Origin of the sequence: Cellulosimicrobium protaetiae (assembly GCF_009708005.2) — a bacterium.
Lineage (GTDB): Bacteria > Actinomycetota > Actinomycetes > Actinomycetales > Cellulomonadaceae > Cellulosimicrobium > Cellulosimicrobium protaetiae.
Map to the genome: position 1 here is coordinate 2,870,335 of NZ_CP052757.1, position 57,671 is coordinate 2,928,005.

52 protein-coding genes and 1 riboswitch (2 of these 53 only partly in view) are annotated in these 57,671 nt (G+C 74.8%); of the genes, 12 read left to right on the plus strand and 40 right to left on the minus strand.

Annotation, left to right across the window (positions count from 1 at the left end; translation table 11 throughout):
• The 20 genes from FIC82_RS12190 to FIC82_RS12285 all read right to left on the minus strand — a co-directional run.
• Positions 1–364 carry the 5' portion of an HAD family hydrolase gene (locus FIC82_RS12190; RefSeq protein WP_168731797.1) on the minus strand. Its footprint begins 302 nt before the window's first position, so the window shows 364 of its 666 coding nt (coding positions 1–364); it begins with the start codon at positions 362–364; the stop codon falls past the left edge of the window.
• Positions 361–2,715, minus strand: a complete 2,355-nt coding sequence (locus FIC82_RS12195) for a primosomal protein N' family DNA-binding protein (RefSeq protein WP_168731798.1) — start codon at positions 2,713–2,715, stop codon at positions 361–363. The genes FIC82_RS12190 and FIC82_RS12195 overlap by 4 nt, the downstream gene beginning before the upstream one ends.
• Before the next feature lie 55 nt (positions 2,716–2,770).
• A complete protein-coding gene (gene metK, locus FIC82_RS12200; RefSeq protein WP_154798733.1) occupies positions 2,771–3,967 on the minus strand; it encodes a methionine adenosyltransferase in 1,197 nt (398 codons plus the stop codon).
• A 58-nt stretch (positions 3,968–4,025) separates the two neighbouring features.
• The gene (gene coaBC, locus FIC82_RS12205; RefSeq protein ID WP_154798734.1) at positions 4,026–5,309 is read right to left on the minus strand and encodes a bifunctional phosphopantothenoylcysteine decarboxylase/phosphopantothenate--cysteine ligase CoaBC; all 1,284 of its coding nucleotides are present in this window, start codon (positions 5,307–5,309) and stop codon (positions 4,026–4,028) included.
• Between the two features lie 94 nt (positions 5,310–5,403).
• Positions 5,404–5,682: a DNA-directed RNA polymerase subunit omega gene (gene rpoZ, locus FIC82_RS12210; RefSeq protein ID WP_031316460.1), complete on the minus strand. Its 279-nt coding sequence runs from the start codon at positions 5,680–5,682 to the stop codon at positions 5,404–5,406.
• Between the two features lie 176 nt (positions 5,683–5,858).
• Positions 5,859–6,509 (minus strand): guanylate kinase, encoded by a 651-nt coding sequence (gene gmk, locus FIC82_RS12215; RefSeq protein WP_168731799.1) that lies wholly within the window; start codon positions 6,507–6,509, stop codon positions 5,859–5,861.
• Positions 6,510–6,570: 61 nt separating this feature from the next.
• Positions 6,571–6,882 carry an integration host factor, actinobacterial type gene (mihF, locus tag FIC82_RS12220; RefSeq protein ID WP_021482878.1) on the minus strand — a complete coding sequence of 104 codons (312 nt, stop codon included), beginning with the start codon at positions 6,880–6,882 and terminating at the stop codon, positions 6,571–6,573.
• Positions 6,883–7,162: 280 nt separating this feature from the next.
• Complete coding sequence (locus FIC82_RS12225; RefSeq protein ID WP_154798735.1) at positions 7,163–8,059, minus strand: tyrosine-protein phosphatase; 897 nt, start codon at positions 8,057–8,059, stop codon at positions 7,163–7,165.
• Between the two features lie 166 nt (positions 8,060–8,225).
• Positions 8,226–9,095 carry an orotidine-5'-phosphate decarboxylase gene (gene pyrF / locus FIC82_RS12230; protein WP_168731800.1) on the minus strand — a complete coding sequence of 290 codons (870 nt, stop codon included), beginning with the start codon at positions 9,093–9,095 and terminating at the stop codon, positions 8,226–8,228.
• The gene (gene carB / locus FIC82_RS12235) at positions 9,092–12,463 is read right to left on the minus strand and encodes a carbamoyl-phosphate synthase large subunit (protein WP_253691109.1); all 3,372 of its coding nucleotides are present in this window, start codon (positions 12,461–12,463) and stop codon (positions 9,092–9,094) included. The genes pyrF and carB overlap by 4 nt, the downstream gene beginning before the upstream one ends.
• A gap of 2 nt (positions 12,464–12,465) precedes the next feature.
• The gene (carA, locus tag FIC82_RS12240) at positions 12,466–13,728 is read right to left on the minus strand and encodes a glutamine-hydrolyzing carbamoyl-phosphate synthase small subunit (RefSeq protein ID WP_168731801.1); all 1,263 of its coding nucleotides are present in this window, start codon (positions 13,726–13,728) and stop codon (positions 12,466–12,468) included.
• A complete protein-coding gene (locus FIC82_RS12245) occupies positions 13,725–14,426 on the minus strand; it encodes a PH-like domain-containing protein (protein WP_154798736.1) in 702 nt (233 codons plus the stop codon). The genes carA and FIC82_RS12245 overlap by 4 nt, the downstream gene beginning before the upstream one ends.
• Entirely contained in the window at positions 14,423–15,787 is a 1,365-nt protein-coding gene (locus FIC82_RS12250; protein WP_168731802.1) for a dihydroorotase, read from the minus strand. The genes FIC82_RS12245 and FIC82_RS12250 overlap by 4 nt, the downstream gene beginning before the upstream one ends.
• On the minus strand, positions 15,784–16,863 hold the full coding sequence (locus tag FIC82_RS12255) for an aspartate carbamoyltransferase catalytic subunit (protein WP_154798737.1): 1,080 nt from the start codon (positions 16,861–16,863) through the stop codon (positions 15,784–15,786). Before FIC82_RS12255 ends, FIC82_RS12250 begins: the two co-directional genes overlap by 4 nt.
• Positions 16,860–17,528, minus strand: coding sequence for a bifunctional pyr operon transcriptional regulator/uracil phosphoribosyltransferase PyrR (gene pyrR, locus FIC82_RS12260; protein ID WP_154798738.1), 669 nt, complete (start codon positions 17,526–17,528; stop codon positions 16,860–16,862). The genes FIC82_RS12255 and pyrR overlap by 4 nt, the downstream gene beginning before the upstream one ends.
• Positions 17,529–17,711: 183 nt before the next feature.
• On the minus strand, positions 17,712–18,131 hold the full coding sequence (nusB, locus tag FIC82_RS12265) for a transcription antitermination factor NusB (protein ID WP_087472016.1): 420 nt from the start codon (positions 18,129–18,131) through the stop codon (positions 17,712–17,714).
• Positions 18,132–18,188: 57 nt separating this feature from the next.
• A complete protein-coding gene (efp, locus tag FIC82_RS12270; RefSeq protein WP_168731803.1) occupies positions 18,189–18,752 on the minus strand; it encodes an elongation factor P in 564 nt (187 codons plus the stop codon).
• A 112-nt stretch (positions 18,753–18,864) separates the two neighbouring features.
• On the minus strand, positions 18,865–19,347 hold the full coding sequence (locus tag FIC82_RS12275; protein ID WP_154798739.1) for a hypothetical protein: 483 nt from the start codon (positions 19,345–19,347) through the stop codon (positions 18,865–18,867).
• A complete protein-coding gene (locus FIC82_RS12280) occupies positions 19,344–19,994 on the minus strand; it encodes a hypothetical protein (RefSeq protein WP_154798740.1) in 651 nt (216 codons plus the stop codon). Before FIC82_RS12280 ends, FIC82_RS12275 begins: the two co-directional genes overlap by 4 nt.
• Before the next feature lie 99 nt (positions 19,995–20,093).
• Positions 20,094–20,540: a type II 3-dehydroquinate dehydratase gene (locus FIC82_RS12285; protein ID WP_154798741.1), complete on the minus strand. Its 447-nt coding sequence runs from the start codon at positions 20,538–20,540 to the stop codon at positions 20,094–20,096.
• Between the two features lie 120 nt (positions 20,541–20,660).
• On the opposite strand from FIC82_RS12285, the gene FIC82_RS12290 reads away from it, so the two are divergent.
• The gene (locus FIC82_RS12290; RefSeq protein WP_253691110.1) at positions 20,661–21,683 is read left to right on the plus strand and encodes an alpha/beta hydrolase; all 1,023 of its coding nucleotides are present in this window, start codon (positions 20,661–20,663) and stop codon (positions 21,681–21,683) included.
• Positions 21,680–22,465, plus strand: a complete 786-nt coding sequence (locus tag FIC82_RS12295) for a glycerophosphodiester phosphodiesterase family protein (RefSeq protein ID WP_253691111.1) — start codon at positions 21,680–21,682, stop codon at positions 22,463–22,465. Before FIC82_RS12290 ends, FIC82_RS12295 begins: the two co-directional genes overlap by 4 nt.
• A gap of 52 nt (positions 22,466–22,517) precedes the next feature.
• On the opposite strand, the gene aroB is transcribed toward FIC82_RS12295, so the two are convergent.
• Genes aroB through aroC form a run of 3 tightly spaced genes read right to left on the minus strand, consistent with a single transcriptional unit; the run spans position 22,518 to position 25,506 of the window.
• Positions 22,518–23,636, minus strand: coding sequence for a 3-dehydroquinate synthase (gene aroB, locus FIC82_RS12300; protein ID WP_168732276.1), 1,119 nt, complete (start codon positions 23,634–23,636; stop codon positions 22,518–22,520).
• A gap of 59 nt (positions 23,637–23,695) precedes the next feature.
• Positions 23,696–24,289 (minus strand): shikimate kinase, encoded by a 594-nt coding sequence (locus FIC82_RS12305; RefSeq protein WP_154798742.1) that lies wholly within the window; start codon positions 24,287–24,289, stop codon positions 23,696–23,698.
• Entirely contained in the window at positions 24,289–25,506 is a 1,218-nt protein-coding gene (gene aroC, locus FIC82_RS12310; protein ID WP_154798743.1) for a chorismate synthase, read from the minus strand. Before aroC ends, FIC82_RS12305 begins: the two co-directional genes overlap by 1 nt.
• Before the next feature lie 180 nt (positions 25,507–25,686).
• On the opposite strand from aroC, the gene FIC82_RS12315 reads away from it, so the two are divergent.
• Complete coding sequence (locus FIC82_RS12315; protein WP_154798744.1) at positions 25,687–26,382, plus strand: prepilin peptidase; 696 nt, start codon at positions 25,687–25,689, stop codon at positions 26,380–26,382.
• A 55-nt stretch (positions 26,383–26,437) separates the two neighbouring features.
• Here the strand turns inward: FIC82_RS12315 and FIC82_RS12320 are convergent, their stop codons facing one another.
• The 8 genes from FIC82_RS12320 to FIC82_RS12355 form a co-directional block, all read right to left on the minus strand.
• On the minus strand, positions 26,438–27,316 hold the full coding sequence (locus tag FIC82_RS12320; protein ID WP_168731804.1) for a shikimate dehydrogenase: 879 nt from the start codon (positions 27,314–27,316) through the stop codon (positions 26,438–26,440).
• Entirely contained in the window at positions 27,313–28,467 is a 1,155-nt protein-coding gene (gene mltG, locus FIC82_RS12325) for an endolytic transglycosylase MltG (protein ID WP_168731805.1), read from the minus strand. Before mltG ends, FIC82_RS12320 begins: the two co-directional genes overlap by 4 nt.
• The gene (gene ruvX / locus FIC82_RS12330; protein ID WP_168731806.1) at positions 28,464–28,985 is read right to left on the minus strand and encodes a Holliday junction resolvase RuvX; all 522 of its coding nucleotides are present in this window, start codon (positions 28,983–28,985) and stop codon (positions 28,464–28,466) included. Before ruvX ends, mltG begins: the two co-directional genes overlap by 4 nt.
• Positions 28,982–31,669 (minus strand): alanine--tRNA ligase, encoded by a 2,688-nt coding sequence (gene alaS, locus FIC82_RS12335; protein ID WP_154798745.1) that lies wholly within the window; start codon positions 31,667–31,669, stop codon positions 28,982–28,984. The genes ruvX and alaS overlap by 4 nt, the downstream gene beginning before the upstream one ends.
• A 72-nt stretch (positions 31,670–31,741) precedes the next feature.
• A complete protein-coding gene (locus FIC82_RS12340; RefSeq protein ID WP_154798746.1) occupies positions 31,742–32,101 on the minus strand; it encodes a hypothetical protein in 360 nt (119 codons plus the stop codon).
• Positions 32,101–32,496 carry a DUF948 domain-containing protein gene (locus FIC82_RS12345; RefSeq protein ID WP_154798747.1) on the minus strand — a complete coding sequence of 132 codons (396 nt, stop codon included), beginning with the start codon at positions 32,494–32,496 and terminating at the stop codon, positions 32,101–32,103. Before FIC82_RS12345 ends, FIC82_RS12340 begins: the two co-directional genes overlap by 1 nt.
• A 183-nt stretch (positions 32,497–32,679) precedes the next feature.
• Positions 32,680–33,306: a 30S ribosomal protein S4 gene (gene rpsD, locus FIC82_RS12350; RefSeq protein WP_047234514.1), complete on the minus strand. Its 627-nt coding sequence runs from the start codon at positions 33,304–33,306 to the stop codon at positions 32,680–32,682.
• A gap of 194 nt (positions 33,307–33,500) precedes the next feature.
• Positions 33,501–35,021, minus strand: coding sequence for a replication-associated recombination protein A (locus FIC82_RS12355; RefSeq protein ID WP_154798748.1), 1,521 nt, complete (start codon positions 35,019–35,021; stop codon positions 33,501–33,503).
• A 127-nt stretch (positions 35,022–35,148) separates the two neighbouring features.
• Here FIC82_RS12355 and FIC82_RS12360 point away from each other — a divergent pair, with 127 nt between their 5' ends.
• On the plus strand, positions 35,149–37,395 hold the full coding sequence (locus tag FIC82_RS12360) for an MMPL family transporter (protein ID WP_336240034.1): 2,247 nt from the start codon (positions 35,149–35,151) through the stop codon (positions 37,393–37,395).
• Positions 37,396–37,525: 130 nt separating this feature from the next.
• Here the strand turns inward: FIC82_RS12360 and aspS are convergent, their stop codons facing one another.
• The gene (gene aspS, locus FIC82_RS12365; RefSeq protein WP_168731807.1) at positions 37,526–39,319 is read right to left on the minus strand and encodes an aspartate--tRNA ligase; all 1,794 of its coding nucleotides are present in this window, start codon (positions 39,317–39,319) and stop codon (positions 37,526–37,528) included.
• A gap of 207 nt (positions 39,320–39,526) precedes the next feature.
• On the opposite strand from aspS, the gene FIC82_RS12370 reads away from it, so the two are divergent.
• Positions 39,527–39,994, plus strand: coding sequence for a PPOX class F420-dependent oxidoreductase (locus FIC82_RS12370; protein ID WP_168731808.1), 468 nt, complete (start codon positions 39,527–39,529; stop codon positions 39,992–39,994).
• Between the two features lie 145 nt (positions 39,995–40,139).
• On the opposite strand, the gene FIC82_RS12375 is transcribed toward FIC82_RS12370, so the two are convergent.
• Positions 40,140–41,804, minus strand: coding sequence for an Rv2578c family radical SAM protein (locus FIC82_RS12375; protein ID WP_168731809.1), 1,665 nt, complete (start codon positions 41,802–41,804; stop codon positions 40,140–40,142).
• 72 nt (positions 41,805–41,876) lie between these two features.
• On the minus strand, positions 41,877–42,317 hold the full coding sequence (locus FIC82_RS12380; RefSeq protein ID WP_154798750.1) for a hypothetical protein: 441 nt from the start codon (positions 42,315–42,317) through the stop codon (positions 41,877–41,879).
• An 86-nt stretch (positions 42,318–42,403) separates the two neighbouring features.
• A riboswitch (TPP riboswitch) is annotated at positions 42,404–42,523 on the plus strand.
• A 113-nt stretch (positions 42,524–42,636) separates the two neighbouring features.
• Here FIC82_RS12380 and FIC82_RS12385 point away from each other — a divergent pair.
• The 3 genes from FIC82_RS12385 to FIC82_RS12395 are packed head-to-tail and all read left to right on the plus strand — an operon-like array spanning position 42,637 to position 45,960.
• Positions 42,637–43,326: an ECF transporter S component gene (locus FIC82_RS12385; RefSeq protein ID WP_154798751.1), complete on the plus strand. Its 690-nt coding sequence runs from the start codon at positions 42,637–42,639 to the stop codon at positions 43,324–43,326.
• Positions 43,319–45,175: an ABC transporter ATP-binding protein gene (locus FIC82_RS12390; RefSeq protein WP_154798752.1), complete on the plus strand. Its 1,857-nt coding sequence runs from the start codon at positions 43,319–43,321 to the stop codon at positions 45,173–45,175. The genes FIC82_RS12385 and FIC82_RS12390 overlap by 8 nt, the downstream gene beginning before the upstream one ends.
• Positions 45,172–45,960, plus strand: a complete 789-nt coding sequence (locus FIC82_RS12395) for an energy-coupling factor transporter transmembrane component T family protein (protein WP_168731810.1) — start codon at positions 45,172–45,174, stop codon at positions 45,958–45,960. Before FIC82_RS12390 ends, FIC82_RS12395 begins: the two co-directional genes overlap by 4 nt.
• A gap of 54 nt (positions 45,961–46,014) precedes the next feature.
• Here the strand turns inward: FIC82_RS12395 and FIC82_RS12400 are convergent, their stop codons facing one another.
• From FIC82_RS12400 to FIC82_RS12410, 3 genes are all read right to left on the minus strand, one after another.
• Entirely contained in the window at positions 46,015–46,683 is a 669-nt protein-coding gene (locus FIC82_RS12400) for a M23 family metallopeptidase (protein ID WP_154798753.1), read from the minus strand.
• A gap of 85 nt (positions 46,684–46,768) precedes the next feature.
• Positions 46,769–48,169 carry a histidine--tRNA ligase gene (gene hisS, locus FIC82_RS12405; protein WP_154798754.1) on the minus strand — a complete coding sequence of 467 codons (1,401 nt, stop codon included), beginning with the start codon at positions 48,167–48,169 and terminating at the stop codon, positions 46,769–46,771.
• Positions 48,170–48,243: 74 nt separating this feature from the next.
• The gene (locus FIC82_RS12410) at positions 48,244–49,086 is read right to left on the minus strand and encodes an MBL fold metallo-hydrolase (protein ID WP_336240035.1); all 843 of its coding nucleotides are present in this window, start codon (positions 49,084–49,086) and stop codon (positions 48,244–48,246) included.
• A gap of 211 nt (positions 49,087–49,297) precedes the next feature.
• On the opposite strand from FIC82_RS12410, the gene FIC82_RS12415 reads away from it, so the two are divergent.
• From FIC82_RS12415 to ligD, 4 genes are all read left to right on the plus strand, one after another.
• Positions 49,298–50,065 carry a peptidylprolyl isomerase gene (locus FIC82_RS12415; protein WP_168731811.1) on the plus strand — a complete coding sequence of 256 codons (768 nt, stop codon included), beginning with the start codon at positions 49,298–49,300 and terminating at the stop codon, positions 50,063–50,065.
• On the plus strand, positions 50,062–51,903 hold the full coding sequence (locus FIC82_RS12420) for a DUF349 domain-containing protein (protein ID WP_253691112.1): 1,842 nt from the start codon (positions 50,062–50,064) through the stop codon (positions 51,901–51,903). The genes FIC82_RS12415 and FIC82_RS12420 overlap by 4 nt, the downstream gene beginning before the upstream one ends.
• An 86-nt stretch (positions 51,904–51,989) precedes the next feature.
• Entirely contained in the window at positions 51,990–52,655 is a 666-nt protein-coding gene (locus FIC82_RS12425) for a hypothetical protein (RefSeq protein ID WP_154798755.1), read from the plus strand.
• Between the two features lie 10 nt (positions 52,656–52,665).
• Positions 52,666–53,742, plus strand: coding sequence for a non-homologous end-joining DNA ligase (ligD, locus tag FIC82_RS12430; protein WP_154798756.1), 1,077 nt, complete (start codon positions 52,666–52,668; stop codon positions 53,740–53,742).
• 32 nt (positions 53,743–53,774) lie between these two features.
• Here the strand turns inward: ligD and FIC82_RS12435 are convergent, their stop codons facing one another.
• The 3 genes from FIC82_RS12435 to FIC82_RS12445 all read right to left on the minus strand — a co-directional run.
• Complete coding sequence (locus tag FIC82_RS12435) at positions 53,775–54,881, minus strand: ATP-dependent DNA ligase (RefSeq protein ID WP_154798757.1); 1,107 nt, start codon at positions 54,879–54,881, stop codon at positions 53,775–53,777.
• Between the two features lie 70 nt (positions 54,882–54,951).
• On the minus strand, positions 54,952–57,297 hold the full coding sequence (locus FIC82_RS12440) for a RelA/SpoT family protein (RefSeq protein ID WP_154798758.1): 2,346 nt from the start codon (positions 57,295–57,297) through the stop codon (positions 54,952–54,954).
• A 74-nt stretch (positions 57,298–57,371) separates the two neighbouring features.
• A protein-coding gene (locus FIC82_RS12445; protein WP_154798759.1) for an adenine phosphoribosyltransferase crosses the window boundary here: on the minus strand, positions 57,372–57,671 show its final stretch. 306 nt of this gene lie beyond the right edge of the window; the window shows 300 of its 606 coding nt (coding positions 307–606); the start codon falls outside the window, past its right edge; the stop codon is at positions 57,372–57,374.

Below are 57,671 nucleotides of genomic sequence, written 5' to 3' on the forward strand. Positions count from 1 at the left end.
CGTACAGGCGCAGGCCGAGGTCGCGCAGCTCGCGCACGAGCGCCTCCGAGCCCTCCACGGGGCCGGTGAGCGTCGCGGGGAACTCCGCGACGTACCGGTCCAGGAGCGCCACATGGTGCGGGTGGGTGGCCTCGACGGCGGCGCGCGCGTCCGCCCACGTGGCCCCGGCGTCGCGCTCGTGGTTGAGGACGCGGAAGTCGACGTCCGCGAAGAACGCGTCGACGACCGCGCGGTCCAGCCCGGCGTAGGCGCCGTACGGGTCCCAGCCCACCAGGACGTTGCCGAAGTCGTACAGGACGGCGTCGATCGCGCGAGCCGGGGCGTCCGCGGGGGTGCCGTCGGCCGTCGGGGGATGGTGCGTCACAGGATCTCCTTCGGGTCGAGCTCCACCCGCACGCTACCCGGCTCGCGGCGCGCCGAGCGCACGGCGAGCGACGCCGCGAGCTCGCGCGCGAGGCGCCGACCGTCGCGCACAGGCACCCGCACGACGGCTCGCACCGGTGGGGCGTCCAGCAGCCCCGCCCCCGCGCCGTCGGCGGTACCCGGGCCCGTCCCGGTGCCTGTCCCCGTACCCGGCGCACGCCCGCGCGACGGGTGCGCGGGCACCTCCACGGGTCCGAGGACGGCGTCGGGGTGCGCCAGCTCGACCCGCCCCAGCAGCGCCGCGACCGCCGGGCGGTCCCCCGTCACCGCCGCCACCCGCACGGCGGGCGGCAGGGACAGCTCGGCCCGCTCGTCGAGCTCGCGGTCCGCGAGGAGCGCCGGGTCCCAGCGTACGAGGGCGTTCGTCGGTGCCGGGGCGGCGTCGCCGACGAGCAGCACCTGCCCGCCCGCCGTCGCCGGACGCACGAGCGCCGCCGCGGCGAGCCAGCGCGCGAGCGCGTCCTGCGCGACGTCCAGCCCGACGTGCGCGGTGCTCACCGCTGCGTCGAGCAGCAGCGCGGCCGCGTACCCGCCCTCGGCGACAGGCTCCGCGCCCGGCGTCGCGACGACCAGCGCCGGGCGCGACGAGACCGCCCCGAGCACCCCGCCGGCCGCGGCCGCGCCCGAGACCTGGACGGGCACGCCCGCGAACGCGCGTCCGAGCTCCTCCGCCGTGCGCTGCGACCCCACGCGGACCGACCGCAGCCCCGTCCAGTGGCACTCCGCGCACGACCAGCCGCCCGCGAGCGCCCCGCACCACGCGCACTGCGGCGTGGCGCCGGCTCCCGACAGCGCGAGCGGGCCGTGGCACACCGTGCAGCGCGCCGGGGTGCGGCAGCGCCCGCACGCGACGACGGGCACGTACCCGGAGCGGGGCACCTGCACCAGCACCGGCCCCTGCTCGAGCGCGGAGCGTGCCGCGCGCCACGCCGCGGTCGGGATGCGGGCCGCGGCGCCCGGCCCCTCGGCCGCGAGCTCCACCGAGGTCAGGGCGCGCACGCGCGGTGCGCGCGCCCGCACGACGTCGCGAGGCGCGGCCAGGTCGTGCGCCCAGCCCCGCGCCACGAGCGCGTGCGCCGCGACCGTGCGGCCGTGCGACCCGAGGAGGAACGCCGCCCCCTCCTGGTCGCTGCGCAACGCGAGCACCTCGCGCGCGTGCGGGTACGGGGCGCGCGGCTCGGCGAGCGTGTCCTCGCCGTCGTTCCAGCACACCACGAGGCCGAGGTCCGCGACCGGGGCGAACGCCGCCGCCCGGGTCCCCACGACGACGCGCGCCCGCCCGTGCAGCACCGCGAGGAACCCGCGGTACCGGGGGGCCGGCCCCTCGTCGGCGGTGAGGCGCACCACCTCGCCCCCGGTCGCCGCGTCCCAGGCGGGCAGTCCCGCGGCGTCCAGCGCGGCGCAGACCTGGTCCACGTCCCGCGCGTCCGGCACGACGACGAGCGCCCCCCGGCCGCCCGAGAGGGCCGCACGCACCGCCTCCGCGACCGCGGCGGCCCAGTGCGTCACGGGCAGCGGGTCCGCGCCCCGGCGTGCCCGCCCGGTGCCGCGCCCGCGCTCGACGGACCCGGGGGCGGGCTCCGAGCCCGACGCCGGTGCGGCCGGCGGGGCGAGCCCCGGCAGCGCGGTCCACACGGCCCGGGGGGCGCCCCCGCCCGCGACGTGCGCGAGGAACGCCGCGCCGGCGCGGTACGGGGACCACACGGAGCCGACGGACGTCGCCCCGGACCCTGCGGCCGGAGACGCCGCGAGGTGCGCCTCGCCGGTCCCGACCCCGCCCACGAGCGGCGTGCCGCCCGCGGCGTCCCCCCCAGGTGCCGCGGCGACGGCGGCCGCGAGCGCCTGCTCGGCGCGCGCGTGGCGGGGCGGGACGGCGAGGCGGAGCACGTCCGAGAGAGTGCCGGCGTAGTGGTCCGCGACGGAGCGCGCGAGCCGCGCGACGGCGGGCGAGAGCACGGGCTCGGGCGAGACGACGCGTCGCAGCGGCAGCAGTCGGCCGTCGTGGTCGGACCGCTCGGTCCGCTCCAGGACGTACCCGTCGACGTCCCGGCCCGCGAACCGCACCTTGACCCGGACCCCCGGCTGCGCGGCGTCGGACATCGTGGCGGGCACGAGGTAGTCGAACGCGCGGTCCAGGTGCGGCGGAGCCAGGTCGAGCGCGAGCCGGGCGACCGGCAGGTGCGCCGCGATCTCGTGGGACGCCGGCGGGGCGGGTCCGCGCCGGGACGGGACGGGCGCGACGCCGGGCAGGGTGTCCTGCACCGCCTGCGACGTGTCCTCGGGCTCGCTCACGACGTCATCGAACCACGCACCGCCGTCACGACCGGGCGAGGCCCCACCGGGCTCGTCACACCTGGGACTGCAGGTCCGCGACGCGGTCCGTGCGCTCCCACGTGAACTGCTCGAGCTCGCGCCCGAAGTGCCCGTACGCGGCGGTCGCGGCGTAGATGGGGCGCAGGAGGTCCAGGTCGCGGATGATCGCCGCGGGACGCAGGTCGAAGACCTCGCGGATCGCGGCGGTGATGCGCTCGACCGGCACCTTCTCCGTGCCGAACGTCTCGACGTACAGGCCCACGGGGTGGGCCTTGCCGATCGCGTACGCGACCTGCACCTCGCAGCGGCGCGCGAGGCCCGCCGCGACGACGTTCTTCGCGACCCAGCGCGTCGCGTACGCGGCGGAGCGGTCCACCTTCGACGGGTCCTTGCCCGAGAACGCGCCGCCACCGTGGCGGGCCATGCCACCGTACGTGTCGACGATGATCTTGCGGCCCGTCAGGCCGGCGTCGCCCTGCGGCCCGCCGACGACGAACGTCCCCGTCGGGTTGACGAACAGTCGGGTCGCGCTCGAGTCCAGGTCCACGCCCGCGGCCTCCAGGACCGGCGCGACGACGTCGTCCGCGACGAGACGGTGCAGCACGTCCTGACGCACGTCCGGGTCGTGCTGCGTGGACAGGACGACCGTGTCGAGCGTGACCGCACGGTCGCCGTCGTACCCGATGGTGACCTGCGTCTTGCCGTCGGGGCGCAGCCCGGGCACCGTCCCGTCGCGGCGGACGAGCGCGAGGCGCTCCGCGAGGCGGTGCGCGAGCCACACGGGCAGCGGCATGAGGCTCGGGGTGTCGTCGCTCGCGTACCCGAACATCAGGCCCTGGTCGCCCGCGCCCTGCGCGTCGAGCGGGTCGTGGTCGCCCTGGTCGTCGCGCTCCTCGAGGCTCTTGTCGACGCCCTGCGCGATGTCGGGCGACTGCTGCCCGATCGACACCGAGATGCCGCACGAGTCGGCGTCGAACCCGATGGACGAGGACGTGTACCCGATGCGGCGCACGACGTCGCGCACGATCTGCGGGATCTCGACGTACGCGTCGGTGGTCACCTCGCCCGCGACGTGCACGAGGCCCGTGGTGACCATGGTCTCGACCGCCACGCGGGACGTCGGGTCCTGCGCCAGGAGCGCGTCGAGGATGGAGTCGGAGATCTGGTCGCAGACCTTGTCCGGATGCCCCTCGGTGACGGACTCGGACGTGAACAGACGAAGATCTACCATGCCGCACAGCCTACTGTCCCGAGGCGTGGGCGTCGGCATCCGGTAGGCGAGACGCGGCTCACTCGGCCGGCACGGCTCCGGCGTCCGCCCGGTCCGCCGCGAGACGCGCGACGACGTCCCACACCGCGTCCGCCACCGCGCGCTTGGAGCCGCTCGCCGTCACGACGACCTCGCCCGCGCCGTCGACCACCGTCACGTCGTTCGCGTCGACGCCGAAGCCGCGCCCCTCACCCACCGCGTTCACGACGAGCAGGTCGGCGCCCTTGCGGCGCGCCTTGGCCCGACCGTGGTCGAGCACCGAGCCGTCCGCGTCCCCCGTCTCCGCGGCGAACCCCACGACCACCTGGCCGGCGCGGAGCCGGTCGTGCGCGAGCTCGGCGAGCACGTCCGGGTTCTCGACGAGCGCGATCGGCTCGGGCCCGCGGCCGGGCACCTTCTTGATCTTCGCCCCGGGCGCGTGCACCGGTCGGAAGTCCGCGACCGCCGCGGCCATCACGACGACGTCCGCCGACGCCGCGGCGGCGCGCACCGCCTCGCGCAGCTGGGCAGTCGTCTCGACCGCGACGACCTCGCCCAGACCGGCACCCGGCACCTGAGCGGCGACGTCCGGGGCGAGGTTCGCGGCGACGAGCGTGACGTGCGCGCCCCGCGCCCGAGCCGCCCGGGCGAGCTCGACCCCCTGACGGCCGCTCGACCGGTTGCCGATGAAGCGCACCGGGTCGATCGGCTCGCGCGTGCCGCCCGCCGACACCACGACGCGTCGGCCCGCGAGGTCGCGCCCCGCGACGTCGTCCTCGACGCGTGAACCGTCGCCGGAGCCCTCCGCGACGGCCAGCGCGACGCGCGCGATGTCGTCGGGCTCGGGCAGGCGGCCCGGGCCCGTGTCGGCGCCCGTCAGGCGGCCCGACGCCGGCTCGATCACGTGCACGCCGCGCTCTCGCAGCGTCGCCACGTTCGCGCGCGTGGCCGGGTGCTCCCACATCTCGGTGTGCATCGCGGGCGCCATCACGACCGGGCAGCGCGCGGTCAGCAGCGTCGAGGTGAGCAGGTCGTCCGCCCGACCCGACGCCGCCCGCGCGAGCAGGTCCGCGGTCGCGGGCGCCACGACGACGAGGTCCGCGCCCTGGCCCAGCGCGACGTGCGGCACGTGCTCGACGTCCTCGAACACCTGGTCCGTCGCGGGCTCTCCCGACAGCGCCTCCCACGTGGGCGCGCCCACGAACCGCAGCGCCGACGCCGTCGGCACCACGCGTACCCGATGGCCCTGCTCGCGCAGCAGCCGCAGCAGCAGCACGGCCTTGTACGCCGCGACCCCGCCGCTCACCCCGAGCACGATCCGCATGTCGCTCCTCCCGCCGGTCCGGCCTGGCACCGCGCCCACCGTCCGTGGACGCACGAACGCCGCGCCCTCCGGGTGGAGGTGCGCGGCGTGCGGCTCAGGCCTCGGGCGCCTCGTCGGGCTCGGCCTCGATCGTCAGCAGGCCCGCGTTGATCTCGCGCATCGCGATGGACAGCGGCTTCTCCTGGTTGCGCGTCTCGAGCAGCGGCCCGACGTTCTCCAGCAGACCCTCGCTGAGCTGCGAGTAGTACGCGTTGATCTGGCGCGCGCGCTTGGCCGAGTAGATGACGAGCGCGTACTTCGAGTCGACGTGCTCCAGCAGGTCGTCGATCGGCGGGTCGGTGATGCCCTCGGGGGCGGCGACGGTTCCGGACACAGTTCGCTCCGTGGGTTCAAGGGTCTGCAGCCGGGCTGCAGCTGGTCGATGGCGGTGGCGCGCCGACCGCTCCGTCCGGGGCCTGGGCGGGCACGGCCCCGAGCCGTCGCCGGGTCCGCGGACCGGGCCTGCGGCCCACCGGGGAGCGGGCCCGCGCGCGGGCACCGCAGGACAGTCTACTCGCTGTGGTGCTCGACGTGCCCGGCCGGCGCGGCACCGACGGCCTGCGCGGTGCCACCGGCCGTGTCGGGCACCGGCCGCGGCTCGAGACCCATGACGCGCACCAGCTCGTCCGTCGCGCGGTGCACCTCGTCGTTGACGATGACGTGGTCGAACTCCGACTCGGCCGCGAGCTCGACCCGCGCCGTCGTCAGCCGACGCTCCCGCTCCTCGGCGTCCTCCGTGCCGCGGCCCACGAGCCGGCGCACCAGCTCGTCCCAGCTCGGCGGGGCGAGGAACACGAACCGCGCCTCCGGCATCGAGGCGCGCACCTGACGCGCCCCCTGGAGGTCGATCTCCAGGAGGGCCGGCACGCCCGCGGCGAGCTTCTCCTCGACCGCGCGCCGGGGCGTGCCATAGCTGTTGCGACCGTGCACCACCGCCCACTCGAGCAGCTCGCGCTCCGCGACCATGCGGGCGAACTCGTCCGAGCCGACGAACAGGTAGTGGACGCCGTCCACCTCACCCGGCCGCGGGTCGCGCGTCGTCGCGGACACCGACAGCCACACCTCCGGGTACCGCGCCCGGATGTCCGCCGACACGGTCCCCTTCCCCACGGCGGTCGGGCCGGCCAGGACGGTCAGGCGGGCGGGGCTGGGTGAGACCACCGGCGCCGACGTCCCCTCGGTGGGGGCGTGCGGCGTCGGGTCGGACGGGTGCGCGGAAATGTCAGCCAAACCTCTCGATGAGGGCCGCGGACTGGTGGGGGCCGAGGCCGCGGACACGACGTGTCTCGGCGATCCCGATCTCCTCCATGATCGCCCGAGCCTTCACCTTACCCACGCCGGGCAGGGACTCCAGCAACGAGACCACCTTGAGCTTGCCGATCATGTCGTCCGTCTGCCCGCGCTCGATGACCTCCTTCAGGGAGCCCTGGGAGTACTTCAGCCTGTTCTTCACCTCGGCGCGCACGCGTCGGGCCTCTGCGGCCTTCTCGAGCGCCGCCGCGCGCTGTTCTGGGGTCAGGGGTGGAAGTGCCACGCAAGTCACCTACTCGTCGTCAGGCGGATGGGCCCACTCAGTCGTCCCGACCAACCTCGACGAGGAGCCCTAATCGGGTGAATCACCCGGGCGACCTGCGCCGACGCACGGAGCCGACCCCTCGAAAGTAGCGATCCTCGACCGATCGGGCAACGACTGGACAGGGCGCGTCGCGCGCCGTCGGCCCCCCGAGGAGACCTCGACGAGAGGTCGAGGAGGAGGAGAGGGACCGTGGGCGGGACGTCGCGGGCAGCGGCGGAGGTCACCTCGGGAGCGAGGATCAGGACGCCACGAGGCGTGCCACGAGCGCGTCACGCACGGCGGCCGTCACCCCGCACGCGACGAGATAGCCGTCGACGCTCCCGTGCTCGGCGGCGGCGAGCGCCCACGCGGCCTCCAGGTACTCCGGCTCCACCGTGAGCACCGGGGCCAGGGCATCCGGGGACAAACCGGGGATCGGGGGGACGAGCGCCGCGAGGCCGCCCACGGCCGAACGGCTCGCGAGGTACTCGGCGAGGCGGTCCTCCTCGGCGACGCCCGCCACGTACTGGGCGAGGGCGACCACCCACCCCGTGCGGTCCTTGCCCGCCGAGCAGTGCACGACCGCGGTCCCCTCGGACGACGCGACCTCGCCGAGCACACGCCCGACCGTCGCACGGATGCCGGGGTCCTGGACGAACGTCGCGTAGACGCCGTGCATCATGCGGCGTGCGACGGCAGCCGGGTCGTCCGCCGACAGCAGGCCCGCGACCAGTGCCGCGGGGTCTGCCGACGCTCCCCCGGTACCGCCACCGGCCCCCAGACCCTGCGCGGGGTCCATGCCGCGGCGCAGCACCCGGACGCCGCCCGGCACCGCGTCCGCGCCGTCGCGCTCGACCTCGTCGTCCCCGCGCAGATCGAGCACCGTCGTCACCCCGAGGTCGCCGAGCGCCGCCTGGCCCGCCGGGGTCAGGCGCGACAGGCTCGCCGTCCGCAGGAGCACGCCCGTGCGCAGGGGCTCCGCGCTCCCCGCCGGGACCGCCCGGCCTCCGACGTCGCGCGCGTTCCACGTGCCCGGGACGTCGAGCGCCCCCGGCACCGCGCCCCCCTCCGGTACGGGCACGGCTCGGGTCGCGTCGCCCTGCTCGGGCCCGTCGGAGGCGCTCGGGACGTCGCGAGAGGTGTCGTGGGAGCTCATGGGCGCAGTCTCGCACGGGCACGTCCGTGAGCGGTCGCCCGGGCGCACGAACGCCGCGCCCCGCGTCAGGGAGAACGCCACGACGGCACGGACGGGGGCGCGGCGCCGCCCCGACGTCGGGGCCGGCACCCGCAGGTGCCGGCCCCGACGTCCGGGTCGCGGGTGCTCAGCCGCGCAGGGCCTGCGCCGCCTCGTCGGTGGCCGCCCGGGCCGCCGCACGCAGCGCGTCGACGTCCGGGCCGGCGCGCAGGACGCCGCGCGAGGACGACGCGAGCACCTGGCGGCGGGCGTCGCCGAACACGGCCGCGAGCTCGGCGGCGCCCGCGCCCTGCGCCCCCACGCCGGGAGCCAGGAGCGGGCCACGCACCGCGGCGAGGTCCGTGCCCGTGCGGGCCGCGGCGTCCGCGATCGTGGCTCCGACGACGAGGCCGACCGGGCCGAGCGCGTCGCCCGCCTCGACGACCGGCGCGTTCACGTCCGCGGCCGCGCGCGCGACGTGCGCCGCGACCGACTCCACGCCCGCGCCCGCGCCGCGGCGCGCGTGCTGCACCTCGGCACCCTCCGGGTTCGACGTCAGGCACAGCACGAACAGGCCCCGCCCGGTCTCCAGCGCGGCGTCCACCGCGGGCTGGAGCGAACCGAAGCCGAGGTACGGGGAGACCGTGAGCGCGTCCGCCGCGAGCGGCGACCCGTCGCGCAGGTACGCGTCGGCGTAGGCGGCCATGGTCGAGCCGATGTCGCCGCGCTTCGCGTCCATGATCGCGAGCGTGCCCGCCGCACGGGCCGCCGCGAGGACCTCCTCGAGCGCCGCGACGCCGCGCGACCCGTGCCGCTCGAAGAACGCCGACTGCGGCTTCACCGCGGCCACGCGCCCCCCGACCGCCTCGACGACCCGCAGGCCGAGCTCGCGCAGCCCCGCGGCGTCGTCGGTCAGGCCCCAGTCCGCGAGCAGGCCCGGGTGCGGGTCGATGCCCACGCACAGCGGCCCGTGGTCGTCCAGCGCAGCCGCGAGGCGCGCCCCGAAGCCCGCGCTCACGCGCCCACCTGCTCCGCGGCGGGAGCCGGCAGCGTGACGCCCGCCGTCAGGCCCTCACCCGCCATGTGCTCCTGCAGGCTGGCCACCGCGAACGGCCCCGCCAGGACCGCCTCGATGCCCTGCACCGCGGCGGCGAGCTGGTCCACGGTCGTCGCGATCGGCTTGTCCGCGGCGGTCGTGGCGGCGCGGATCTCGTAGCCGTCGGCCCGCGCGCCCTGGCCGGACGGCGTGTTGATGACCATGTCCACCTCCCCGGCCGTGATGAGGTCGACGATCGTCGGCTCGCCCTCCGGGCCGCGGCCCGCGGAGAACTTGCGCACGACGCGCGACGCGATGCCGTTGCGGCGCAGCACGCTCGACGTGCCGTCCGTCGCGAGGATCTCGAACCCGAGCTCCGCGAGGCGCTTGACCGGGAAGACGATCGAGCGCTTGTCGCGGTCGGCGACGGAGACGAACACGCGGCCCGACGTCGGCAGCCCGCCGAACGCGGCGGCCTGCGACTTGGCGAACGCGTGCGGGAAGTCGCGGTCGAAGCCCATGACCTCGCCCGTGGAGCGCATCTCCGGGCCGAGCACCGTGTCCACGACCACGCCGTCGGCGGTGCGGAAGCGCTTGAACGGCAGGACCGCCTCCTTGACCGCGATCGGCGCGTCGAGCGGGAGCGTGCCGCCGTCGCCTTCCGCGGGCAGGACGCCTGCCGCGCGCAGCTCGGCGACCGTCTCGCCCGCCATGACGCGCGCCGCGGCCTTCGCGAGCGACGTGCCCGTCGCCTTGGACACGAACGGCACGGTGCGCGACGCGCGCGGGTTCGCCTCCAGGACGTACAGGACGTCCGAGACGAGCGCGTACTGCACGTTGAGCAGGCCGCGCACGCCGACGCCCTTCGCGATGGCCTCGGTCGAGCGGCGGATGCGCTCGATCTCCGCCTCGGACAGCGACACGGGCGGCAGGACGCACGCCGAGTCGCCCGAGTGGATGCCGGCCTCCTCGATGTGCTCCATGACGCCGCCGAGGAACAGCTCGGTGCCGTCGTAGAGCGCGTCGACGTCGATCTCCATCGCGTCGTCGAGGAACCGGTCGATGAGCAGGGGCGCGGGGAGCGTCCCGGCCGTGCGGTCCTCGGCGGCGGCCGCCGCGAGCGCCCGCTCGACGTAGCCCGTGAGCTGCTCGGCCGAGTAGACGATCTCCATGCCGCGCCCGCCGAGCACGTAGGACGGGCGCACGAGCACCGGGTAGCCGATGCCGGCCGCGACGTCCCTCGCCTCGTCGAGGGAGCGCGCGGTGCCGAACGCCGGGGCGGGCAGGCCCGCCTCGACGAGCACGCGGCCGAACTCGCCGCGGTCCTCGGCGGCGTCGATGGCCTCGGGGCTCGTGCCGAGGATCGGCAGGCCGGCGTCCGCGAGGCGCTGCGCGAGCGCGAGCGGCGTCTGGCCGCCGAGCTGGACGATGATGCCCTTCACCGGTCCCGCCGCGAGCTCGGCCTGGTAGACCTCGAGCACGTCCTCGAACGTGAGCGGCTCGAAGTACAGGCGGTCGGACGTGTCGTAGTCGGTCGAGACCGTCTCCGGGTTGCAGTTGACCATGATCGTCTCGTAGCGCTCGCGCAGCGTGAGCGCCGCGTGCACGCACGAGTAGTCGAACTCGATGCCCTGACCGATGCGGTTGGGGCCCGAGCCGAGGATGATCACGGCCTCGCGCTCGCGCGGGGCGACCTCGGTCTCCAGGTCGTAGGACGAGTAGTGGTACGGCGTGCGGGCCGCGAACTCGGCCGCGCACGTGTCGACCGTCTTGTAGACGGGTCGCACGCCGAGCGCGTACCGCACCTCGCGCACCGTGGCCTCGCCGGCGGGGCCCATGCCGCGCAGGCGCGCGACCTGGGCGTCGGACAGGCCGTGCTTCTTCGCCTCGCGCAGCACGTCCTCCGTGAGCGCGGGCGCGTCGGCGACGGCCGCCGCGACCTCGTTGACCAGCTGGATCTGGTCGAGGTACCACGGGTCGATCTTCGTGGCCTCGAAGACCTGCTCGACGCTCGCGCCGGCGCGCAGCGCCTGCTGGACGCCGATGATGCGGTTCTCCGTGGGGCGCGCGATGCGCACGAGCAGCTCGTCGAGCTCCGCGCCGGAGACCGGCTCGCCGTCCCAGTGGAACACCGAGCCGCCCTTGTCGATCGAGCGCAGCGCCTTGCCGAGCGCCTCGGTGAAGTTGCGCCCGAGCGCCATCGCCTCGCCGACGGACTTCATGGTCGTCGTGAGCGTCGGGTCCGCAGCCGGGAACTTCTCGAACGCAAAGCGCGGCACCTTGACGACCACGTAGTCGAGCGTGGGCTCGAACGAGGCCGGCGTGACCTGGGTGATGTCGTTGGGGATCTCGTCGAGCGTGTAGCCGACGGCGAGCTTCGCCGCGATCTTGGCGATGGGGAAGCCGGTCGCCTTGGACGCGAGCGCGGACGAGCGCGAGACGCGCGGGTTCATCTCGATGACGATGACGCGGCCCGTGTCCGGGTCGACGGCGAACTGGATGTTGCAGCCGCCCGTGTCGACGCCGACCTCGCGGATCACGGCGATGCCGATGTCGCGCAGCTTCTGGTACTCGCGGTCCGTGAGCGTCAGCGACGGCGCGACCGTGATCGAGTCGCCGGTGTGCACGCCGACGGGGTCGACGTTCTCGATGGAGCACACGACCACGACGTTGTCGTGCTTGTCGCGCATGAGCTCGAGCTCGTACTCCTTCCAGCCGAGGATCGACTCCTCGAGGAGCACCTCGGTCACCGGGGAGTAGTGCAGGCCCTGCCCGACGATGCGGCGCAGCTCCTCCTCGTCGTACGCGAAGCCCGAGCCGAGGCCGCCCATCGTGAAGGACGGGCGCACGACCATCGGGTAGCCGAGGTCGCCCGCGGCCGCGATCGCCTCGTCGACCGTGTGCACGATGACCGAGCGCGCCGACTCGCCGCCGCACTTCTCGACGACGTCCTTGAACTGCTGGCGGTCCTCGCCCTTCTGGATCGCCTCGATGTTCGCGCCGATGAGCTCGACCCCGTACTCGGCGAGGACGCCCGCCTCGTCGAGCGCGATCGCCGCGTTGAGCGCGGTCTGCCCGCCGAGGGTGGGCAGGAGCGCGTCGGGGCGCTCCTTGGCGATGATCGAGGTGAGCACCTCGGTCGTGATGGGCTCGACGTAGGTCGCGTCGGCGAACTCGGGGTCGGTCATGATCGTGGCCGGGTTCGAGTTCACGAGGACGACCCGCAGGCCCTCCTCCTTGAGCACGCGGCACGCCTGGGTGCCGGAGTAGTCGAACTCGCACGCCTGGCCGATGACGATCGGGCCGGACCCGATGACCAGGACGCTGGAGATGTCGGTTCTGCGAGGCACGGTCAGCTCTCCTTGGTGTTCTGGTCGGCGGCCTCGGAGCCCTGGGCGGCGCGTCGGGACGCCATGAGCTCGACGAAGCGGTCGAAGAGGTACGCGGCGTCGTGGGGGCCGGCCGCGGCCTCGGGGTGGTACTGGACGGAGAAGGCGGGCAGGTCGAGGCACTCGAGCCCCTCGACCACCTGGTCGTTGAGCCCGACGTGGGACACGACGACGCGCCCGTAGCGGCCGCCGTCGTGCGGGGCGACGGACTCGCCGTCGAGCGGCGCGTCCACGGCGAACCCGTGGTTGTGCGCGGTCACCTCGACCTTGCCGGTGCGGCGGTCCATGACGGGCTGGTTGATGCCGCGGTGGCCGTACGCGAGCTTGTACGTGCCGTAGCCGAGGGCGCGCCCGAGGATCTGGTTGCCGAAGCAGATGCCGAAGAACGGGGTGCCGCGGTCCAGGACGGCGCGCAGCAGCTCGACCTCGTGCGTCGCCGCCCCGGGGTCGCCGGGGCCGTTGGAGAAGAACACGCCGTCGGGCGCGTAGGCCTCGACGTCCTCGATCGTCGAGGCGGCCGGGACCACGTGCACGCGCACGCCGCGCTGGGCGAGGCGCTGCGGCGTCATGGACTTGATGCCGAGGTCGACGGCGACGACCGTCGCGACGGGCTCGCCGTCCGGCGTCGTGCCCTCGAAGGGCTCGACGACGTACGCCTCGTCGGTGCTCACCTCGCGCGCGAGGTCGGCGCCGGCCATCGCGGGCGCGGCCTGCACCTCGGCGACGAGGTCCTCGACGGTGCGGGGGTAGCCGTCGCGCACGAGCGCGTCGCCCGAGAAGATGCCGGCACGCATCACGCCGAGCTCGCGCAGGTGGCGCGTCAGGGCGCGCGTGTCGACGTCGCTGATGCCGACGATCCCCTGCGCGGCGAGCTCGTCGTCGAGGGTGCGCTGCGCGCGCCAGTTCGACGCGCGCCGCGCGGCGTCGCGCACGACGTACCCGGCGACCCAGATCTTGCCCGACTCGGGGTCCTCGTCGTTGACCCCCGTGTTCCCGATGTGGGGGGCCGTCATGACGACGATCTGGCGGTGGTAGGACGGGTCGGTGAGCGTCTCCTGGTAGCCGGTCATGCCGGTGTTGAAGACGATCTCGCCGACCGTCGTGCCACGCGCGCCGTAGGCGCGCCCGGTCTGCACGGTGCCGTCCTCGAGGACGATCAGGGCCCGGTCGGCGGGCGGTGCGGTGGCGGAGACCTGGGTGGTCGCTGTGTTCACTGAGGCGGTCACGGTGCTTCCTCGTCGTTCTCGTCGGTGCCGGGTGTCGCGCTCTCGCGCGTCGGCGCCGGGTCTGCGGGGTCTGCGGGGGCGGCGCTCGGCGCCCCGGGTCGTCGCTCGTGCGAGTCGTCGGCGGCGTCTCGGTCGCGGTCGTCGTCGGCTCGTCCGGCGAGACCTTGGACAGCCTCCAGGAGGCGTGCCACGTCGTGGTCGTGACGGGGCAGGAGCCCGGTGTCGAGCCGGACCTCAGCGTTCGCCGGAGCCTCGGGCGCGTCGGCAGGGACGGGCTCCGCAGGCACGGTCCACGTCACGACGACGATGGCCTCCTTGCCGACGAACTTGCCGGCCATGCCGGGCGTGAGGGCCGCGCCCCCGACCGCCGCGGCGGGCACCCACAGGTCTGGGGCGCCGTTGCGCGCGACGTGCAGGCCGCCGTCGTGCACGGTGACCTGGGCCTGGGACCGGTCGCCGAGACCGTGGGCGCCGATGCGGGCGAGCCAGTCACCCGCGAGCGTGCTCGACACGTAGAGGGCGTCGAGCGGCCCGAGCACCACGCCGCCCCGTACGGCCTCCGCAGGCACCGCGGGAGGGGTCGGGACGACGCCGGTCGACCGCCGCACGAGGCGACCGCGACCGAGGAGGACGAGGGTGAGCAGGATGACGCCGAGCACGATCCAGATGCCGGCGGCGACGGGCTGGGGCAGGTTCACGCGCGGACCCCCCGCGCGTCGGCGCCCGCCGGGACGGGTGCGCCGTCGAGCACCGTAGCCCGACCGCGCAGGAACGTCGCGACGACGGCGCCGGGCAGCTCGCGGCCCTGGAAGGGGGTGTTGGTGCTCGCGGTGGCCTGCCCCGCGCCGTCGACGACGCGGCGCGCGGCCGGGTCGACGAGCGTGACGTTCGCAGGCTCGCCGACCTCGAGCGGGCGACCCTGGGCGTGCTCGCCGGCGTCGATGCGGCCGATGCGCGCGGGCGCGCTCGACAGCACGCGCGCGACGTCGGCCCACGTGAGGCGGCCGGTGTCGACCATGGTCTGCTGGACGACGCTCAGCGCCGTCTCCAGGCCGGTCATGCCGAACGCGGCCGCGGCCCACTCGCAGTCCTTGTCCTCGCGGGCGTGCGGCGCGTGGTCGGTCGCGACGATGTCGATCGTCCCGTCCGCGAGCCCCTCGCGCACGGCCTCGACGTCCTCGGCCGTCCGCAGCGGCGGGTTGACCTTGAACGTCGGGTCGTAGCCCCGGGCGAGGTCGTCGGTGAGGACCAGGTGGTGGGGCGTGACCTCGGCGGTGACGTCGATGCCGCGCCCCTTGGCCCAGCGCACGATCTCGACCGAGCCGGCCGTGGAGAGGTGGCACACGTGCAGGCGCGAGCCCACGTGCTCCGCGAGGAGCACGTCGCGCGCGATGATCGCCTCCTCGGCGACCGCCGGCCACCCCGCGAGGCCCAGCTCGGCCGAGACGACGCCCTCGTTCATCTGGGCGCCCTCGGTGAGGCGCGGCTCCTGCGCGTGCTGGGCGACGACGCCGTCGAACGCCTTGACGTACTCGAGCGCGCGGCGCATGAGGATCGGGTCGTCGACGCACTTGCCGTCGTCGGAGAACACGCGCACGCGCGCGGCCGAGTCCGCCATGGCGCCGAGCTCGGCGAGCTGCTGACCGGCGAGCCCGACGGAGACGGCGCCGACCGGGTGCACGTCGACCCAGCCCGCGTCGCGCCCGAGGCGCCACACCTGCTCGACGACCCCCGCCGTGTCCGCGACGGGCGTCGTGTTGGCCATGGCGTGCACGGCGGTGAACCCGCCCGCCGCGGCGGCACGCGTGCCGGACCCGATCGTCTCGGCGTCCTCGCGGCCCGGCTCGCGCAGGTGGGTGTGCAGGTCGACCAGGCCGGGGAGCGCCACGAGGCCGGTCGCGTCGACGACGACGGTCCCGTCGCCCTCGGAACCGGCGCGCGCGGCACCGACGGGCGCGATCTCGGCGATCACGCCGCCGGAGAGCACGAGGTCGACGGGCTCGCCGCCGAGCGGGCGCGCGCCGCGCAGGACGTACGTGGTGGTTGCGGCGCTGCTCACGAGGCGGGGACCCTTTCGACGGCGGGGACGGGCTGGGCGGCTGACGCCGGGGCGACGTCGGTCTCGTCGCTGCCCGCGAGGAGGAGGTAGAGCACGGCCATGCGCACGGCGACACCGTTCGCGACCTGCTCGACGATCACCGCGCGCGGCGAGTCCGCCGCCTGAGCGGAGATCTCGAGGCCGCGGTTCATCGGGCCGGGGTGCATGACGATCGCGTGCTCGGCGAGGAGCCCGAGGCGCCGGGCGTCGAGCCCGTACTTGCGGCTGTACTCAAGCGGGTTGGGGAAGAACGCTCCCCCGCCCGCACCCGAGCCGCTCATGCGCTCGCGCTGCACGCGCAGCATCATCACGGCGTCGGGACCGCCGTTCGCGGTGTCGCCCGCGAGGGTCGCGTCGAGGTCGTAGGAGACCTCGCACGGCCACGTCTGGACGCCGACCGGCAGGAGCGTGGGCGGCGCGACGAGCGTCACGTGCGCGCCGAGCGTGTGCAGCAGGTGCACGTTCGAGCGCGCGACGCGCGAGTGCAGCACGTCGCCGACGATCGCTACGTGCCGCCCGTCGAGGCCCGCGCCTCGCGCGGCCGCGTCGTCCGGCCCGCTCGCGCCGGGGGCCGTGAGCCCCGTCCCGGACAGGTGACGGCGCAGCGTGTACGCGTCGAGGAGCGCCTGCGTCGGGTGCTGGTGCATGCCGTCGCCCGCGTTGACCACGGCCGCGTCGAGCCAGCCCGCGTGCGCGAGCAGGTGCGGGGCGCCCGACGCCTGGTGCCGCACGACGACGGCGTCCGCGCCCATCGCCTGGAGCGTCAGCGCTGTGTCCTTGAGCGACTCGCCCTTGGACACGCTCGACCCCTTGGCCGAGAAGTTGATGACGTCCGCGGACAGGCGCTTCGCCGCGGTCTCGAAGGAGATGCGCGTACGCGTCGAGTCCTCGTAGAAGAGGTTGACGACCGTGCGCCCGCGCAGCGTCGGGAGCTTCTTGATCTCGCGCGACTGCGTCGCGGCCATCTGGGCGGCCGTGTCGAGGATGCGCACGGCGTCGGCACGCCCGAGGTCCTGGGTCGAGAGCAGGTGCCTCATGCGCCGCCCTCCCCGTCCTCGGCGGCACCCGTCGGCGAGGGCGCGGGCCGGATGACGACCGCGTCGGCGGACGCGTCGCCCGCCGCAGAGGCGCCGTCGATCTCGGCGAGGCGCACGCTCACGCGCTCGGACGTCGACGTCGGTAGGTTCTTGCCCACGAAGTCGGGGCGTATCGGCAGCTCGCGGTGGCCCCGGTCGACGAGCGCGGCGAGCTGCACGGCGCGCGGGCGGCCGAGGTCGCTGATCGCGTCGAGCGCGGCGCGGATGGTGCGCCCGGAGTACAGGACGTCGTCGACGAGGACCACGACCTTGCCGTCGATGCCCGACGCGGGCAGGCGCGTCGCGCCGATCGTGCGCGTCGGGTGTCGGTGCAGGTCGTCGCGGTACATCGTCACGTCGAGCTCGCCGACGATCGCGTGCGGGTCGGGCGCGCCGTCGGCGGGCGACCCCTCGATGGCGGCGAGGCGCTCGGCGAGCCGCGTCGCGAGCGGGACGCCGCGCGTCGGGATGCCGAGGAGGACGAGGTCGTGGGCCCCCTTGTTGCGCTCCACGATCTCGTGGGCGATGCGCGTCAGCGCGCGGGAGATGTCGGCGGCCGTCAGGACGACGGTCCCGACCTCGGGGGTCGGTACGGGTGGTGTGGGCACAGCAGCGCCAGAGCTCATGTCCGGCGACCTCCTTCCCCGCCTCACGGGACGGGCCTTAAAGGATGTCTGACGGTCACCCACCCTACCGCCGCGCACCGCGGCGGCGGGTACGCGTCCCGCCGGATAAGACGCGGCGTCGGTCACACCCGTGACCGACGCCGCGTCGAGGTCGTGCCGGCCCGCTGCGGGGCCGTGGAACGCTCAGGCCGTGATCGTCGGCTTCATCTCGACGATGCGTGCGAGCAGCCCGTTGACGAACGACGGCGAGTCGTCGGTCGACAGGGACCGCGCGAGGTCGACGGCCTCGTCGATCGCGACGACGTCCGGGACGTCGTCGTTGAAGAGGATCTCCCAGCCGCCGATGCGCAGCAGGGCGCGGTCGACGGCCGGCATGCGCTCGAGCGTCCACCCGTGGGAGTACGTCTCGATCAGCTCGTCGATGCGGTCGCGGTGCGCGAGCACGCCCTCGACGATGTCGACCGCGTACTGCGGCAGGGCGGTCTGCGCCGTGCCGGGGTCGGCGACGCGCTCCGCGAGGAGGGTCGTCGGGTCCACCTGACGCTGCTCCGCCTCGAAGAGGACGTCGAGCGCGCGCTTGCGCGCCTTGGTGCGTGCGGCCATGGTGATCGGCTGTCCCTCGTTGCTCTCAGCGGCTCTGGGTGGTTCTCGGGGCCCTGGTCAGTCGTTCACGCGGCCGAGGTACGAGCCGTCGCGCGTGTCGACCTTGACCTTGGTGCCCTGCTCGAGGAACAGCGGGACCTGGATCTGCGCGCCCGTCTCGAGCGTGGCCGGCTTGGTGCCGCCGGTCGAGCGGTCGCCCTGGAGGCCCGGCTCGGTGTAGGTGATCTCGAGGACGACCGAGGCGGGGAGCTCGATGTAGAGCGGCTGGCCGTCGTTGGACGCCACGAGCACGTTCTGGTTCTCGAGCATGTAGTCCTTGGCGTCGCCCACGATCTCGGGCGAGATCGTGATCTGGTCGTACGTCGACGTGTCCATGAACACGTAGTCCGCGCCGTCCTGGTACAGGTACTGGAAGTCGCGGCGGTCGACGTTGGCCGTCTCGATCTTGAGGCCGGCGTTGAACGTCTTGTCGATCGTCTTGCCCGTCATGACGTTCTTGATCTTGGTGCGGACGAACGCGCCACCCTTGCCGGGCTTGACGTGCTGGAACTCGATCACGGTCCACAGCTGGCCGTCGAGTCGCAGCACGGTGCCGTTCTTGATGTCGTTGGTGGTCGCCACGTTCGTCTTCCTGTCGGAGGGTCTACGGGCTCCGCGGCGCCGGACGACGCGAGTCGACCGGGCACACCGGGGCGGAGCGGGAAATGGGCCTTGACGATCTTACCGGAGCGACCTACCCCAGCGCGACGAGGACCGCGTTCGCCGCGACGCCGACGGTCGCCGCCCAGCACATCGAGGCGAGGGTCCCGATGACGAACCGCTCGGACGCGACGGGGTGCTCGCGCAGCTCCGGGTAGCGCCCGAGGCCCTTGATCGCGACGACGAAGGCGATCCCGCCGGGCTCGCCGGCGAGCAGGCAGCCCGTGATCGCGAACCGTTCGAGGATCCCGATCCACGTGCCGCCCCGCAGTGCCTTGACGGCCTCCGTGCCGATGGGCCCCGTCGCCGGCGGCGGAGGCGGCGGCACGGGGACGGTCGCAGGGTCCACGGCGCCGGCCGTGGTGCGCGGGCGCCCGGCACGACCGCGCCCCGGGTCGCCGGAGCGCGCCGCGGTACGCAGCACCCACTGCGTCACCGGCCCTCCGCCGAGCACGCTCGCCGCGAGCGCGACGACCCACACCACGACCACCAGCACGACCGTCACCGGGTCCGTCATTCCCTGCCCTCTCGCAGATCCTCCGGCGGCTCGTCCCGACGGCGAGCCGCGAGCTCGCCCAGGAGCCTCGCCACGACGGGCCGCACCGCCGCCTCCTCCGGCCACAGCGCGACGCGCAGCCGCTGGCTGACCGCCTGCTCGGACACCCCGAGCGCCCGGGCCACATCCTTCTGGGTGCCGCCCACACGCGCGAGCGTGTCGACCGCCTCCCACCCCGGCGCGGTGCGCCGGTCCACGACCGCGGCCAGGAGGCGCAGGAGCGCCTCGACCTCGGCCGCGCGTTCCAGCGGCTCGCCGCGCACGGCGACGGGGGCCGTGGCCGCGCGCGACTTGGCCTGCTCGACCGCCTCGCGCGCCCGCACGAAGGCCTCCCCCGACGCCTCGCGCGAGACGGCGGGCAGCGGCTCGTCGACGTCGCCCGCGCCGACGCCGACGCTCCAGCCGCCGTCGCGCAGCAGGTCGAGCACCACGTCGACCACCGTCACCGGGTCGTCGAGCACGCCCTGCACCTCGTCGCCCACCGTCCGGTCGAACGGGACCACGAGCCCGGGCCGCACGCGCAGGAGCGCCTCGAGGCGCGCGAGCACCTCGGGGACGCGGTCGCGGTGACCGGTGCTCCCCCGCTGGTCGACGGTGAGGACGAACATGCGATCCAGGCTATCCCCTTGATACCGCAGGATCAAGCATCCTGACTTGATGGCGAGCGGTCAAGGGTCGCGGGACGGATCGGAGCGAGGGCGGCGTCGTCAGCCGCGCAGGCGGGCCGCGAGCGCCTCGAGCGCGAGCCGGTAGGAGTCGAACCCGAAGCCCGCGATCGTGCCGGTCGCGACCGCGCCGACGACGGAGTGCGAACGGAACGCCTCGCGCGCCGCGGGGTTGCTCAGGTGGACCTCGACGAGCAGGAGCCCCGACGTCGTGACCTGTGCCGCGGCGTCACGCACGGCGTAGGAGTAGTGGGTGAACGCGGCCGGGTTGAGCACGACGTGCGCCCGCGCGTCGACGGCCTCATGGAGCCAGCCCACGAGCTCGGACTCGTCGTCGGTCTGGCGCACGTCGACCGTCAGGTCGAGCGCGCCGCCCCACGCGAGGGCGGACTCCTGGAGGTCGGCCATCGAGGCGGAGCCGTAGATCTCCGGCTCGCGCACACCGAGCCGACCGAGGTTGGGTCCGTTGAGGACCAGCACGCGTTCCATGGCGCCCGAGCCTAGCCGCGCCGTGGTCGCCCGCGCGGCGCGTGCTCGCCCGTGCCCGTCGCGAGACCCGGGTGGGTCTCTCGACGCGCGGCCCGCCGCGCCGTCGGGCACGCTGACGGGGTGAGCCTCGCCACCGTCCCCCGCACCCGCTGGGAGCCCGACGCGCTGGTCGAGGGATGGGAGACGCTCGAGCTCCCGGCACCGCGGCTGCCGGGCGTCGCCACCCCGGGCAGCGCGCGCGAGGCGGTCTCGCCGGTCCTGACGCTGGTGCGCCGCGCGCACCGACCGGCTCGCCCCGTCGGGAGCGTCGTCCTCGTCCACGGCTACAACGACTACGTCTTCCAGGACCACGTGGTCGAGTCGTTCGCCGAGGCGGGGTGGGACGCGCTGGGCGTGGACCTGCGCCGTGCGGGGCGGTCGCTGCGCGCGGGCCAGGTGCCGCACTACGTCGACGACCTGCGCGAGACGGCGGCGGACCTCGGCGTGGCCGTCGCGGCCGCACGACGGTCGCCGGGCCCGGTGGTGGTGCACGCGCACTCGACCGGTGGTCTCGTCGCGGCGCTCTGGGCGCACGCCCACCGCGGCGCGGGCGGCTGCGACGCGCTCGTGCTCGACAGCCCGTTCCTCGACCTGCGCGCGTCGTGGGTCGAGCGGACGGTGGGGACGCGGGTGATCGACGCCGTCGGTCCGTGGAGCCCGCTGACGGTGGTCAGCTCGGGGCCGTCCGCGTACACGGGACACCTGCTCGCGGAGCGCGGCGGGCGGTGGACGTTCGACACGTCGCTCAAGCGCCCGGAGGGCGTCCCGGTCCGTGCCGGGTGGCTGCGGGCGGTGCGCCAGGGGCACGCTCGGGTGGCTCGCGGGCTGGACGTCGCGTGCCCGGTGCTGGTCGCCCGGGCCGACCGCTCGGGGGCGGAGGATCCGACAGGCCCGGACCGGGAGGTGGACCTGGAGACGACCGACACCGTGCTCGACGTCGCACAGATCGCGCGGCTCGCGCCGCGGCTGGGTCGCGACGTGACGGAGCTCGTCGTTCCCGGAGCGGTGCACGACCTCACGCTGTCCGACGACGGCCCGCGCGCGACCTACCTGTCGGCCGTCCTCGGCTGGCTCGACGAGCACGTCCGCCGGGAGGCGGCGTGAGAGCGCGCGCGGACCGAGCCGGCGGGAGCTACCTCGACGCCCCGTTCGCCGCGCTCGCGCACCGCGGCTTCTCGCGCGACGGGCTGGAGAACTCGATGACGGCCTTCGCCGCGGCCCGCGACCTCGGGCTGCGGTACGTGGAGACGGACGCCCACGCGACGGCCGACGGCGTGGCCGTCGCGCTCCACGACGCGTCGCTCGACCGCACGACGGACGCGCGCGGGCTCGTCGCAGACCTCCCGTGGCGCACCGTGCGCGCGGCGCGGATCGGCGGGACGGAGCCCGTGCCCTCGTTGGAGGACGTGCTGGGCACGTGGCCGGACCTGCGCGTGAACGTCGACGTGAAGTCGGCGGCCGCGGCCGAGCCGGTCGCCCGGGCGATCGAGCGCACGCGCGCCCACGACCGCGTGTGCGTCGCGTCGTTCGCGGCGTCGCGCCGGGAGGCGACCGTGGCGCGGCTGTCGCGTCCGGTCGCGGTCTCCGGCGGGCGCGGCGCGGTGGTCGGCATGCTCCTCGCCGGTCGTGCGAGGGCCGACGCGCTGGCCCGCCGCGCGGCCCGGTCGGTCGACTGCCTGCAGGTGCCCGTGCGCGGGGGCTGGGTGCGCGTCGTCGACTCGGGGTTCGTGCGGGCGGCGCACCGGGCGGGCGTCGCCGTGCACGCGTGGACCGTGAACGACCGCGCGACGATGCACCGGCTGCTCGACCTCGGGGTCGACGGGATCGTCACCGACCGCGCGGACCTGCTCCGCGACGTGCTCCGCGCACGGGGGATGTGGGCTTGAGCGCCACGGTCCGCTGCCCGGACGCCCGGGCGCGGTCGCCGTCCGCCGCGCGTCAGAGCGCGACGGGGCCGCGTCCTACCGGCGCGTCGGCCGCGATCTCGGCGTAGGCCGCGGCGAGGAGCGTCGGGTCCGGGCCCTCGAGGCGCGTGGGCCGCGCGACGTCGTCGAGCACGACGAACCGCAGGAGGTCGCCGCGCGACTTCTTGTCGCGGCGCATCGCGGACAGGAGCTGCTCCCAGCGGTCGCCGCGGTACGTGAGCGGCAGGCCGAGCGAGCCGAGGATCGCGCGGTGCCGCTCCACGACGGCGTCGTCGAGCTTCCCCGCGAGGCGTGACAGCTCGGCCGCGAACACCATGCCGACGGACACCGCGGCGCCGTGGCGCCACTGGTAGCGCTCCGTGAGCTCGACGGCGTGCCCCAGCGTGTGCCCGTAGTTGAGGATCTCGCGCAGGCCGGCCTCCTTGAGGTCCTCCCCCACGACGCGCGCCTTGACCGCGATCGAGCGCTCGACGAGCTCCGCGACGACGGCCCACGTCTCGTCCGTGGTCGGGCGCGTGCCCCACGCGGCGAGCGCGTCGGCGTGCTCCTCGACGAGCTCGAGGATGCGCTCGTCGGCGATGAAGCCGGTCTTGACGACCTCCGCCAGGCCGGCGACGAAGTCCCAGCGCCCGAGCGACTCGAGCGCCGCGAGGTCGCACAGCACGCCCGCGGGCGGGTGGAACGACCCGACGAGGTTCTTGCCCTCGGCCGTGTTGATGCCGGTCTTGCCCCCGACGGCCGCGTCGACCATCGCGAGCAGCGTCGTCGGCACGTGCACCACGCGGATGCCGCGCAGCCACGTCGCGGCGACGAACCCGCCGAGGTCGGTCGTCGCGCCGCCACCGACGGTGACGACAGCGTCCGTGCGCGTGAAGTCCAGCTGCCCGAGCACGCCCCACAGGAACGCCGCGACCTGGGCGGTCTTCGCCTCCTCGGCGTCCGGGACCTCCGCGACGTACGCCTCGTAGCCCGACGCCTTGAGGTCCTCGTGGACCACCTCGGCGGTCGCGGCGAGCGCCGCGGGGTGCACGACGAGCACCCGGCGCACCTTCTGGCCGAGCATCGCGGGCAGCTCGCCGAGCAGGTGCTTGCCCACGACGACGTCGTACGGCTGGTCCCCCGCGACCCGCACGCGCGTCGGCGCGTCGGACCCGGTGGCGGCCTGGGTGTCGGGGTCGGGGGTCGAGTCGCTCACGCGTCCTCCTGTCGGGCCGGGGTGTCGGCGGTGCGGGTCGGCGCGGCGTCGGCCCGCGCGAGGTGGGTGCGGATCTCCTCGGCCACCTGGGCGGGCGTGCGCGCGTCGGTGACGACGTGCAGCGTCGCGACCCGCTCGTAGACGGGGCGCCGCTCCTCCATGAGGGCGGCCCACCGCGCGCGGGGGTTGCCCAGCAGGAGCGGGCGCGACTGGTTGAAGCCGACGCGCGGCGCGGCGTGCGCGAGGCTCACGTCGAGGAAGACGACGGCACCGCCCGCCGCGGCGTACGCCGCGAGGGCCGCCTGCGTGTGCTCGTCGAGCACGGCACCCCCGCCGAGGGCGAGCACGCCGTCGTGCGTGGCGAGCGCCGTCGTCACGGCCTCGCGCTCGAGCTCGCGGAAGTGCGGCTCGCCGTGGTCGACGAAGATGTCGGCGACGGGCTTGCCGGCCACCGTCTCGACGTCGGTGTCGGTGTCGCGCTGCGCGAGGCCGAGGACCTCGGCCAGGTGGCGGGAGACGGTCGACTTGCCGCTCCCGGGCGGGCCGACGAGGACGACGACCGGGCGCGTGCCCGGGGCGACGGGGGTCATCAGCGCTGCAGCTCCGGGATCGCCGCGAGGTAGGCCTCGGCGTTGCGACGGACCTCCGCGACGGAGTCGCCGCCGAACTTCTCGAGCGCCTGCTCGGCGAGCACGAGCGCGACCATCGCCTCGGCCACGACGGCCGCCGGCGGGACGGCGCACACGTCCGAGCGCTGGTGCTGAGCCTTGGCGACCTCGCCCGTGACGACGTCGACCGTCGCGAGCGCGCGCGGCACCGTCGAGATGGGCTTCATCGCCGCGCGCACGCGCACGACCTCGCCGTTCGACATGCCGCCCTCGACACCGCCCGCGCGGTTGCTCAGGCGGTGGATGCGGCCGTCGGCGCCGCGCTCGATCTCGTCGTGCGCGGCGGACCCGCGGCGGCGCGCGGTGCGGAAGCCGTCGCCGACCTCGACGCCCTTGATCGCCTGGATGCCCATGAGCACCGCGGCGAGCCGCGCGTCCAGGCGGCGGTCGCTCTGCGCGTAGGTGCCGAGCCCGGACGGGACACCGTAGGCGAGCACCTCGACGACGCCGCCGAGCGTGTCGCCCGCCTTCTGGCACTCGTCGATCTCGGCGACCATCGCGGCGGACGTGGCGGCGTCGAAGCAGCGCACGGGGTCGGCGTCGAGCGTGGCGACGTCGTCGGGCCCGGGCACGGCGGCGTCCTCGGGAACCTCGACGGGGCCGATGCCCACGACGTGCGACACGAGCCGGACGCCCAGCGCCTGCTCGAGGAACTTCGCGGCTGCCGCGCCGAGGGCGACGCGCGTCGCCGTCTCGCGCGCCGACGCACGCTCCAGCACGGGCCGCGCGTCGTCGAAGCCGTACTTGCGCATGCCCACGAGATCGGCGTGGCCGGGGCGCGGGCGCGTGAGGGGCCGGTTGCGCGCGATCTCCCGCACGTCGCCCGTGCCCGCGTCGACCTGGAGCGCCTCGGGCGGCACCGGGTCGGACGACATGACGTCGACCCACTTGGGCCACTCGGAGTTCGCGATCTCCAGCGCGAGCGGGCCCCCCTGGGTCACTCCGTGGCGCAGGCCGCCCAGGACGCGCAGCACGTCCTGCTCGAACTTCTGACGCGAACCGCGCCCGTACCCGAGGCGACGGCGCGCGAGCGCGGCCTTCACGTCGTCCGTCGTGAGCTCGACGCCCGCGGGCAGCCCGTCGAGGATCCCGACCAGCGCCTCACCGTGCGACTCACCCGAAGTCAACCAACGCAGCATGATCGCCATCCTCCCACGTCGCCGCGCGCGCCCCGGCGGGCGCCCGCAGTGCGGACCGAGGACCGGACGGGCCTCGTCCACCCCGCGCGACGGGCACGGTCCGCGCCGTCGCGGAGCCGGTCTCGGCGCCCTGTGGACGACGCCGACGCCTGGCGAGCGGGGCGCGCTACGGTGCCGCGCATGGTCGAGCAGGGGGACGGGACGACGACCGACGACGCGCCACTGCGCAGCGCCGCACCCGTACCGGGCGCTCCGGGCGTGGCCGACGACGAGCGGTCGTGGGCGCGGCGCCGGGGCGACCTCGTGGCCCGGGAGCTCCGACTCGCCGGACCGGTCGGGGTCGTCCTCGCGGTGCTCGCCGCGGCCGGCACGGCGCGGTGGTCGGGTCCGTCGTGGGCGACGCCCGCTCTCGCGCTCGTCGCGGCGGCGGGCGCGGTCGTGGCGGTGGTCGACGCACGGACGCACCGGCTGCCCGACGTGATCGTCCTGCCGACGTGGCTCGGCGCCGTCCTCCTGCTCGTCGTCGCCGCGGCCGTCGGCGACGACGGCGCCGCTCTCGTCCGCGCGCTCGCCGGCGGCGTCGTCGGCTTCGGCGCCTACGCCGCCCTGCGGATCGCGTACCCGCCGGGCCTGGGCTTCGGCGACGTGAAGCTCGCGGGGATGCTCGGCACCCCGCTCGCCTGGTTCGGGTGGGGCGAGCTCGTCGCCGGGCTGGTCCTGCCGTTCCTGCTCGGCGGGGCATGGGCGCTCGGGCTCGTCGTCCTGCGGCGGGCGCGCCGCGACACCGCCGTCCCCTTCGGCCCCTTCATGGTCGCCGGGTCGGGGCTCGCCGCCGTGCTCGGCGACGCGGCGCTCCGGGCGTACGCGGGCGCCTGACACGGCGGAACCCCGTCACCGGCACACGGTGACGTCCGCCCGCGGGCGGCGGCAGTCAGGCCGGGACGCCCAGGGCCGCCTCGAGCGCACGGTCCATGGCCTCCAGCGGGGCCACCTTGCCAGTCATGAGCCGGACCTGCTCGGCCGCCTGGTGCAGGAGCATGCGCTCACCGCCGACGACGGTGCCTCCCGCCGCGCCCCACGCCGCGGAGAGCGCCGTGGGCCGGGGGTCGTAGACGACGTCGAGCAGCACGCCCGTCACCTGCGCGCCCGCCTGGGTCAGCGCCTCGGCCACGGGGTCGGCCGCGCGCGACGGAAGGGTCGCGACGACCGCGTCGACCTGCCCGAGGCGGGGGACGAGCGCGGGCGACGAGGGGTCGAGGATATCGAAGCGCGGCTCGACGCCCATGCGGTGCGCCGCGCGCTGGAGCGTGCCCGTGCGGCCGAGCGAGCGCACCAGCACGGTCGGCGTGGTGCAGCCGAGCTCGGCGAGGGCCGCCAGCGTCGAGGCGGCGGTCGCCCCGGCGCCCAGAACGACGGCGGTCCGGGCGGACCGCTCCCCCAGCCCCTCGCGGAGCGCGGCGACGAGGCCGTGCACGTCCGTGTTCGTCCCGACGAACGTGGGCCGCCTGCCGCCCGTGGGCTGGACGACGAGCGTGTTCACCGCACCGACCACGTTCGCGAGCGGGTCGACGTGGTCGATCAGCGGGATCACCGCGTGCTTGAGGGGCATCGTCAGGCTCAGCCCGGCCCACGACGCGTCGAGCCCGTTGACCAGCGCCGAGAGCTGCTCCTCCGTCGTGTCGATCGCCTCGTACGTCCACCCGTCGAGGCCGAGCGCGTCGTACGCAGCGCGGTGCAGGACCGGGGACAGCGAGTGCGCGACGGGGTGGCCCAGGACGGCCGCCCGGCGTGGTGCGCGCGCGACGCTCACCCGCCGTTCTCCGCGAGCCACTGCCGGTACTCCTGCTTGAACTGCTCGAACTCCGCGTAGTTGTCGGTGAACTTCGTCTCGCCGGTGTCCAGGTTGACGGTCACGTACCAGAGCCACGGACCGGCAGGGGCGTTGAGCACCGCCTCCACGCTCTCGCGGCTCGGGCTCCCGATCGGGGTCGGAGGCAGCCCCTTGTGGACCCGCGAGGCGTACGGCAGATCCGGGTTCTGGAACTCCTCCGTGGTGATCTCACTCGCCTTCTTGCCGAGGCCGTACACGTCGATGGCGTCCATGCCGAGCGGCATGCCGTCGTCGAGCCGGTTGTAGATCACGCGCGCGACCATCCCGCGCTGCTCCGCCGTCTTGCCCTCCCACTCGACGATCGACGCGATCGTCAGGACCTCCTGGAAGCGCTCGGCGGGGATACCCAGCTCGGCGAGCTCGCCCGTCGTCTGCGCCACCATCCGCTGCACGATCCCCGTGGCGTTCACGTCGCCCGGTTCGAGGACGTACGTCGTCGGGTAGAGCCACCCCTCGTAGTTGCCGTTCGCCTCGGCCGGGAGCCCGGTCGCCGCGGTGTCCGCCATCGCGGCCTCGAAGTCGGTAACGGGGATCCCGGTGACGGCGGAGGACTTCTCGAGGATCTGCTTGACGGTGCTGCCCTCGGGGATGGTGATCTTCGTCTCGACGCGCGAGTCGTTCGCCACGAGGCGCGCGACCGCGTCCTTGGCGGACATGCCGAGCAGGAGGCGGTGGGTGCCCGGCTGGATCTTGCCGGCGTTCGGGTTCGCCTCGAACGCGTTCGCGAACGCCGCCGAGCTGGCCACGACGCCCGCCTCGGTGAGCGTGGCGCCCATGTCCTTCCCGGTGGAGCCGGGCTCGATGACCACGTCGACGGGGTCCGTACCCGGGCCCTCGAAGTCCTTGGCCTCGAGCGGGTTCGCGAAGCCGAAGAGGTCGGACGCGTTGTTGAGCAGGAGGTACCCGGCACCACCCACGACGAGGAGGGAGACGAGGAGCACCACGAGGGCGCGGCGACGTCGGCGCTGGCGTCGCTTCTTCGCGGCCCGGCGGGCGCGCTGGTCCGCACGCGACGAGCGCGTGGGCTGCTGCTCGCCCTGGACGGCGGGCCGATCGAACAGGTCGGTCACGGTCGGTGGTCTCCTGTCGGGTCTGCAGGCTCTCCGGCGCGCGCCCCCGCGCCCCGCTCGGCGTCGAGAGCGGATTGCAGAATGATAACGGCCGCCGCCTGGTCGACGACGCTCCGGTGCTTGCGCCCGGCGCGCCCCGAGGCGTGCAGCGCCTGGTGGGCGCTCACGGTCGTCATCCGCTCGTCGACGAGATGCACCGGCACCGGCGCGACGACGCGTGCGACCAGTCCAGCGTACGCCCGCGCCCCCTGGGCCGCGGCGCCCTCTCCCCCGGACAGGTGGCGCGGCAGGCCCACGTAGACCACCTGCGCGCCGCGCTCCTCGACCTCGACGGCGATCCGAGCGACGTCCGCCGGGACCGCGGCCCCGGGCTTCGTGTCGCGGGCGAGCGTCTCGACCGGGGTCGCGACGAGCCCGTCGGGGTCGCTCGCCGCGAGCCCGACGCGCACGCTACCCACGTCGACGCCGAGGCGCGCCCCCCGCGGGAGGGGGGCGCGCCCGCCGTCACCGGCCGTCACGCGGGCGCCGCGGCGCCGTCGCGCACGCCCTGGAGCGCGGCCGGCAGCGCGGACACGTCCGTTCCGCCGCCCTGGGCCATGTCGTCCTTGCCGCCGCCACCGCCGCCGAGCGTCTGCGCGGCGGCCTTGGCGAGCGCGCCGGCGCGCAGCCCGGCCGCGCGCGCCGAGGCGTTCGTCACGACGACCACCTGCGGGCGGTCCTTCGCGACACCGCCGACGGCCACGACCGTGGGCTCCGCCTCGCCGAGGCGACCGCGCACGTCGAGCGCGAGCGCGCGCAGGTCGTCCGCGGAGGCGACCTCACCGGCGTCGTGCACGACGACGCGCGTACCGCCCGCGAGCTCGGCGCCCGCCGCGAGCGTGCCCGCGACCGCGAGGAGCTGGGACTGTCGGAGCTGCGCGAGCTCCTTCTCCGCGTCGCGCAGGCGCGAGACGAGCGCGCCCACGCGGTCCGGCAGCTCCTCGGTCCGCACGTTGAGCAGGCCGGTGAGCTGGCCGACGAGCGCGTGCTCCTTGGCCTGGAAGCCGTACGCACCGTCACCGACGAGCGCGTCGACGCGGCGCACGCCCGAGCCGATCGACGACTCGCCGAGCAGCGTGACGAGCCCGAGCTGGCCGGTCCGCTGCACGTGCGTGCCGGCGCACAGCTCGCGCGACCAGTCGCCGCCGATCGACACCACGCGCACGACGTCGCCGTACTTCTCGCCGAACAGCGCCATGGCGCCGAGCGCCCGCGCCTCGGTGATCGGCATGAGCTGGTCCGTGACCTCGAGGTTCTCCTGGAGCTGGACGTTGACCCGCTCCTCGATCTCCGACAGCGCACCCGCGGGCACGGCCGACGAGCGGCGGAAGTCGAAGCGGATGCGGCTCGGCGCGTTCTCCGACCCGGCCTGGGTCGCGTCCTTGCCGAGCGACTCCTGCAGGGCCTTGTGGATCATGTGCGTCGCCGAGTGGGCGCGGCTGATCGCCTTGCGGCGGTCGCGGTCGATCGTCGCGGTGCCGGGGTCTCCGAGCGCCGCGGTCCCCTCGACGAGGCGGCCGCGGTGCACGGACAGGCCCTTGATCGGGCGCTGGACGTCGTCGACCTCGATGGTCGCGCCGCCGTCGAGCACGATCGTGCCGTGGTCGGCGAGCTGGCCGCCGGCCTCCGCGTAGAACGGCGTCCGGTCGAGCACGATCTCGACGTCGGCGGGCGCGGTCGCGGCGGGCGCGGGCACGCCGTCGACGAGCAGGCCCGCGACACGCACGGCGGCCGAGGACTCGGTGTACCCGAGGAACTCGACCGGGGCGGAGAGCTCGCCCGCGAGCGACTCGTAGGCGGCGGTGTCCACGCCGCCCGAGCGCTTGGCGAGCGCGTCGGCGCGGGCGCGCTGGCGCTGCTCGGTCATGAGCGCGCGGAACGCCTTCTCGTCGACCTGGACGCCCTGCTCGGCGGCCATCTCGAGCGTGAGGTCGATCGGGAAGCCGTACGTGTCGTGCAGGGCGAACGCCTGGTCGCCGCCGAGCAGCGGCACCCCGCCCGTCCCCGCGGCGGCCTTGGCCTTGGACACGGCCGTGTCGAGGATCGTCGTCCCCGAGGTGAGGGTGCGACGGAACGCGTCCTCCTCCGTGTAGGCGACGTTCGAGATGCGCTCGAAGTCGGTTGCGACCTCCGGGTACGACGGCGCCATCGCGTCACGGCTCACCGGGAGCAGCGCGGGCATCGCGCGGTCCTCGACGCCCAGCAGGCGCATGGCACGCACGGAGCGGCGCAGGAGGCGGCGCAGCACGTAGCCGCGGCCCTCGTTGGAGGGGCGCACGCCGTCGCTCATGATCATGAGCGCCGAGCGGACGTGGTCGGCCACGACGCGCATGCGCACGTCGTCCTCCTGGTTCGCGCCGTAGCGCCTGCCCGAGAGCGCCTCGGCCGCCGCGATGACGGGGAACACCTCGTCGATCTCGTAGAGGTTGTCCTTGCCCTGGAGCAGGTACGCGACGCGCTCCAGGCCCATGCCCGTGTCGATGTTCTTGCGCGCGAGCTCCGAGACGATCCGGAACTCCTCCTTCGACCTCACGTCGTCGATCGCGTACTGCATGAACACGAGGTTCCAGATCTCGAGGTAGCGGTCCTCGTCGACGACGGGGCCACCCTCCTGACCGAACTCCGGGCCGCGGTCGATGTAGATCTCCGAGCACGGCCCGGCGGGACCGGGCTGACCCGTCGACCAGTAGTTGTCCTTCTTTCCCCGGGCCTGGATGCGCTCGTCGGGCAGGCCCGCGATGCGCTTCCAGAGCTGCCGCGCCTCGTCGTCGTCGTGGTAGACGGTCACCCAGACGGTCTCCGGGTCGAACCCGTACTTGCCCTCCTCGCGCGAGCCCGTGACGAGGTCCCACGCGTAGGTGATCGCGCCTTCCTTGAAGTAGTCCCCGAACGAGAAGTTGCCGTTCATCTGGAAGAACGTGCCGTGGCGGGTCGTCTTGCCGACCTCGTCGATGTCGAGCGTGCGCACGCACTTCTGGACGCTCGTCGCACGGTCCCACGGCGGGGTCTGCTCGCCCGTCATGTACGGGATGAACGGGACCATGCCCGCGATGGTGAACAGCGTGGACGGGTCCGGGGAGACGAGCGACGCCGAGGGCACGACGGTGTGGTCGCGGTCGGCGAAGTAGTCGAGCCAGCGCTTGCGGATCTCGGCGGTGCGCATGATGTCCTTCGGGGGCAGTCGGTGGGTCGTGCGGGCGTGCGTGCGGTGGGGGCGGCGGCCTGGCCGCGCGTCCTAGAAGGAGTAACCGAGGAGGTCCTCGACGTCGTCCGTGTCGTCGAAGGGGTTCGTGTCTCCCGCGGCCGGTCGCGCGTGGCGCCCGGCCGCGCGGCGCGCTCGGACGACGTCCGGGTCCTCCTGGCCCTCGGCGAGGAGCGCCGCCATGAGCTCCTGCTCGCGCGCGTCGCGCGCGAGCGTGAACTCGGTGCGGAAGTCGCGCGCGATCTCCACGACCTTCTCGCCCAGGCCGTTGACCTGCTCGGTCGCCTGGTCCACGAGCGACGCGGGCGCGTACCGCGCGAGGATCTTCTTGCCGCGGACGACGACCACGACCGTGATCGCGACCCCGACGCCGATCCAGAAGACGCGGCGCATCAGCGCGACCCCCCGGCACGTCCGGCGTCGTCCGCCGAGCGGCGACGGCCGAACGAGCGGGCGGCGGCCTGGCGCACGCCGTAGGTGAACGCCGCGACCTTGACCAGCGGGGCGCCGAACGTCGCGGCGTACAGCCCCGTGAGCGCGGACACGTTCTCGCTCACCTGGGCGGCCGACGTCGTGATCGTGTCGACCTTGACGAGCTGGCTGTTCGTCGTGGCGACGGTCGTCGCGGCCTCGTCGAGGATCGGGACGGAGTGGTCCGTGACCTCCTTGATGCTCGCGCGCGCCTCGTCGAGCACGCGGCCGAGCTTGAGGAGCGGCACCGCGAGCAGGCCGACGAGCAGCACGAACGCGATGGCTGCGATGAGGCCGGCCACGTCTCCCAGGGACATTCTTCTCCTCCAGTGCCAGTCACGGTGCCGCGTCCACGGCTCCGCGAAACACTACCCGCACCAGGGCGGGGACCGTCGTCGGGCGCGACACGGCGACGGGTCGCCGCGGCGGGCGCACCCGGTCCGGACGCACGAACGCCTCGCTCGCCGACGAAGCGGTGAGCGAGGCGTCCGGAGCGGGGGTCAGCGAGCGTAGTACTCGACGACGAGCTGGACCTCGCACTGCACGGGGACCTCGGCGCGCTTCGGGCGACGCGTAAGGATCGCGCTCAGCTTCTCGAGCTGGACGTCCAGGTAGCCCGGGACGGCCGGGAGGACGTCGCGGTGCGCGCCCGCGGCGGCGACCTGGAACGGCGTCGTCGCCTGGCTCTTCGGCTTGACCTGGAGGGTCTGGCCGGGCTTCACGCGGAACGAGGGGCGGTCCACGATCTTGCCGTCGACGAGGATGTGGCGGTGCGTGACCGCCTGGCGCGCCTGCAGGATGGTGCGGGCGAAGCCGGCGCGCAGCACGAGCGCGTCGAGACGGGTCTCGAGGTTCTCGACGAGCGCCTCACCGGTCAGACCCTTGTCCTTGCGGGCCTCCTCGTACGCACGCGCGAGCTGCTTCTCGCGGAGCATGTACTGGGCGCGCAGACGCTGCTTCTCGCGGAGGCGGACCGCGTAGTCCGACTCGGTGCGGCGGCGGGCGCGGCCGTGCTCACCCGGGGGGTACGGGCGCTTCTCGAAGTGCTTGACGGCCTTCGGGGTGAGGGCGATGCCCAGGGCGCGGCTCAGGCGGACCTGGCGGCGCGAGCGCTTGACAGACGTCACAGCGGTATCTCATTCCTGTCGTGTGGGTACTGACGTCACACCTGGTCCCGAGGAGCCGGGTCCGGGTGCGGGACCAGCCGATGGACCACGCGCTCCTCCGAGGAAGAGGCGCAGGTCGGGGCCGAGGTCCCAGGTGGTCGCCGTGAAGGCAACCTGAGAAGTCTACCGCACCCTGGGGCGGCGGTTCCCCGCCGTCAGCGGGCGGGGTCGTCCTGGGCGAGGATGTCCCGGATGCGGCCGAGGCGGTCGGAGACCTGGCGCTCGTAGCCCCGGTCGGTCGGCGTGTAGTAGCGCGACCCGACGAGCGTGTCGGGGAGGTACTGCTGCGCGGCGACGCCGTGCGGGGCGTCGTGCGCGTACCGGTACCCGGTGCCGTGGCCGAGCTGCTTCGCGCCCGGGTAGTGCGCGTCGCGCAGGTGCGACGGGACGGACCCGGCCTTCCCGGCCCGGACGTCCGCGAGCGCCGCGTCGATCCCGAGGTAGGCGGCGTTGGACTTGGGGGCGGTCGCGAGGTGCACGACGGCCTCCGCGAGGACGATCCGCCCCTCGGGCATGCCGATGAGCTGGACGGCCTGGGCGGCGGCGACGGCGGTCTGCAGGGCGGACGGGTCCGCCATCCCGACGTCCTCCGCGGCGGCGATGACGATGCGCCGGGCGATGAAGCGCGGGTCCTCACCCGCCGCGATCATGCGCGCGAGGTAGTGCAGCGAGGCGTCGACGTCCGAGCCGCGCATCGACTTGATGAACGCGGACACGACGTCGTAGTGCTGGTCGCCGTCGCGGTCGTAGCGCACCGCGGCGACGTCGACGGCGCGTTCGACGGACTCGAGGTCGACCGGCACGGGCCCCGGGACCGCCCCGGTCGTACCGCGCGCCCCGTCACTGCGGAGGTCCGCGTCGCCGTCGGTATCGCGGTCGGTATCGCGGTCGCCGTCCGTGCCCGCATCCTCGGACGCGGTCACGGGAAGAGGGACCGGGGCGTCGGAGAGCGCGGCACCGGCCGCGGCCTCGAGGACGGTGAGGGCCTTGCGCGCGTCGCCGCCGGCGAGCCGCACGAGGTGCTCCTCCGCCTCGCCGGTCAGGACGACGAGCCCGCCCAGGCCCCGGTCGTCGGCGACGGCGCGGCGCACGAGGGCGCGGACGTCGTCGTCCCCGAGGGGCTGGAGCGTGAGCAGGAGCGAGCGCGAGAGCAGGGGCGAGTTGACGGAGAAGCTCGGGTTCTCCGTCGTCGCCGCGACGAGCGTGACCCAGCGGTTCTCGACGCTCGGCAGGAGCGCGTCCTGCTGGGACTTGGAGAAGCGGTGCACCTCGTCGATGAACAGGACGGTCTCCTCGCCGCCGGTCGCGAGGCGGCGACGGGCGTCCTCGACGACGGTGCGCACGTCCTTGACGCCCGCGGTGACGGCCGAGAGCTCGACGAAGCGGCGGCCGGACGCCGTCGCGATGAGGTAGGCGAGCGTCGTCTTGCCGGTGCCGGGCGGGCCCCAGAGGATGACGGATCCCGGCGCGGCGCGGCCGCCGGACGCGTCGGTCTCGATGAGGCGCCGCAGGGGCGAGCCCGGGACGAGCAGGTGCGCCTGGCCCGCGACCTCGTCGAGGGCGGCGGGGCGCATGCGTACGGCGAGCGGGGCTCCTGGTCCGGGTCGTGGCGTTCCCTGCGCGCCGGAGGTGGCGGCCCCGAAGAGGTCGTCGCCGAACAGGTCACCGGTGGGCATGGGCCCGAGCCTACGCACCGCCGCCCACGCGGCTCGCCACGAGCCGACCGGGGAGGTCGGGTGAAGGTCGTCCCCGAGGGCGCGGGGGATCTGACACACGGCTGGGCCGGATGGGATGCTGGCGCTCGTGTTCTCGAGCCTCGGCCGTCGCGTCGCCCGCCATCCGCGCCTCACCGTCGTCGTGTGGGTCCTCCTCACGGGCCTCGGGTTCGCGCTCGCGCTGTTCGGCGTGCACGGGGAGAGCGTGTTCGACCGGGTGACGACGGGAGCCCCGACGATCCCCGGCTCGGACAGCGAGCGCGCGACCGAGGTCCTCGCCGAGAACGACGAGGGCGGCCCCGAGATCACGCTCCTGGTGAGCGCGGTCGACCCGGCGGACGCGCAGGTCGTGGAGGCCATGACCGAGGTGAACGCGGACCTCGTGGCGGTCGAGGGCGTGGACACCGTCATCAACCCGTACGTCATCCCCGGCGGGGTCGAGGACCCGGCCGCGCAGTCGCTCGTGGCGAGCGACGGCGAGGGTTTCCTCACCGTGGTGACGCTGCGCACCGACCTCGACGCCGAGCGCACCGACGCCGTGGCTGAGCAGGTCGTCGAGCAGCTCGAGGCGGTGCCGGGCGTCCTCGCGGAGGCCGCGCCGGACGCGGCCGGGGACGCGACGGGCCTCGTGGGCTCGAACGCGCTCATCGTCGACGCGATCACCGGGCAGGTCGAGGAGGACCTCACGACGGGCGAGACGGTCGCCCTGCCGGTCGCGCTGCTCATCATGGTGCTCGTCTTCGGCGGGTTCCTCGCCGCCGCGATGCCGATGGCGGGGGCGGTCGCGTCCATCGGGACGGGCCTCGGCGTGCTCCTGGGGCTCACGTACGTGCTCGACGTCGACGCGTCCGTGGTCAACGTCGTCACCCTGCTCGGGCTCGGCCTCTCGATCGACTACGGGCTGCTCGTCGTGTCGCGGTTCCGGGAGGAGCTGCACCGGCTGATCGAGGCCGGCGACGACCCGGCGCTGCGGCGACGGCGCGGGGACGGCGTGGTGCACGCCGCGCTGATCCGGACGATGGAGACGGCGGGCCGCACGGTCGCGTTCTCGGCGCTCACGGTCGCGATCTCGATCGCCGGTCTCATGGTGTTCCGCCCCGACATCCTGCGGTCGGTCGGCGCGGGCGGCCTCGGTGTGGTCCTCGTCGCGGTCGCGACGGCCCTCACGCTCGTCCCGGCGCTGCTCGCGTTCTCGGGTCGCCGGCTCGCGAGGCCCGGGATCCTCGGCCGGGTACCCGGCCTGCGCCGCGTGCTCGCGCGGACCGCGGACGTGCAGTCCGACGAGGGCGCGTTCTCCCGCCTCGCGGCCCGGGTGCAGCGGCACCCCGTGTGGGTGCTGCTGACGACCGTCGTCGTGCTCGTGGTCCTCGCCCTGCCCATGCTCGGGCTGCACATGCGCAACTCGGGCATCGAGCTGCTCCCGCAGGGGTCGCCGCAGCGCGAGTTCGTCGACGAGCTGGCCGCGCAGTACCCGTCGAGCGAGAGCGCCCAGGTGGTCGCGGTGGTCGACGCGAGCGTCGCGGACGCGCAGGCCTGGGCCGACGAGGTGGCCGGGCTCGAGGGCGTCGAGAGCGTCGACCCGGCCGCGGCGCTCGGGCCCTACGCCGTGGTGGGCGTGCACGTCGGCACGGACGACGCGGGTGGCCCCGAGGCGGTGTCGGTCGTCCGCGAGGTGCGGGCCACCGAGCCCGGGTTCGACGTGTGGGTCACGGGGCAGGCGGCCGGGCAGGTCGACTTCCTCGACGCGCTCGGCGAGCGGGTGTGGTGGGCCGTCGGGATCGTCGTCGGCGCGACGCTCGTGCTCCTCTTCCTCATGACGGGCTCCGTCGTCGTGCCGGTCAAGGCGCTGCTGACGAACGCGCTCTCGCTCGCGGCGTCGCTCGGCGTGCTCGTGTGGGTGTTCCAGGACGGGCACCTGGAGGGCCTGCTCGACTTCTCGTCCGTCGGGGGGATCGAGACGTACGTGGTCGCACTCGTCGTCGCGTTCGCGTTCGGGCTCGCCATGGACTACGAGGTGTTCCTGCTCGCGCGCGTCAAGGAGCTCTACGACGCGGGGCACCCCAACGACGAGGCGGTGCGCCTGGGGCTCCAGCGCTCCGGCCGGATCATCACGTCGGCGGCGGCGATCATCATCGTCGTGTTCGCGGGCTTCGTCTTCGGCGACCTCCTCGTCATCAAGGAGGTCGGGTTCGCGCTCGCCGTCGCCGTGCTCATCGACGCGACGATCGTCCGCCTCCTCCTCGTCCCGGCGACGATGACGCTGCTCGGACGCTTCAACTGGTGGGCGCCGCGACCGCTGCGCTGGGTGCACCGCAAGCTCGCGATCACGCACTGATCACGGCAGACCCCGCGGACGGCACGGCGCAGGACACGCGCCGGTCGGCGCCCACGCCGACGCCGGACGTACGAGGGGCGCTCCACCCGCGCGGGTGGAGCGCCCCTCGTGCGTGCGGGCCGGGTGAGCGCTACGCCGCGCCCGCGCCCGTCTCGTCCTTCGGCGCGGCGGGCTTCGCGTCGACACCCGCCTCCTTGCGCTGCTCGGGCGTGATCGGCGCGGGGGCCTGCGTGAGCGGGTCGAACCCGCCGCCCGACTTCGGGAACGCGATGACGTCGCGGATCGAGTCCGACTTCGTCAGCAGCGCGACGATGCGGTCCCAGCCGAACGCGATGCCGCCGTGCGGGGGCGCCCCGAACTTGAACGCGTCGAGGAGGAAGCCGAACTTCTCCTGCGCCTCCTCGGGCCCGATGCCCATGACGTCGAAGACTCGCTCCTGCACGTCGCGGCGGTGGATACGGATCGAGCCGCCACCGATCTCGTTGCCGTTGCACACGATGTCGTAGGCGTAGGCCAGCGCCTCGCCGGGGTTCTGCTCGAACGTGTCGACCCAGTCCGGTGTCGGCGACGTGAACGCGTGGTGGACCGCGGTCCAGGCCGAGTGGCCCAGGTCGACGTCGTCGTCCTCACCGGTCGGCTTGAACAGCGGGGCGTCGACGACCCAGACGAACGCCCACGCGTCCTCGTCGATGGCACCCGTGCGCTTCGCGATCTCCTGACGCGCGGCGCCGAGCAGGGCGCGCGAGTCCGACGTCTTGCCCGCGGCGAAGAACACGGCGTCACCCGGCTGCGCGCCGGTCGCGTCGCGCAGACCCTCGCGCTCGGCGTCGGACAGGTTCTTGGCGACCGGGCCGGCGAGCGTCCCGTCCTCCTGGAACGTCACGTACGCGAGGCCGCGAGCGCCGCGCTGCTTGGCCCACTCCTGCCACGCGTCGAACTGGCGGCGCGGCTGCGACGCTCCGCCCGCCATGACGACGGCGCCGACGTACTCAGCCTGGAACACGCGGAACGGCGTGTCCTTGAAGTAGTCGGTGAGCTCGACGAGCGGGTTGCCGAAGCGCAGGTCCGGCTTGTCCGACCCGTAGAGACGCATCGCGTCGTGGAACGTCATGCGCGGGATCGGCGTCGGGATCGTGTACCCGACGAGCTCCCACAGGGCGACGAGGATCTTCTCCGCGAGCGCGATGACGTCGTCCTGCTCGACGAAGCTCATCTCGACGTCGAGCTGCGTGAACTCGGGCTGCCGGTCGGCGCGGAAGTCCTCGTCGCGGTAGCAGCGCGCGATCTGGTAGTACCGCTCCATGCCGCCCACCATGAGCAGCTGCTTGAAGAGCTGCGGCGACTGCGGCAGCGCGTACCAGGAGCCGGGCGCGAGGCGCGCGGGCACGAGGAAGTCGCGCGCGCCCTCGGGCGTCGAGCGCGTGAGCGTGGGGGTCTCGATCTCGACGAACTCCTCGGCGTCGAGCACGCGGCGCGCAGCCTGGTTGACCTTGGCGCGCAGGCGCAGCGCGTGCGCGGGCGCGGGCCGGCGCAGGTCGAGGTAGCGGTGCTTGAGGCGCGCCTCCTCGCCGATCGTCTCGGTGTCCGCGAGCGCCGTGGAGACCTGGAACGGCAGCGCCTCGGCCGTGTTGAGCACGACGACGTCGCTCGCGACGACCTCGATCTCGCCCGTCGGCAGGGACGGGTTCTCGTTGCCGTCGGGGCGGCGCGAGACCTCGCCGGTGACCTGGAGGACGAACTCGTTGCGCAGCGGGTGCGCGACGGCCTCGTCGCGGATGACGACCTGGGCGATCCCGGAGGCGTCCCGCAGATCGATGAAGGCGACGCCGCCGTGATCGCGCCGACGGTCGACCCAGCCCGTGAGGGTGACGGTCTGACCGGTGTGCTCGGCCCGCAGTGAGCCGGCCGTTCGGGTGCGCAGCACGGAGGGTTCCTTCCAGGTGGGCGGTGGGGGTCGCGCTCCCGGGGGGCGGGCGCGCGTCCGGACGATTCTAGTGCGGGCGCGCGCGGGGCTCGACCGGATACGGTGGCGGTGCCGCCGCACGACCCGTGCGCCACCCGTGTCGCAGCACCGGGGCCGGCGGCACCGGCGTGCGCCGACCGGCCCGCCGCCCGCAGGAGAGGACGACCCGTGGCCCGCACCATCGCGACGAACCGGCGCGTCGAGCGCGACGAGCTCGAGCGGTTCCTGCGCTCCCGGCACGACGGCGTGCTCGTCACGACCCGTGCCGACGGCCGGCCTCAGCTCAGCCCGGTCACGTACGGGGTCGACGACGGGGGCCGGGTCGTCGTGTCGACGTACCCGGAGCGTGCGAAGGCGGCCAACGTCCGCCGCGACCCGCGCGCGTCGCTGCTCTCCCTCGGCGAGCGGTTCTCCGACCCGTGGGTGCAGGTCGACGGCGAGGCCGAGGTGATCGACCTGCCCGAGTCGGTCGAGCCGCTCGTCGACTACTACCGGTCGATCAGCGGCGAGCACCCGGACTGGGACGAGTACCGCGCCGCGATGGTGACGCAGGGCAAGTCGCTCGTGCGGTTGACGATCACGCGCTGGGGCCCGGTCGCGACAGGCGGCTTCCCGGCGCGCCTTGCCGAGGACTGAGCGCTGCGAGCCGCGGCGCGGCGGAACGTTCCGCCCTGCCGGTCACCGGACCGTTCCCGCTCCTGAGCCGCCCCCCGGGCGCGCCCGGGCCTCGGCCAGTGCGCCGCCCGGCTGGGCGCCGCCGGGTCCGAGGTGCGTCACCGGGTCAGAACAGGACCTGGTCGACGCCACCGCCGACGACGTCGAGACCCCCGCCGTCGACGGGCATGCCCGCGAGCGCCCCGTCGTGCCCGCTGCGCGTGCCCTGCTGCGACGCGACGCCCGCCAGGCTGCCGACCGGGTACGCACCGTCGGTCGGCGGGGCCGTGCCGCGGTGCGTGTCGCCGAGCCCGCCGAGCTCGCCCCGGCGGTAGCGTCCCTCGACACCGGCGGGCCCGCGGTGCCCGGACACGGCGAAGCCGCGCACCTCGAGCATCGGGCGCACGCGGTCCCAGAGCCACGACCGGTAGGCCTTCGACGCGTAGGCGCCGCGCGCGTAGACGCGCTCGTAGCCCGGGACGAGCCGGGGATGCTCGCGCGCGAGCCAGGACATGTACCACTCCCGGGTGCCCGGCTTGAGGTGCAGGGGAAGCACCGTCACGCCCGTCGCGCCCGCGTCCTTCACCGCGTCGAGCAGGTCGGTCAGGGCACGCGTGGAGTCGGTGAGCCAGGGCAGCACGGGCGCGACCATGACGCCGCACGGCAAGCCGGCGTCGCGGACCGCGCGGATCAGGTCGAGGCGCGCGCGGGGCGACGGCGTGCCGGGCTCGACGCTCGCCTGGAGCGCGGGGTCGAGCAGCGCGAGCGAGACGCCGATCCCGACCTCGACACGGGACGCGGCGCCCGCGAGCAGAGGGAGATCGCGGCGCAGGAGCGTGCCCTTGGTGAGGACCGACAGCGGCGTGCCCGAGCCCGCGAGCGCGTCGATGATGCCCGGCATGAGGCGGTAACGGCCCTCGGCCCGCTGGTACGGGTCGGTGTTGGTCCCGAGCGCGACCGGCTCGCGGCCCCACGAGCGACGCGCGAGCTCGGCGCGCAGCACCTCGTCGACGTTGACCTTCACCACGACCTCGCGGTCGAAGTCCTCGCCCGCGTCGAGGTCCAGGTACTGGTGCGTGGGCCGGGCGAAGCAGTTGTGACTGACGACCCCCGCGGCGACGAAGTCGCGCGTACCCGTCGTGATGTCGACGAGCTCGCTCTCCTCCCCCGGCCCGTCCAGGGCCTCGAGAGAGTCGACGCGCAGCGCGTCGCCGCCGGTCACGTCGCGGCCCTCGAGGGCGACGCCGCCGTCCGCGAGCGCCGCGGCGCCCGGGCCGACGAGGACGTCCCCGAGCGCGAGGTGGGCACGCCGCCCCGGACCCCCGACGACGTGCCGCCAGCCCCGCTCGGTGAGGAACCGGTGGTCGCCGCTCGCGACGAGGCGCGTGCCGTCCGCGAGGGTCACGCGATAGGCGCGCTTGCGGGTGGTCCAGCGGTCGAGCACGCGCGTGCGCACGTAGCGACGATAGGCCCCGTGCGGCGCGGTGCCCACGATCTCGTCGCCGACGCGCAGCGCGCCGATCGGGCGCTGCGTGCCGTCGGCGAGCAGCACCGGGGTCGAGGGCGCGAGGCAGTAGGAGCAGGCGTGGCTGCACCCGCGGTACGGGTTGACCGTCCAGCGGAAGGGCATGCGCGACATCGCCGGGACCTTGGACAGCGCGCTCTTGGCCGTCACCTCGTGGAACGTGATGCCCGCGAACTCGGGCGTGCGCACGCTGCGCACGAGGCCGGCGCGCTCCAGCCCCGGGAGCGCGCCGTCGTCCGCGCCGATCGCCTGTCCGTCCCACCGCACGGCAGCATTCGAACAGGTGTTCGAATGCGTGTCAAGGTGCGCCCGGGCGAGCTGCCTGCCGGGCCCGTGGCGTCACGGCACGTCCTGCGCGGCCCACGCCTTGAGCAGGCTCAGGTTCGCCAACGGGACGTAGTGCCCGATCCGGGGATAGTCGAGCGTCACGGCCACGACGCCGGCCTCCCCGAGCGACGCGACGTAGTCGATCGCGGCCGGCATCGGCACCACCAGCAGAGACGCGGGGTCGCCCTCGACGACGAGACCCAGCGTGACCGCGGCCTCGTGCGCGCGGGTCGCGCTGCTGTACAGGCAGACCATCGGCCCCTGCTCGGCCGCCACGGCGTACGGGTGGGGCCGGTCGTCGGGGCCGCGCGCGACGAAGAACCAGGTGTCGAGGCGGGTGACCTGCCGCCACAGGGCGACCTGCGCCGTCGTGTCTCCCGCCGGTGCCGTCCGGACGTCGTCGGCGAGGCGGTCCAGCTCTGCCACGGCCAGGGGGTCGTTGTCACTCGTCATGGCGACACGCTCTCATGCCGCGCACGCCGTCCCGATGGGTGAGACGCCGGGATTGTCCTGGCGCGCGGGAGACCCTAGGGTCGGGCCGAACGCCCCCGGGGAGCGCACGAGCGCTGAGAGTGCAGGCCGGACACCCGTCCCACCCGCAGACCCGTGGAACCTGATCTGGTTCGTACCAGCGAAGGGAGCAGGGCCGACGTCACCGTCCCCTGCGCGCTCGTGCCAGCGCGCCCTGCGCGCCCGGCCGGCCGCGCGGGGCCAGGCGGGGGCGCGCCGTCGTGCACCCGTCGACCCGGGGGCCCTGACGGAGGGAACCCGCATGACCGAGCCCCGCACCGCCCCGCAGCAGGCGACGGAACCCCGCACCACCGAGCCACCTGCCGCGCCCCCCGGCCTCGCCGGTCCCGGCGCGGGCACGTCCCCGCGCGCCTCACGACGCCGCGGGCTGACCCTGCACGAGACGGTGCTGATCGCCGTCCTCGGCGTCGTGTTCGGGTTCGTCTACTGGGCGTTCGTCCAGCTCTGGGCCCCCCTCCAGCTCGCCATGGGACCGCTCGCCGACCTCGCGTCGAACGTGCTCGCCGGCGCGTGGATCGTCGTCGGCCCGCTCGCGACGTACATCGTCCGCAAGCCCGGTGTCGGCATCCTCACCGAGACCCTGGCCGCGCTCGTCGAGGTCGTCTTCCTCGCGTCCCCCGCCGGGCCGCTCCTGCTCCTCGTCGGCCTGGTCCAGGGCGTCGGCGCCGAGCTGCCGTTCGCGCTCACGCGGTACCGGCGCTACGGCTGGTGGGTGTTCGTCGCGTCCGGCGTGAGCGCGGCGCTGGTCACGTTCGCGTTCAACGCCGTCCGGTTCGGTTGGCTCGGTCAGGACTACGCGATGCTCCGGCTCGGGATCCAGGTCGTCTCGTGCGTCGTGCTGTGCGGCCTCGCGGCCCGCCTCCTCGGCGACGCGCTCGCCCGCACCGGGGCGCTCGACGCCTTCGCGATCGGCGCGGCCCGCCGTGCCTGAGCCGAGCTCGCCCGTGCCCGACGCCGTCACGGCCGCCGCCCTGACCGTCACCGTCGGGCACCACGGGGCCCGCGTGCTCGACGACGTCCGCGTCCACGTCCCCGCGGGCACGAGCCTGCTCGTCCTCGGCCCGTCCGGGTGCGGGAAGTCGACGTTGCTGCGGGCCCTCGTCGGCGTCGTCCCGCACACCCTGCCGGGCACCGTGTCAGGCACGCTCCGCGTGGCCGGCGACGACCCGCGCGAGGTGCCGCCGCCCGTGCTCGCCGCACGCGTCGGGCTGGTCCAGCAACGCCCCGGCGACCAGCTCTGCCTGGCCCGCGTGGACGAGGAGCTGCGGTTCGCGCTCGAGAACCGGGGTGCCGACCCGCGCACCATGGACGCGCGGGCGGACGTGGCGCTCGCCGCCGTCGGCGCCGCGCACCTGCACGACCGGGCGACCCACACGCTGTCCGGCGGCGAGGCGCAACGCGTGGCGCTCGCCGCCGCTCTCGTCGCCGACCCGGAGCTCGTCGTGCTCGACGAGCCCACCGCGCTCCTCGACCCCGCGTCCGCCCACGACGTCGGGACGCTCGTGGCAGGGCTCGCCCGCGGTCCCGGTCCCGGCCCCGACGGCGACCGCGACGGGGCCCCCGTCTCGCCCCCGCACCGCTCCGTGGTGCTCGTCGAGCACCGGCTCGACGACCTCGGAGCGCTGCCGGAGGCGACGCTGGTGCTGGGGCGCGACGGACGCGTCGTCGCGCACGGTCCCACGGACCGGGTCCTGCGTGAGCACGCCCGCGACCTCGCCGACCTGGGGTGCTGGCTGCCGCTCGACGTCCGGCTGGAGCAGGCGGGTGCCCCGGGACCGCTCGGCTCCTCGGAGACCGACGAGTGGCTCGTCGGCCTCGTCCGGTCCCCCACCGCCCTGCAGAGATCCGCGACCCGCCCACCCGCCGAGACGTCGGTCGGCACGTCGACCGGCACGTCGACCGGCACGTCGACCGGCACGTCGACCGGCACGTCGCGCCCGGTCGCGCTCCGGGCACGCGGCCTGCACGTCCACCGCGGCGGGATGCACCTGGGACGCAGGCGTCGCGCCGACGCACCCGTCGTGCGCGACGTCGACCTCGACGTCCGTGCGGGCGAGGTGCTCGCCGTCGTCGGGCCGAACGGCGGCGGGAAGTCGACGCTCCTGCGCGGTCTGGCCGGGCTCGAGCGCACCGCGGGCGAGGTCACGACGGCGACCGGCGCCCCGGTCGCGATGGTGTTCCAGGACCCCGAGCACCAGCTCCTCGCGCGCACCGTGCGCGACGAGGTCGCCTGGTCCGCACGGCTCGCACGCCTCGACGACGTCGACGGTCGCGTCGCGCGGACGCTCGACGCCTTCGGCCTCACGCACCTCGCCGACGCGAACCCGTACCGCCTCTCCGGCGGCGAGCAGCGCCGCCTGTCCCTGGCCACGGCCACCGTGCTCGACCCGCCCGTCCTCCTCGCCGACGAGCCCACGTTCGGGCTCGACCGCGCCCAGGCCGCCGCCGCCGGCCGGGCCCTGCGAGCGCGCGCCGACGCGGGCGGCGCGGTCGTCGTCGTCTCGCACGACCTCTCCCTCGTCGCGGCGCTCGCCGACCGGGTCGCCGTCGTGGTGGACGGGCGGCTCGTCGCCCTCGAAGCTCCCTCGGAGGTGCTCGGGGACGACACGCAGTGCGCGGTCGCCGGCCTGCGCCGCCCGCCGCTGCTCGAGTGGTGGGCTCGCGTGGGTCGCCATCACGGCGTCGACCCGGGCGCGCTCGTGCGCGCGCTCGACGCGGTCCACGGTGGACCCGACGTCATGGACCGGCCCGCCGCCGACCTGGCCGAGGTCGCCCCGTGACCGCCCCGCACCCGACCCTCCTCGAGCGGTGGAACCCCACGGTCAAGCTCGCGACCGTGCTCGTCCTGTCGACGGCCGTGCTGCTCGTCACCGACCCGGTGACCCCCGCGATCGGCTGGGTGCTCACCGTCACCGCGCTCCTGGTGCTCGGCCGCGTCCCCGCCCGGACGCTCGTGCTCGCCCACGTCCCGTTCGTGGTCTTCGCGACGAGCCTGCTCGTCGTCAACGTCGTGACCCGGCCCGGGGGCGACCCGGTGTCTCTGGGGCCGTTCACCGTGGGTGCCGACGGTCTGACGATCGGCATCGCGCTCGCGCTGCGCACGCTCTTCGTCGGCACGCTCTCGCTCACGCTCGTCCTCACCACCGACCCCGTGCGCCTCATGACGAGCCTGCACCAGCACGCCCGCCTGCCCGCGACGTGGACCTTCGCCGTGCTCGCGGCACACCGGCTGCTCGTCGAGCTCCCCGACGCGTGGCACACGATCCGCTGCGCCCAGGCGGTGCGCGACCCGCGGCGCCGCCCCGGCCCGCTCCCCCGCTCCCCGCGTGCGCTCGGCGCGGCCGCGTTCGCGCTGCTCGTCGGGGCGGTGCGCCGGTCCGAGCGGCTGACGGTCGCGCTCGAGTCGCGCGGCCTCGGGTCCGGTCCGCGCACCACGTCGCGTCCCGTCCCGCTCGGCGTGCCCGACGTCGTCGCCGCGCTCGCGGTCCTGGCGCTCGCCACCGCGGTGGTCACCGTCGGCGTCGTCGCGGGATGGGTCACGGGCCTGGGCGCCCTCACCGCATGAGGCGGCCGCCCCGGCGGTCGATGCGGCCGGGCGACGCGGCCGGGCGACGACCTCTCAGGCGGGCTCGACCACCGCGCGCTCCGCGGGGACACCGCGCGCGACCTCGACGGTGGTGCCGCCGCGCCGCCGCTCCCGAAAGGTGCGGAACACCAGCGGCACGCCGCGCGCGACGAGCGGGTCAGGTCCGTCCATGACCTGGACGTGCACGTGCGGTTGCGTCGAGTTCCCCGAGCTCCCGCACCGGCCGACCTCGTCGCCGGTCGCGACCCGCTGACCCGGGCGCACCGCGACCGAGCCCGAGCGCAGGTGGGCGAGGACCACGAAGACGCGCGGGGCGTCGAGCGCGAGCACCACGTGGTTGCCCGCGAGCGCCGCACCCCCGGCGCGCGCCCGCGACGCCTGCGTGAGCGCGTACCCGACGAGCGCGAGGGGCGAGCGCCGGGCCTCGTGGTCGGGCTCGCCGTCGTGCACGGCGACCACGGTCCCGGGCGCCGGTGCGAGGACCGGGAGCCCGTACGCGTGGAACCGTCCGGGCGGCTCGGTGCCGAGCGCCGTGCGCCAGTCGCGCACGGCCGCGGTGCGGCGTCCGCGGACCGCGACGAAGTCGATCGCGTACGTGGTGGCGAACAGGTGGGTGCCGTGGCTGGGGACGCGACGTGCGGGGCTGTTCTGCACGAGCCACGTCCCCGTGAACGGCAGGGACAGCTCGACGGCGCCCGCCATGCCGACCTCCTGTCCCCGTGATGCCCCGTCGATCCTCCCGTGACTTCCGGGACCGGCGCGGTCGCGAACCGTCGTGCTCCCGGCGTCAGTCCGTCGCCGGGACCACCCGGGGCCGCAGGTCCTCGGCGGGCGGCGCCCAGGTCGCGGCGTCGGCGTCGACCTGCTCGCCCGAGCGGATGTCCTTGACCTGGTCGGGCGAGCGCGTCCCGTCCTCCTCGACGCGCCCCGGGAACCAGACGAACGGGATGCCGCGCCGGTCGGCGTAGCGGATCTGCTTGCCGAACTTGGCGGCGGCGGGCGCGACCTCGACCGGGACGCCGCGCGACCGCAGGGCCGTGGCGACCGCGTCGGACGCGCCGCGCGTCTCCTCGCTCGTCACCGCGACCACGACGGCGCTCGGCACGGCGCGCGTCGCCCGCACCAGGCCGGCGGAGAGCAGGCGCGAGACGAGTCGGGACACGCCGATCGAGAGACCCACGCCGGGGTAGGTGTTCGCGCCGTCCGACGCGAGCGTGTCGTAGCGCCCGCCGGAGCAGATCGACCCGAGCTGCTCGTGCCCGACGAGCACGGTCTCGTACACCGAGCCCGTGTAGTAGTCCAGGCCGCGCGCGATCTTGAGGTCGGCGACGACGACGCCCGGGGCGCGCACGCTCGCCGCCTCGATCAGCGCCCCGAGCTCCGCGAGCCCCGTGTCGAGGAGGTCGCTCACGACGCCGTGCTCGGCCGCGAGCGCCCGCACCCGGTCGACCACGCCGGTGTCGCTGCCGCTGATCGCGGCGAGCGCGAGGCACGCCTCGGCCTGCTCGGGCGTGGCGCCGGCCTCGGCGACGAGCAGCGCGGCCACCTTCTCGGGGCCGACCTTGTCGAGCTTGTCGATCTGGCGCAGGACCTCGTCCACGGCGTCGATCCCGAGCCCACGGTAGAAGCCCTCGGCGACGCGGCGGTTGTTCACGAGGACGCGGACCTCGGGCACCCCGATGTCGCGCAGCGCGCCGAGGGCCTCCGCCATGACGAGCGGCAGCTCGACCTCGTAGTGGTACGGCAGCTCGCCCGCACCGACGACGTCGATGTCCGCCTGCGTGAACTCGCGGAACCGGCCGTCCTGGGGGCGCTCGCCGCGCCACACCTTCTGGATCTGGTACCGCTTGAAGGGGAACGCGAGGTGCCCGGCGTTCTCCAGCACGTAGCGCGCGAACGGGACGGTGAGGTCGAAGTGCAGGCCGAGCTGCTTGTCGGCCCGGCCCTGGCGGGCCGCGTCGGCCTCGTTGCCCTCCGCCTCTTCCTGCAGCCTGCGGAGGACGTAGACCTCCTTGGAGGTCTCGCCCTTGCGCAGCAGCTGGTCGAGCGGCTCGACCGCGCGCGTCTCGATCCCGCCGAACCCGTGCAGCTCGAACACCCGGCGCAGGGTGTCGAGGACGTGCTGCTCGACGATCCGACCGTCGGGGAGCCATTCGGGGAAACCGGAGAGGGGTGTGGGCCTGGCCATGGGTCAGATCCTCCCAGACCCGCGCACGGTGGTCCGCATCGTCCCGTCCGACGGACGCGCGCGGCCCGGCCGCGTCAGCGCGCGAGGAACGGGTTCGTCGCGAGCTCGCGCGCGACGGTCGTGGCAGGGCCGTGCCCCGGCAGCACGTCCCACTCGGGGTCGAGACGCCCGACGACGTCGCGCAGCGTGCGGGCCATCGTCGCGCCGTCCCCGCCCGGCAGGTCGGTGCGGCCGACGGACCCTGCGAAGAGGACGTCGCCGCTGAGCACGACCCCCGCGCCGGGCTCGCCCACGAGGTAGAGCGTGGAGCCCTCGGTGTGACCGGGGGCGCCGACCGCGCGCAGCCCGAGCGCGCCCCACCGCAGCGTGCGTTCCTCCCCCGCGGGGACGTCGAACGTCTCGACGCGCGCCGGCTCGCGGTAGTCCTGCGGCCGGGCACCGGCAGCCGCGAGCGCCGCACCGAGCGGACCGGAGACGAGCGCGCGGTGCGTCCCGCGCTCTCCCGCCACGGCTGCGGTCCGCCCGTGCTCGAGGCTGCCGAACGGGTCCGCGAGACGGTACGCGTCCGCCGCGTGCAGGACGACGGGGACGTCGAACCGGTCCGCGAGCTCGGCCGCGTCCCACGTGTGGTCCACGTGCCCGTGCGTCGCGAGCACGGCCCGCGGCACCAGTCCCGCCGACCGCACATGGGCGACGACGGCGTCCGCGACGCCCGCACCCGCGTCGACGACCACGCAGTCGCCACCGGGAGCGCTCACGACGGTGCAGTTGGTCCCGAAGACCGGTGCGACGACGACGCGCAGCGTCGGGGCGTCCGGGGCGTCCGGGCCGGACGGGCCGTCGGACGGGCCGTCGGACGAGGTGTCGGGTGAGGTCTCGGACGGGGGCCAGGGCGGCGTGCCGGAGGGTCGGTCCACGCGCCCGAGGGTAGCCCGCGGGGCCGTCGCAGGCCCGGGTCCGCGACCTCGCGCCCCGCGACGCACCCGACCGGTCGATACCGGACCGTGACCTGGACGCGGCAAATCCACCCGCCACCAGGGCCCTCGGTGCCTAGACTGTCCCGTACCGACCGCGGCCGTACCGGGGTCGACCGTGCGCGCCACGACGGCGCCGGACGAAGGAGCTGGGGTGTCGACGAAGAGTCGCGAGCGCGAGCAGGCGCGTCGTCGCGAGGAGAAGTGGGACCGTCACGTGGCCCAGCTCCGCGCGAAGCGCCAGCGGACCTGGTCGATCGTCGGCGTCGTGGCGGCGCTCGTCGTGATCGGCGTCGCGGTGTGGTGGGCCTTGTCGGCCACGCAGGGGCCGGGCACGGAAGCCGGCACCGACGCGGGCGGCGGCACCGGGACGGCACCCACGGCGACCGGCGAGCACACGCTGCCTCCCGCGTCCGCCGCCGAGGGGCGCGACTGGACCTCGACGCTCACCACGAGCGCCGGCGACCTCACGCTCACGCTCGACGGTGCCGCCGCCCCGCAGGCCGTGGCGAGCTTCGTGTCCCTCGCGGAGTCCGGGTACTTCGACGGCACGTCGTGCCACCGCCTCACGACGTCGGGCATCTACGTGCTCCAGTGCGGCGACCCGACGGGCACGGGGACCGGCGACCCCGGCTACAAGTTCGGCCCCGTCGAGAACCCCCCGTCCGACGACGTGTACCCGGCCGGGACCGTCGCGATGGCGCGCCAGGGCGGCGACGCGGAGTCGATGGGCTCCCAGTTCTTCCTCGTCTACGAGGACTCGACCATCCCGCCCGACGCGGCGGGTGGTTACACGGTGTTCGGCACCATCACGTCCGGCCTGGACGTCGTCCAGGCAGTCGCTGACGCGGGGACGCAGGACGGATCCGGCGACGGGTCCCCCGCCACCCCGGTCACCATCGAAGGAGTTGAGACCCAGTGAGCGATCCCGCCAAGGACCAGGCGAGCGCACCGACACCGGAGCCCGCAGAGGCGAGCGAGACCGGACGGGTCGACGCGACAGACGTGGAGCCGACGGACGCCCCGACGGTCCCCGCCGAGGCCACCGAGCCGGTCGAAGCAACCGAGCCGGTCGAGCCCGCCGAGCCGGTCGAGCCCTCCGTCGCCGAGCCGACCGCGCCCGCGGAGGAGCAGGTCGCCGACGCTGCCGAGGGGCAGACCGCTCCGGACCAGGCCGACGTCGACGCCACGACGGCCGACGCCCCTGAGGCGACCGCGACGCCGTCCCCGGGCGTTCCGGACTCCGAGTCGCCGTCTCCCGAGACCGCGGCTCCCGAGCCCGCGGCGGAGAACGCCGCCGAGACCGCGGCGCAGAGCGCGGCCGATGCCGCGGCTCCGGCCGCGCCCAAGCCGGGCGCCCCGCGGCCCGGCCCTCGCCCCAAGCCGTCCGCCGTGCCGCACCCGCCGCGCAAGCCCGCTCCCCCGGCGTCGGGCGCCCCGACGGCGCCGGCCGCCGTGCCCGAGGTGCCCGCCGTCCCCGCGCTCGCCGACGACTCGGCGGCCGCGAAGGCCGCGGCCGAGTTCGGTCGCGTCGACGAGGACGGCACCGTGTACGTCCGCGAGAGCGCCGGCGAGCGGTCCGTGGGCCAGTTCCCGGGCGTCGGCACCGACGAGGCGCTCGCGCTGTACGTGCGGCGCTACCTCGACCTCCAGGCGAAGGTCGCGCTCTTCGAGGCGCGCCTGACGAGCACCGACCTGTCGGTCAAGGAGATCGACCAGACGCTCGCCCGCCTCACGGAGGAGACCGCGGAGCCGTCCGCGGTCGGCGACCTCGACGGCCTGCGCGCGCAGGTCGAGGCGCTGCGCGGCACCGCGGCGGAGCGCCGCGGCCAGCTCGAGGCGGAGCGCGCCGCGGCCAAGGCCGCGGCCCTCGAGGCCAGGACCGAGATCATCGAGGCGGCGGAGAAGATCGCCGCGACCGACCCCAGCCGGATGCAGTGGCGTCCCGCGGGCGAGGAGCTGCGCGGCCTGCTCGACCGCTGGAAGGAGGCCCAGCGTTCCGGGCCGCGCATCGACCGGGCCAGCGAGGAGGCTCTCTGGAAGCGGTTCAGCCACGCACGGACCGCGTTCGACCGCGAGCGCCGGCACTACTTCGCCGAGCTCGAGCAGCGCAACGCCGCCGCCAAGACGGCCAAGGAGAAGCTCGTCGCCGAGGCCGAGGCGCTCTCGTCGAGCACCGACTGGGGCCCGACCGCCGGCGCGTACCGCGACCTCATGGCGCGGTGGAAGGCCGCCGGGCGCGCGAGCCGCAAGGACGACGACGCGCTGTGGGCACGCTTCCGTGCCGCGCAGGACACGTTCTTCCAGGCCCGTGACGCGGTGAACTCGGCGACCGACGCCGAGTACGCCGCGAACCTCGAGGTCAAGGAGGCGCTCCTCGCCGAGGCGGAGAAGCTGGTCCCGGTCAAGGACCTCGGCGCGGCGAAGAGCGCGCTGCGCGACCTCCAGGAGCGCTGGGAGGAGGCGGGTCGCGTCCCCCGCGGCGACCTGCAGCGCGTCGAGGGCCGCCTGCGCGCCGTCGAGAACGCGGTCCGCGACGCCGAGCAGGCGCAGTGGACGCGGACCAACCCGGAGACGCGCGCCCGCGCCGAGGGCGCGGCGGCACAGCTCGAGGCGGCGATCGAGCGGCTCGAGGCGGACCTCGCGGCGGCGCAGTCCCGTGGCGACGCCCGCGCCGTGAAGGACCTGGAGTCGCAGCTCGCGGCGCGCCGCTCGTGGCTCGAGCAGGTCGTGCGCGCCGCCGAGGACTCGCGCGGCTGACACCACCGTCCGACGAGGGGTCGGTGCTCGTCCACAGGCGAGCGCCGACCCTTTCTCGTGCCCGCGTGATGGTGCAGGGTGTCCGCATGGCTCCCGCGTCTCCCGCTCCTCCCGCCACCGGGCCGTCCGCCGCACCGTCCGCGGGGACGGCCTCCGGGACGGCCGCGACGCTCGCACGACTCCTCGCCCCGCGGACGGACGACGGGGAGCTTCTCGTCACGCCGGCGGACGTCGGTGGCCCCGCCGCCTTCCAGGCGCTCGTCCGGTCCGGCGCGCTCCGTCGGGTCTGGGGCGACGTCGCGGCGCCCGTCCGGGTGCCCGACACCCCGACGCTCCGCGCGCTCGCCGTCCGTGCCGTCGTGCCGCGCGGGACGGTCCTCGCCGGGGCGGCCGCCGCGTGGGTCCTGTGCGGGGCGCCGGCTCCCCGCACGCTGGACCTCCTGCACCCTCCGGGCCGGCACCGCCCGCCGCCGCACCCCGGACGCGCTCCGCGGCAGGCGCAGGTGCTGCGTGACGAGACGGTCCTCGTCGCGGGTGTGCTCGTGACGTCGGTGCAGCGGACCGCGCTGGACGTCGCGACGCGCGCCGGGACGGACGACGCCCTCGCCACGCTCCGCCTGCTGCGGGAGGTCTGCGGTCTCGACGTCAAGGCCGCGGCGCGGTCCCTCGAGCTGCGTCACCGGTGGCCCGGCCGCCCGCGTGCCCGGGACCGGCTGGCGCTCCTGCTCGCCGCGGACGACGTCCCGGTCTAGGTTGGTCGGCATGGCCGCAGCCACGACACCCCCCGTGGAGCTCGACGTCCGAGGACGGACCGTGCGCGTGACGAGCCCCGACCGCGTCGTCTTCCCCGCCCGCGGGGTCACCAAGCTCGACGTCGTGCGGTACTTCCTCAGCGTCGGTGACGGGATCCTCGGCGCGCTGGTCGACCGCCCGACGACGCTCGAACGCTGGCCCAAGGGAGTCTTCGAGGGCGCGCGGATGAGCACGCGCACCGACAACACCGGTGACGCGTTCTACCAGAAGCGCATCCCCAAGGGCGCGCCCGACTACGTGCGCACCGCGCGCATCGCGTTCCCCAGCGGGCGGACCGCGGACGAGGTGTGCCCGACCGAGCTCGCCGTCGTCGCGTGGGCCGCGAACCTCGGGACGCTGACGTTCCACCCCTGGCCGGTCCGGGGCGAGGACGTCGAGGCCGTCGACCAGCTCCGCATCGACCTCGACCCGCAGCCCGGGACCGACTTCGACGACGCCGTGCGCGTCGCGCCGCACCTGCGCGAGGTGCTCGACGAGCTCGGCCTCCCCGGCTACCCGAAGACGTCGGGCGGGCGCGGCATCCACGTCTTCGTGCCCGTCGCGCCCGAGTGGGACTTCGTCGCCGCACGTCGCGCGACGATCGCAATCGGGCGCGAGCTCGAGCGCCGACTCCCCGACCAGGTCACCACCAAGTGGTGGAAGGAGGAGCGCGGCGCCAAGATCTTCGTCGACTACAACCAGATGGCGCGCGACCGCACCATCGCGTCCGCCTACTCGATCCGCTCGAACCAGCGAGCGACCGTCTCGGCCCCGCTGCGCTGGGACGAGCTCGGCGACGTCCACCCGGACGACTTCGACGTCCTCACCGTGCCGACGCGGTTCGCCGAGGTCGGCGACCTGTTCGCGCCGCTGCGGGCCGACCGGGACGACCCGGGGGCCTCGCTCGAGGCCGCGCTGGAGCTCTCCCGGCGCGACGAGGCCGAGCACGGGCTCGGCGATCTCCCCTACCCCCCGGAGTACCCGAAGATGCCGGGCGAGCCCAAGCGCGTGCAGCCGAGCAAGGACCGCGACCGGCCCCGCTCCTGACCGACCTGCACCGCGGGATGCTCCCGCGGGGACTACCTCGTCCCGGGGGCGCCCGGGAGGATGCCCGTCAGGTCGTAGCGCACCGGCTCCTCGAGCTGGTCGTACGTGCACGAGGCGGGGTCGCGGTCGTCGCGCCAGCGGCGGAACTGCGCCGTGTGCCGGAACCGGGTCCCCTCCATGTGGTCGTAGGCGACCTCGAGCACGCGCTCGACGCGCAACGGCGTGAACGACAGGTCCTTGCCGGAGCTCCACCGCGACACGGCGCCGGGCATGCGCTCGCCCGCCGGGTTCTCCCACCCGGCCCACGGGTGCGCGTCGGCCTCCGGCGTACCCGGCTCCACGACCAGCGGCGCGAGCTCCGCGACGAGGGCGGCACGGCGCGCCGCGGGGAACGACGCGGCGACACCGACGAACTGGAGCTGCCCGGTGTCGTCGTACAGCCCGAGGAGGAGCGAGCCGAGCAGCGGCTTCGTGGGCGTCGACGTCTTGTGCAGGCGGTAGCCGGCGAGGACGACGTCCGCCTCGCGCCCGTGCTTGATCTTGAGCATCGCGCGCTTGTTCGGCTGGTAGGTCCCGTCGAGCGGCTTCGCGACCACGCCGTCCAGCCCCGCCCCCTCGAACGTGTCGAACCAGTCGCGCGCGACGGCGACGTCGCGGGTGCGTGGCGTCGCGTGCACGTCCGGACCGTCGAGGCCGAGCGAGTCGAGGACCTCGTGCCGCCGCGCGAGCGGCTGACCGGTGAGGTCGGCGTCACCGAGGGCGAGCACGTCGAACACGACCAGCGCGGCGGGCGTCTGCTCGGCGAGCAGGCGCACGCGCGAGGCGGCCGGGTGGATGCGCTGCTGCAAGACCTCGAACTCGAGCCGCCCCTCCTGGGCGACGACGATCTCGCCGTCGACCACGCAGCGCGGTGGGAGCACCGCGCGCACTGCCTCGACGACCTCCGGAAAGTACCGCTCCATCGGTCGTGCGTTGCGGCTGTCGAGCCGCACCTCGTCGCCGTCGCGGTACACGATCGCGCGGAACCCGTCCCACTTCGGCTCGTAGACGTACCCGCCGTCCACGGCGTCGGGCTCGGGCACCGCCGGGACGGACTTCGCGAGCATGGGCAGCACGGGAGGCATCACGGGCAGGTCCATGTGCCGATGCTGCCACCGGCCGCGCGGGACGGCGCGACGACGCGACGGGTCCTGCCCGCCGCGGGCGTGCTCAGGCCGGGAGCTGTGTGGCCTCGGCGGCCTTCGTGCCGGTGATCCGGTAGACGTCGAACACGCCGTCGACCTTGCGGACCGCGGTGAGGACCTGCGCGAGGTGACCGGGCTCCGCCATCTCGAAGACGAACCGGGACATGGCCACGCGGTCGTTCGACGTCGACACGGTGGCCGAGAGGATGTTCACGTGGTTGTCCGACAGCACGCGCGTGACGTCGGACAGCAGGCGCGCCCGGTCGAGCGCCTCGACCTGGATCTGGACGAGGAACATCGCGTTGCTGCCCGTGGTCCACGAGACGTCCACGATGCGCTCGGGCTGGTTGCGCAGCCCGACGACGTTGCCGCAGTCCGCGCGGTGCACGCTCACGCCCTGGCCGCGCGTGATGAAGCCGATGATCTCGTCGCCGGGGACGGGGGTGCAGCACTTGGCGAGCTTGACCCAGATGTCGTCGACGCCCTTGACCATGACGCCCGGGTCGCCCGTGCGCACGCGGCGCGCGGTGTGCCCGGGGCGCGCGGTCTCCGCGACGTCCTCGACCGTCCCCTCCTCGCCGCCCATCGCCTGGACGAGCTTGGAGACGACGTTCGCCGCCGACACCTGGCCCTCGCCGATCGCGGCGTACAGGGCCGTGACGTCGGCGAAGCGGAGCTCGTTGGCGAGCGCGACGAGCGACTCGTGCGACAGGAGGCGCTGGATCGGCAGGTTCTGCTTGCGCATCGCCTTCGCGATCGCGTCCTTGCCGTGCTCCACGGCCTCCTCGCGCCGCTCCTTGGAGAACCACTGCCGGATCTTGTTGCGCGCGCGGGGGCTCTTGACGAACGCGAGCCAGTCGCGGCTCGGTCCCGCGTTCTCGGACTTCGAGGTGAGGACGTCGACAGAGTCGCCGTTCTCGAGCGTCGAGTCGAGCGGCACGAGGCGGCCGTTGACGCGCGCGCCCATGGTCCGGTGCCCGACCTCGGTGTGCACGGCGTAGGCGAAGTCGACCGGGGTCGAGCCGGCGGGCAGCGCCATGACGTCGCCCTTGGGCGTGAAGACGTAGACCTCCGCGCCGCCGATCTCGAACCGCAGCGAGTCGAGGAACTCCGCAGGGTCCGCCGTCTCTCGCTGCCAGTCGACGAGCTGGCGCAGCCAGCGCATGTCGTTCGCGGCGGTGTCGTCCTTCGTGGTCTTGCCGCCGGACTTGGCCGTCTCCTTGTACTTCCAGTGCGCCGCGACGCCGTACTCCGCGCGCCGGTGCATCTCGTGCGTGCGGATCTGGATCTCGACCGGCTTGCCGCCGGGGCCGATGACCGTCGTGTGCAGCGACTGGTACATGTTGAACTTCGGCATCGCGATGTAGTCCTTGAACCGCCCGGGCACGGGGTTCCACCGCGCGTGCAGCGCACCGAGCGCCGCGTAGCAGTCCCGGACGGTGTCCACGAGGACACGCGCACCGACGAGGTCGTAGATCTCCGCGAAGTCGTGACCGCGCACGATCATCTTCTGGTAGATCGAGTAGTAGTGCTTGGGCCGTCCCGTGACGGTCGCCTTGATCTTGGCGCTGCGCAGGTCCGCCGTGACCTGCTCGCGCACGACCGCGAGGTACTCCTCGCGCGCGGGGGCTCGCTCAGCCACGAGGTGCACGATCTCGTCGTACACCTTGGGGTAGAGGGCCTGGAAGGACAGGTCCTCGAGCTCCCACTTGATGGTGTTCATGCCGAGGCGGTGCGCGAGCGGCGCGTAGATCTCGAGCGTCTCGCGCGCCTTGCGGCCGGCCGACGACGACGACACGTACTTCCAGGTGCGCGCGTTGTGCAGCCGGTCGGCGAGCTTGATGACCAGCACGCGGATGTCGCGCGCCATGGCGACGACCATCTTGCGCACCGTCTCGGCCTGCGCCGCGTCCCCGTACGTCACCTTGTCGAGCTTGGTCACGCCGTCGACGAGCATGGCGATCTCCTCGCCGTACTCCTGCGTGAGCTGTGCGAGCGAGTAGTCGGTGTCCTCGACCGTGTCGTGCAGCAGCGCGGCGGCGAGCGTCGACCCGTCGAAACCCAGCTCGGCGAGGATCGTCGCGACGGCGACGGGGTGCGTGATGTACGGGTCGCCGCTCTTGCGCAGCTGCCCACGGTGCGCACGCTCCGCCGTCTCGTAGGCGCGCTCGATGACCGTCAGGTCGGTCCGGGGGTGGTTGGTGCGGACGGCCTGGAGCACGGGCTCGAGCGCCGGGCTCCCGGCGTTGGGCCGGGCACCGAAGCGCACGAGGCGCGACCGCACCCCGCGCCCACCGGAACCACCCTGCCCGGGGGTCGGCTGCGCGCCCGCCTTCTCCGGGGCGCGCGACGTCCGGGTGTTCTCGCTCATGCGCGCCTCCTTCCGTAGGCCGGCGATCGACGACACGGTGTCGACGACCAGCCGAGACGACCGGAGTGGCAATCCTACGACTCGACGTGGACCAACGTGGCCACGTCACGGCCCGCGAGCCGCTCGCGACCACCCAGGCCCTCGAGCTCCAGGAGGAACGCGAGGCCGACGACCACACCTCCCCCGCGCTCGACGAGCTCGGCACCCGCGGCCGCCGTGCCCCCGGTCGCGAGCACGTCGTCCACCACGAGAACACGCGCACCGGGCGGCAGTGTTCCCGACCGCAGCTCGATCGTCGCGGTGCCGTACTCGAGGTCGTACGTCACGGTGTCGGTGGGCGGCGGCAGCTTGCCCGCCTTGCGCAGCGGCACGAA

Excerpts from the sequence above, each read along its gene's own strand:
- FIC82_RS12285 (WP_154798741.1), bottom strand. The coding sequence starts at position 20,540 with ATGGAACGCGTGCTGGTCCTCAACGGACCCAACCTCGGTCGGCTCGGT.
- FIC82_RS12305 (WP_154798742.1), bottom strand. The coding sequence starts at position 24,289 with ATGACCCCCGTCGCCCCGGGCACGCGCCCGGTCGTCGTCCTCGTCGGC.
- FIC82_RS12380 (WP_154798750.1), bottom strand. The coding sequence starts at position 42,317 with ATGACGAGTGACAACGACCCCCTGGCCGTGGCAGAGCTGGACCGCCTC.
- FIC82_RS12435 (WP_154798757.1), bottom strand. The coding sequence starts at position 54,881 with ATGGACCTGCCCGTGATGCCTCCCGTGCTGCCCATGCTCGCGAAGTCC.
- FIC82_RS12345 (WP_154798747.1), bottom strand. The coding sequence starts at position 32,496 with ATGTCCCTGGGAGACGTGGCCGGCCTCATCGCAGCCATCGCGTTCGTG.
- ligD (WP_154798756.1), top strand. The coding sequence starts at position 52,666 with ATGGCCGCAGCCACGACACCCCCCGTGGAGCTCGACGTCCGAGGACGG.
- alaS (WP_154798745.1), bottom strand. The coding sequence starts at position 31,669 with ATGCGCACCGCCGAGATCCGCAAGCGCTGGCTCGACTACTTCGCCGAC.
- hisS (WP_154798754.1), bottom strand. The coding sequence starts at position 48,169 with ATGGCCAGGCCCACACCCCTCTCCGGTTTCCCCGAATGGCTCCCCGAC.
- FIC82_RS12355 (WP_154798748.1), bottom strand. The coding sequence starts at position 35,021 with ATGCCCACCGGTGACCTGTTCGGCGACGACCTCTTCGGGGCCGCCACC.
- aroC (WP_154798743.1), bottom strand. The coding sequence starts at position 25,506 with ATGCTGCGTTGGTTGACTTCGGGTGAGTCGCACGGTGAGGCGCTGGTC.
- FIC82_RS12340 (WP_154798746.1), bottom strand. The coding sequence starts at position 32,101 with ATGCGCCGCGTCTTCTGGATCGGCGTCGGGGTCGCGATCACGGTCGTG.
- FIC82_RS12225 (WP_154798735.1), bottom strand. The coding sequence starts at position 8,059 with ATGAGCTCCCACGACACCTCTCGCGACGTCCCGAGCGCCTCCGACGGG.
- FIC82_RS12280 (WP_154798740.1), bottom strand. The coding sequence starts at position 19,994 with ATGTTCGTCCTCACCGTCGACCAGCGGGGGAGCACCGGTCACCGCGAC.
- coaBC (WP_154798734.1), bottom strand. The coding sequence starts at position 5,309 with ATGCGGATCGTGCTCGGGGTGAGCGGCGGGGTCGCGGCGTACAAGGCC.
- FIC82_RS12255 (WP_154798737.1), bottom strand. The coding sequence starts at position 16,863 with ATGAGGCACCTGCTCTCGACCCAGGACCTCGGGCGTGCCGACGCCGTG.
- FIC82_RS12440 (WP_154798758.1), bottom strand. The coding sequence starts at position 57,297 with ATGAGCGAGAACACCCGGACGTCGCGCGCCCCGGAGAAGGCGGGCGCG.
- metK (WP_154798733.1), bottom strand. The coding sequence starts at position 3,967 with ATGGTAGATCTTCGTCTGTTCACGTCCGAGTCCGTCACCGAGGGGCAT.
- FIC82_RS12385 (WP_154798751.1), top strand. The coding sequence starts at position 42,637 with ATGACCGAGCCCCGCACCGCCCCGCAGCAGGCGACGGAACCCCGCACC.
- FIC82_RS12400 (WP_154798753.1), bottom strand. The coding sequence starts at position 46,683 with ATGGCGGGCGCCGTCGAGCTGTCCCTGCCGTTCACGGGGACGTGGCTC.
- FIC82_RS12315 (WP_154798744.1), top strand. The coding sequence starts at position 25,687 with ATGGTCGAGCAGGGGGACGGGACGACGACCGACGACGCGCCACTGCGC.
- FIC82_RS12425 (WP_154798755.1), top strand. The coding sequence starts at position 51,990 with ATGGCTCCCGCGTCTCCCGCTCCTCCCGCCACCGGGCCGTCCGCCGCA.
- FIC82_RS12275 (WP_154798739.1), bottom strand. The coding sequence starts at position 19,347 with ATGACGGACCCGGTGACGGTCGTGCTGGTGGTCGTGGTGTGGGTCGTC.
- nusB (WP_087472016.1), bottom strand. The coding sequence starts at position 18,131 with ATGGCCGCACGCACCAAGGCGCGCAAGCGCGCGCTCGACGTCCTCTTC.
- pyrR (WP_154798738.1), bottom strand. The coding sequence starts at position 17,528 with ATGAGCTCTGGCGCTGCTGTGCCCACACCACCCGTACCGACCCCCGAG.